Origin of the sequence: Pedobacter frigidisoli (assembly GCF_032678525.1) — a bacterium.
Taxonomy (GTDB): Bacteria; Bacteroidota; Bacteroidia; order Sphingobacteriales; family Sphingobacteriaceae; genus Pedobacter; species Pedobacter frigidisoli_A.
In genome coordinates, this window is the sequence record NZ_JAVTSE010000002.1 from 403,699 (window position 1) to 461,369 (window position 57,671).

The 57,671-nt window shown below is 39.4% G+C and carries 55 protein-coding genes and 1 tRNA gene (2 of these 56 only partly in view); 29 read left to right on the forward strand and 27 right to left on the reverse strand.

The window, feature by feature from the left end:
- The 4 genes from R2Q80_RS06710 to panC form a co-directional block, all read right to left on the reverse strand.
- A protein-coding gene (locus R2Q80_RS06710) for an acyl-CoA dehydrogenase (RefSeq protein ID WP_316798860.1) crosses the window boundary here: on the reverse strand, window positions 1-112 show its beginning. The gene continues 1,028 nt to the left of window position 1, outside the view; only the first 112 of its 1,140 coding nucleotides appear in the window; it begins with the start codon at window positions 110-112; its stop codon lies beyond the left edge, outside the window.
- Between the two features lie 155 nt (window positions 113-267).
- On the reverse strand, window positions 268-1,245 hold the full coding sequence (locus tag R2Q80_RS06715; protein WP_316798861.1) for a lysylphosphatidylglycerol synthase transmembrane domain-containing protein: 978 nt from the start codon (window positions 1,243-1,245) through the stop codon (window positions 268-270).
- 4 nt (window positions 1,246-1,249) lie between these two features.
- Entirely contained in the window at window positions 1,250-1,600 is a 351-nt protein-coding gene (gene panD, locus R2Q80_RS06720; RefSeq protein ID WP_316798862.1) for an aspartate 1-decarboxylase, read from the reverse strand.
- Window positions 1,601-1,613: 13 nt separating this feature from the next.
- Entirely contained in the window at window positions 1,614-2,459 is an 846-nt protein-coding gene (panC, locus tag R2Q80_RS06725; protein ID WP_316798863.1) for a pantoate--beta-alanine ligase, read from the reverse strand.
- Between the two features lie 149 nt (window positions 2,460-2,608).
- Here panC and R2Q80_RS06730 point away from each other — a divergent pair, with 149 nt between their 5' ends.
- The 3 genes from R2Q80_RS06730 to glmS all read left to right on the forward strand — a co-directional run bounded on the left by R2Q80_RS06730 (window position 2,609) and on the right by glmS (window position 6,826).
- A complete protein-coding gene (locus R2Q80_RS06730; protein WP_047800394.1) occupies window positions 2,609-3,433 on the forward strand; it encodes a glycogen/starch synthase in 825 nt (274 codons plus the stop codon).
- 21 nt (window positions 3,434-3,454) lie between these two features.
- On the forward strand, window positions 3,455-4,852 hold the full coding sequence (locus R2Q80_RS06735; RefSeq protein ID WP_316798864.1) for a DUF4270 domain-containing protein: 1,398 nt from the start codon (window positions 3,455-3,457) through the stop codon (window positions 4,850-4,852).
- Window positions 4,853-4,987: 135 nt separating this feature from the next.
- The gene (gene glmS / locus R2Q80_RS06740) at window positions 4,988-6,826 is read left to right on the forward strand and encodes a glutamine--fructose-6-phosphate transaminase (isomerizing) (protein ID WP_316798865.1); all 1,839 of its coding nucleotides are present in this window, start codon (window positions 4,988-4,990) and stop codon (window positions 6,824-6,826) included.
- Between the two features lie 68 nt (window positions 6,827-6,894).
- Here glmS and R2Q80_RS06745 read toward each other — a convergent pair whose 3' ends face one another.
- Entirely contained in the window at window positions 6,895-7,335 is a 441-nt protein-coding gene (locus R2Q80_RS06745) for a single-stranded DNA-binding protein (RefSeq protein WP_316798866.1), read from the reverse strand.
- Between the two features lie 50 nt (window positions 7,336-7,385).
- Window positions 7,386-8,447, reverse strand: a complete 1,062-nt coding sequence (gene mutY, locus R2Q80_RS06750; RefSeq protein ID WP_316798867.1) for an A/G-specific adenine glycosylase — start codon at window positions 8,445-8,447, stop codon at window positions 7,386-7,388.
- A 168-nt stretch (window positions 8,448-8,615) separates the two neighbouring features.
- Between mutY and R2Q80_RS06755 the strand changes: the two genes are divergently transcribed.
- From R2Q80_RS06755 to R2Q80_RS06775, 5 genes are all read left to right on the forward strand, one after another.
- Window positions 8,616-8,918, forward strand: coding sequence for an HU family DNA-binding protein (locus R2Q80_RS06755; protein WP_010601128.1), 303 nt, complete (start codon window positions 8,616-8,618; stop codon window positions 8,916-8,918).
- A 9-nt stretch (window positions 8,919-8,927) separates the two neighbouring features.
- Window positions 8,928-9,803 carry a tetratricopeptide repeat protein gene (locus tag R2Q80_RS06760; protein WP_316798868.1) on the forward strand — a complete coding sequence of 292 codons (876 nt, stop codon included), beginning with the start codon at window positions 8,928-8,930 and terminating at the stop codon, window positions 9,801-9,803.
- A 284-nt stretch (window positions 9,804-10,087) separates the two neighbouring features.
- A complete protein-coding gene (locus R2Q80_RS06765) occupies window positions 10,088-11,638 on the forward strand; it encodes an Rne/Rng family ribonuclease (protein WP_316798869.1) in 1,551 nt (516 codons plus the stop codon).
- A 166-nt stretch (window positions 11,639-11,804) separates the two neighbouring features.
- Window positions 11,805-13,181, forward strand: a complete 1,377-nt coding sequence (gene radA / locus R2Q80_RS06770; protein WP_316798870.1) for a DNA repair protein RadA — start codon at window positions 11,805-11,807, stop codon at window positions 13,179-13,181.
- A gap of 332 nt (window positions 13,182-13,513) precedes the next feature.
- Window positions 13,514-13,978, forward strand: coding sequence for a DUF4920 domain-containing protein (locus R2Q80_RS06775; RefSeq protein WP_316798871.1), 465 nt, complete (start codon window positions 13,514-13,516; stop codon window positions 13,976-13,978).
- Window positions 13,979-14,052: 74 nt separating this feature from the next.
- On the opposite strand, the gene R2Q80_RS06780 is transcribed toward R2Q80_RS06775, so the two are convergent.
- The 4 genes from R2Q80_RS06780 to R2Q80_RS06795 form a co-directional block, all read right to left on the reverse strand.
- A complete protein-coding gene (locus tag R2Q80_RS06780) occupies window positions 14,053-15,117 on the reverse strand; it encodes a branched-chain amino acid aminotransferase (protein WP_316798872.1) in 1,065 nt (354 codons plus the stop codon).
- Window positions 15,118-15,262: 145 nt separating this feature from the next.
- Entirely contained in the window at window positions 15,263-16,228 is a 966-nt protein-coding gene (locus tag R2Q80_RS06785) for a tryptophan 2,3-dioxygenase family protein (RefSeq protein WP_316798873.1), read from the reverse strand.
- A gap of 36 nt (window positions 16,229-16,264) precedes the next feature.
- Window positions 16,265-17,566, reverse strand: a complete 1,302-nt coding sequence (locus R2Q80_RS06790; protein ID WP_316798874.1) for an HAD-IB family phosphatase — start codon at window positions 17,564-17,566, stop codon at window positions 16,265-16,267.
- Window positions 17,566-18,528 (reverse strand): NAD-dependent epimerase/dehydratase family protein, encoded by a 963-nt coding sequence (locus tag R2Q80_RS06795; protein ID WP_316798875.1) that lies wholly within the window; start codon window positions 18,526-18,528, stop codon window positions 17,566-17,568. Before R2Q80_RS06795 ends, R2Q80_RS06790 begins: the two co-directional genes overlap by 1 nt.
- Window positions 18,529-18,599: 71 nt before the next feature.
- Here R2Q80_RS06795 and R2Q80_RS06800 point away from each other — a divergent pair, with 71 nt between their 5' ends.
- Window positions 18,600-19,781, forward strand: a complete 1,182-nt coding sequence (locus tag R2Q80_RS06800; protein WP_316798876.1) for a formimidoylglutamase — start codon at window positions 18,600-18,602, stop codon at window positions 19,779-19,781.
- 69 nt (window positions 19,782-19,850) lie between these two features.
- Entirely contained in the window at window positions 19,851-21,005 is a 1,155-nt protein-coding gene (locus R2Q80_RS06805; RefSeq protein ID WP_316798877.1) for a TlpA disulfide reductase family protein, read from the forward strand.
- A gap of 81 nt (window positions 21,006-21,086) precedes the next feature.
- On the opposite strand, the gene purD is transcribed toward R2Q80_RS06805, so the two are convergent.
- The 5 genes from purD to dcd all read right to left on the reverse strand — a co-directional run bounded on the left by purD (window position 21,087) and on the right by dcd (window position 27,596).
- The gene (gene purD, locus R2Q80_RS06810) at window positions 21,087-22,358 is read right to left on the reverse strand and encodes a phosphoribosylamine--glycine ligase (RefSeq protein WP_316798878.1); all 1,272 of its coding nucleotides are present in this window, start codon (window positions 22,356-22,358) and stop codon (window positions 21,087-21,089) included.
- A 61-nt stretch (window positions 22,359-22,419) separates the two neighbouring features.
- A complete protein-coding gene (locus R2Q80_RS06815; protein WP_316798879.1) occupies window positions 22,420-23,295 on the reverse strand; it encodes an SDR family oxidoreductase in 876 nt (291 codons plus the stop codon).
- A gap of 55 nt (window positions 23,296-23,350) precedes the next feature.
- Window positions 23,351-24,112 (reverse strand): enoyl-CoA hydratase/isomerase family protein, encoded by a 762-nt coding sequence (locus R2Q80_RS06820; RefSeq protein WP_316798880.1) that lies wholly within the window; start codon window positions 24,110-24,112, stop codon window positions 23,351-23,353.
- 71 nt (window positions 24,113-24,183) lie between these two features.
- Window positions 24,184-26,874, reverse strand: coding sequence for a carboxypeptidase-like regulatory domain-containing protein (locus R2Q80_RS06825; RefSeq protein WP_316798881.1), 2,691 nt, complete (start codon window positions 26,872-26,874; stop codon window positions 24,184-24,186).
- Between the two features lie 185 nt (window positions 26,875-27,059).
- A complete protein-coding gene (dcd, locus tag R2Q80_RS06830) occupies window positions 27,060-27,596 on the reverse strand; it encodes a dCTP deaminase (protein ID WP_047800013.1) in 537 nt (178 codons plus the stop codon).
- A 71-nt stretch (window positions 27,597-27,667) separates the two neighbouring features.
- Between dcd and R2Q80_RS06835 the strand changes: the two genes are divergently transcribed.
- The 5 genes from R2Q80_RS06835 (at window position 27,668) to R2Q80_RS21910 (ending at window position 30,742) form a co-directional block, all read left to right on the forward strand.
- Window positions 27,668-28,315, forward strand: coding sequence for a 4'-phosphopantetheinyl transferase family protein (locus tag R2Q80_RS06835; RefSeq protein ID WP_316798882.1), 648 nt, complete (start codon window positions 27,668-27,670; stop codon window positions 28,313-28,315).
- A gap of 11 nt (window positions 28,316-28,326) precedes the next feature.
- The gene (gene lipB / locus R2Q80_RS06840) at window positions 28,327-29,049 is read left to right on the forward strand and encodes a lipoyl(octanoyl) transferase LipB (protein WP_316798883.1); all 723 of its coding nucleotides are present in this window, start codon (window positions 28,327-28,329) and stop codon (window positions 29,047-29,049) included.
- A gap of 103 nt (window positions 29,050-29,152) precedes the next feature.
- The gene (locus R2Q80_RS06845) at window positions 29,153-29,818 is read left to right on the forward strand and encodes an SGNH/GDSL hydrolase family protein (RefSeq protein WP_316798884.1); all 666 of its coding nucleotides are present in this window, start codon (window positions 29,153-29,155) and stop codon (window positions 29,816-29,818) included.
- 84 nt (window positions 29,819-29,902) lie between these two features.
- Window positions 29,903-30,403 (forward strand): DUF5684 domain-containing protein, encoded by a 501-nt coding sequence (locus tag R2Q80_RS06850; protein ID WP_316798885.1) that lies wholly within the window; start codon window positions 29,903-29,905, stop codon window positions 30,401-30,403.
- 12 nt (window positions 30,404-30,415) lie between these two features.
- Window positions 30,416-30,742 (forward strand): DUF2752 domain-containing protein, encoded by a 327-nt coding sequence (locus R2Q80_RS21910; RefSeq protein ID WP_410478729.1) that lies wholly within the window; start codon window positions 30,416-30,418, stop codon window positions 30,740-30,742.
- On the opposite strand, the gene R2Q80_RS06855 is transcribed toward R2Q80_RS21910, so the two are convergent.
- The gene (locus R2Q80_RS06855) at window positions 30,739-31,479 is read right to left on the reverse strand and encodes an RDD family protein (RefSeq protein WP_316798886.1); all 741 of its coding nucleotides are present in this window, start codon (window positions 31,477-31,479) and stop codon (window positions 30,739-30,741) included. The genes R2Q80_RS21910 and R2Q80_RS06855 overlap by 4 nt on opposite strands.
- Before the next feature lie 131 nt (window positions 31,480-31,610).
- Here R2Q80_RS06855 and R2Q80_RS06860 point away from each other — a divergent pair, with 131 nt between their 5' ends.
- The 6 genes from R2Q80_RS06860 to R2Q80_RS06885 are packed head-to-tail and all read left to right on the forward strand — an operon-like array spanning window position 31,611 to window position 37,691.
- Window positions 31,611-32,561 carry a stage II sporulation protein M gene (locus R2Q80_RS06860; protein WP_316798887.1) on the forward strand — a complete coding sequence of 317 codons (951 nt, stop codon included), beginning with the start codon at window positions 31,611-31,613 and terminating at the stop codon, window positions 32,559-32,561.
- A gap of 1 nt (window position 32,562) precedes the next feature.
- On the forward strand, window positions 32,563-33,444 hold the full coding sequence (locus R2Q80_RS06865; RefSeq protein ID WP_316798888.1) for a hypothetical protein: 882 nt from the start codon (window positions 32,563-32,565) through the stop codon (window positions 33,442-33,444).
- Window position 33,445: 1 nt separating this feature from the next.
- The gene (locus R2Q80_RS06870; RefSeq protein WP_316798889.1) at window positions 33,446-34,174 is read left to right on the forward strand and encodes a DUF4129 domain-containing protein; all 729 of its coding nucleotides are present in this window, start codon (window positions 33,446-33,448) and stop codon (window positions 34,172-34,174) included.
- On the forward strand, window positions 34,171-35,361 hold the full coding sequence (locus tag R2Q80_RS06875) for a DUF4350 domain-containing protein (protein ID WP_316798890.1): 1,191 nt from the start codon (window positions 34,171-34,173) through the stop codon (window positions 35,359-35,361). The genes R2Q80_RS06870 and R2Q80_RS06875 overlap by 4 nt, the downstream gene beginning before the upstream one ends.
- Window positions 35,342-36,319, forward strand: a complete 978-nt coding sequence (locus tag R2Q80_RS06880) for a MoxR family ATPase (RefSeq protein WP_316798891.1) — start codon at window positions 35,342-35,344, stop codon at window positions 36,317-36,319. The genes R2Q80_RS06875 and R2Q80_RS06880 overlap by 20 nt, the downstream gene beginning before the upstream one ends.
- Window positions 36,320-36,347: 28 nt before the next feature.
- Window positions 36,348-37,691: a DUF58 domain-containing protein gene (locus R2Q80_RS06885; protein WP_316798892.1), complete on the forward strand. Its 1,344-nt coding sequence runs from the start codon at window positions 36,348-36,350 to the stop codon at window positions 37,689-37,691.
- A 23-nt stretch (window positions 37,692-37,714) separates the two neighbouring features.
- Here R2Q80_RS06885 and R2Q80_RS06890 read toward each other — a convergent pair whose 3' ends face one another.
- Complete coding sequence (locus R2Q80_RS06890; protein WP_316798893.1) at window positions 37,715-38,773, reverse strand: nucleoid-associated protein; 1,059 nt, start codon at window positions 38,771-38,773, stop codon at window positions 37,715-37,717.
- A gap of 285 nt (window positions 38,774-39,058) precedes the next feature.
- Between R2Q80_RS06890 and R2Q80_RS06895 the strand changes: the two genes are divergently transcribed.
- Window positions 39,059-41,833: an outer membrane beta-barrel protein gene (locus tag R2Q80_RS06895; protein ID WP_316798894.1), complete on the forward strand. Its 2,775-nt coding sequence runs from the start codon at window positions 39,059-39,061 to the stop codon at window positions 41,831-41,833.
- Here R2Q80_RS06895 and R2Q80_RS06900 read toward each other — a convergent pair.
- The 4 genes from R2Q80_RS06900 to R2Q80_RS06915 all read right to left on the reverse strand — a co-directional run bounded on the left by R2Q80_RS06900 (window position 41,830) and on the right by R2Q80_RS06915 (window position 45,988).
- Complete coding sequence (locus tag R2Q80_RS06900) at window positions 41,830-42,522, reverse strand: class I SAM-dependent methyltransferase (protein ID WP_316798895.1); 693 nt, start codon at window positions 42,520-42,522, stop codon at window positions 41,830-41,832. The genes R2Q80_RS06895 and R2Q80_RS06900 overlap by 4 nt on opposite strands.
- Window positions 42,523-42,567: 45 nt before the next feature.
- A complete protein-coding gene (locus R2Q80_RS06905) occupies window positions 42,568-43,968 on the reverse strand; it encodes an MBL fold metallo-hydrolase (protein ID WP_316798896.1) in 1,401 nt (466 codons plus the stop codon).
- A 59-nt stretch (window positions 43,969-44,027) separates the two neighbouring features.
- Window positions 44,028-44,255 carry a YtxH domain-containing protein gene (locus R2Q80_RS06910; RefSeq protein WP_316798897.1) on the reverse strand — a complete coding sequence of 76 codons (228 nt, stop codon included), beginning with the start codon at window positions 44,253-44,255 and terminating at the stop codon, window positions 44,028-44,030.
- 116 nt (window positions 44,256-44,371) lie between these two features.
- Window positions 44,372-45,988 (reverse strand): DUF6600 domain-containing protein, encoded by a 1,617-nt coding sequence (locus R2Q80_RS06915; RefSeq protein ID WP_316798898.1) that lies wholly within the window; start codon window positions 45,986-45,988, stop codon window positions 44,372-44,374.
- Between the two features lie 277 nt (window positions 45,989-46,265).
- Between R2Q80_RS06915 and R2Q80_RS06920 the strand changes: the two genes are divergently transcribed.
- Window positions 46,266-46,967, forward strand: coding sequence for an SAM-dependent methyltransferase (locus tag R2Q80_RS06920; RefSeq protein ID WP_316798899.1), 702 nt, complete (start codon window positions 46,266-46,268; stop codon window positions 46,965-46,967).
- A gap of 50 nt (window positions 46,968-47,017) precedes the next feature.
- Here the strand turns inward: R2Q80_RS06920 and nadD are convergent, their stop codons facing one another.
- The 3 genes from nadD to R2Q80_RS06935 all read right to left on the reverse strand — a co-directional run bounded on the left by nadD (window position 47,018) and on the right by R2Q80_RS06935 (window position 49,132).
- Entirely contained in the window at window positions 47,018-47,590 is a 573-nt protein-coding gene (gene nadD / locus R2Q80_RS06925; protein WP_316798900.1) for a nicotinate (nicotinamide) nucleotide adenylyltransferase, read from the reverse strand.
- 44 nt (window positions 47,591-47,634) lie between these two features.
- Window positions 47,635-48,204 (reverse strand): guanylate kinase, encoded by a 570-nt coding sequence (gmk, locus tag R2Q80_RS06930; RefSeq protein ID WP_316798901.1) that lies wholly within the window; start codon window positions 48,202-48,204, stop codon window positions 47,635-47,637.
- 64 nt (window positions 48,205-48,268) lie between these two features.
- Window positions 48,269-49,132, reverse strand: coding sequence for a YicC/YloC family endoribonuclease (locus R2Q80_RS06935; protein WP_316799284.1), 864 nt, complete (start codon window positions 49,130-49,132; stop codon window positions 48,269-48,271).
- 165 nt (window positions 49,133-49,297) lie between these two features.
- Between R2Q80_RS06935 and R2Q80_RS06940 the strand changes: the two genes are divergently transcribed.
- Window positions 49,298-50,008, forward strand: a complete 711-nt coding sequence (locus R2Q80_RS06940; RefSeq protein WP_316798902.1) for a hypothetical protein — start codon at window positions 49,298-49,300, stop codon at window positions 50,006-50,008.
- A gap of 3 nt (window positions 50,009-50,011) precedes the next feature.
- Window positions 50,012-50,725: a hypothetical protein gene (locus R2Q80_RS06945; protein WP_316798903.1), complete on the forward strand. Its 714-nt coding sequence runs from the start codon at window positions 50,012-50,014 to the stop codon at window positions 50,723-50,725.
- Between the two features lie 62 nt (window positions 50,726-50,787).
- On the opposite strand, the gene rnc is transcribed toward R2Q80_RS06945, so the two are convergent.
- The 3 genes from rnc to R2Q80_RS06960 form a co-directional block, all read right to left on the reverse strand.
- On the reverse strand, window positions 50,788-51,516 hold the full coding sequence (gene rnc, locus R2Q80_RS06950) for a ribonuclease III (protein WP_316798904.1): 729 nt from the start codon (window positions 51,514-51,516) through the stop codon (window positions 50,788-50,790).
- A 93-nt stretch (window positions 51,517-51,609) separates the two neighbouring features.
- Entirely contained in the window at window positions 51,610-52,863 is a 1,254-nt protein-coding gene (fabF, locus tag R2Q80_RS06955; protein ID WP_316798905.1) for a beta-ketoacyl-ACP synthase II, read from the reverse strand.
- A gap of 21 nt (window positions 52,864-52,884) precedes the next feature.
- Window positions 52,885-53,121 carry an acyl carrier protein gene (locus R2Q80_RS06960; RefSeq protein WP_008508386.1) on the reverse strand — a complete coding sequence of 79 codons (237 nt, stop codon included), beginning with the start codon at window positions 53,119-53,121 and terminating at the stop codon, window positions 52,885-52,887.
- A gap of 157 nt (window positions 53,122-53,278) precedes the next feature.
- Here R2Q80_RS06960 and R2Q80_RS06965 point away from each other — a divergent pair, with 157 nt between their 5' ends.
- The 4 genes from R2Q80_RS06965 to R2Q80_RS06980 all read left to right on the forward strand — a co-directional run.
- Entirely contained in the window at window positions 53,279-53,698 is a 420-nt protein-coding gene (locus R2Q80_RS06965; RefSeq protein WP_316798906.1) for an IPExxxVDY family protein, read from the forward strand.
- Window positions 53,699-53,846: 148 nt separating this feature from the next.
- Window positions 53,847-55,277 (forward strand): pyruvate kinase, encoded by a 1,431-nt coding sequence (gene pyk / locus R2Q80_RS06970; protein ID WP_316798907.1) that lies wholly within the window; start codon window positions 53,847-53,849, stop codon window positions 55,275-55,277.
- 325 nt (window positions 55,278-55,602) lie between these two features.
- Window positions 55,603-55,687 (forward strand) — tRNA-Ser (locus R2Q80_RS06975).
- 111 nt (window positions 55,688-55,798) lie between these two features.
- A protein-coding gene (locus R2Q80_RS06980; protein WP_316798908.1) for a S9 family peptidase crosses the window boundary here: on the forward strand, window positions 55,799-57,671 show its 5' portion. It continues 254 nt past the right edge of the window; 1,873 of the gene's 2,127 nt are visible here — the first part of the coding sequence; its start codon is at window positions 55,799-55,801; its stop codon lies beyond the right edge, outside the window.

Genomic DNA, 57,671 nt, shown 5'->3' on the forward strand with positions numbered 1-57,671 from the left:
GAAATTTCTGATGCTCGTCTCTCTCAATCACCCCGGGTTTTAATTCCTGCTGCGCAAAATCGCGGGCGGCCTGCTGGATCATTAATTGCTCTTCACTTAATTCAAAATGCATAACATTTATATATAAAAAGGTTAGTAAATCAAATGTATGATTAATAGATCAAAAATACTATGGCTGCATAGTATTTTTTGACGACTTTTTAACTAAACAAATACTAAAGGAGCGCCGAAGAAGGGGGTACAAAATGTTAGGTTTCACTTTTAATGTCAGATTTGTTTTCTGGTCAGCACCATGATTAAGCTCACACTTCCTAAAACCAGGACCAATAATACCTGAGAGGAGTGAATAATGGCAGCATAAGCTAAACCGTCTTTAAAAGGCACAGTGTAAAGCACAAGCGATTGCGCAACCATCCAGTGAAACACGCCGATACCACCCTGAACAGGGGCCGCCATAGCAAAACCTGAGAATACAATAGCTGTAGCGGCAACGCCGACTCCCAGCTGAGCTGTCGATTGTAAAGCGAAAAAGCAGGTATACATAGACAAGATGTAAAAAAACCATATCGACAATGTATAAATCCAGAAAATTCCTTTCTGGTTTAGTTTTTTATAAGAACTAAAACCCTGCCGAAGGCTGATAAATAATTTCAGCAGTTTCCGCCCCACCTTTTGCCTTAATAAATAAAATACAAAGCCGCCCAGAACCACCATAATTAGCAAAACTGCGAGGAACCACCAGTAACTTATATGATCAAACCTGTCCCTGATATTCTCAACTAATATTTTTTGAAAAAACGAACTCAGCTTATCGTATTGAAAAAAAGTGATACAAGTTGCACTGGCTAACAACATGCCCATGTCAAACAGCCTTTCGGTAATGACCGTTCCGATGGAGACAAACATGGGAACTTTATTTGTTTTATGAATAACCGAGCAACGCCCGATTTCACCAAACCGCGGTAAAGCTAGATTTGCCAGATAACCAATCATGACAGCATGATAGATATTATTGATACCTATGTTATATTTCATTGACTGATATAGCAACTGCCAGCGCAATGCTCTCAATACATGCGCAGCCAGAACAGCTGCCATGGAAGCGAGAACCCAGAAATAATCAGCGGATTTAATCTCCCACCATAAACTTCGTAAATCCTGACCCCTAAACGCTAAATAAAGTATCCCTACACCCAATGAAAATAAAAGGAGATACTTCAGAGCCGTTTTGAGGTCGAAAGTCACAAGGCTATTTTAGCAAGTGGTTATTATCATCAGGAAAAACTAAAATCGGACTGTATTTTTTTGCTTCATCAATTGGCAGGGAACCATAAGACATTATGATTAAGATATCACCCAACTGAGCCAAACGGGCTGTAGCTCCGTTTAAGCAGATGGTACCTGTACCGCGTTCTCCTTTAATTACGTAAGTTTCAAAACGGGCACCATTATTATTATTAACGATCTGCACCTTTTCATTAGCGATAATGTTAGCTGCATCCATTAAATCTTCATCAATCGTAATACTGCCTACATAATTCAGTTCAGCCTGTGTTACACGAACACGATGTATTTTCGATTTTAATATTGTAATAACCATGGTGCAAAGTTAACTATTTAATGATCATATTATCAATTAGTCGGGTTGAACCTACTTTGGCCGCCACCAAAACCACCAGACTATTTTCCTCTTTAGATTTAGCAGGTTCGAGGGTATGTCCATTTGCGATGGTAAAATAATCAAGTTCAACACCCTCAATCCCTTGATAAAAGGCCTTACCTTGTTCTTCAAGTTCATGAATAGTATATTCTGCCCAATGATCAATAACGAATTGAAGTGATTCGCTGAGTACTAAAGAATGTGCTCTGTCGGCTGTAGAAAGATGGATATTTCTGCTGCTCATCGCCAACCCGTCATCTTCGCGGATAATGGGACATGTGATAATCACAATAGGCAACTTGAAATGATCCAGCATATTCTTAATCATAAGCACTTGCTGGTAATCTTTCTGTCCGAACATGGCTAAATCCGGTTCAACGGCATCGAATAGTTTTTTCACAATCTGAGTTACCCCCTGATAATGTCCTTTCCTAAATGCACCTTCCAATAGGAATTCAGCATTCCCCAAATCGATGTGCCATTTCTCATCGGCTCCCTGAGGATACATCTCTTCCACATTTGGCATAAAGACACCATTACAGCCAGCTTCTGCAAGCATAGCCAAATCATGTTCTATCGGCCTTGGATATCTCTCAAGGTCTTTTGGATCGGTAAACTGCGTAGGGTTGACGAAGATGCTACAGATAATGATATCTGCATTTTCCTGCGCCAGTTTAATGAGTGAAATGTGTCCGTTGTGCAAAGCACCCATAGTAGGCACAAGCGCAATTTTTTTACCTGACGCTTTTAAGGGTGCAATAAAAGCCTTAAGTGCTGATTTGGTTTTAAATACTTCCAAAGTCGACAATCTAAATTAAAGCCGTAAAGGTGTAAATTAATCTAAATGAAACCAAACAATACTTGCCAATCTTGATAAATAGTATTATTATACTTATCTTTGCGGCTCATTATCTTTTATTTAACTTAATATTTTCTTAAAATATGGAGATGGCAAAAACGAAGCTGCTGATTGTTACACACGAGATGTCGCCTTTCCTCGAGCTTACTAAAATTTCTGAAATTACGCGTCAATTACCACAGGCCATGCAAGAGAAGGGATTCGAAATCCGCATTCTAATGCCCAAGTTCGGTAATATCAACGAGAGAAGAAATCGTTTACACGAAGTAATACGCTTGTCTGGAATGAACATCATTATTGATGACAATGATAACCCTTTAATTATAAAAGTAGCCTCCATCCCAGCTGCACGCATGCAGGTTTATTTCTTAGATAACGAAGAATACTTCCAGCGCAAGCAGGTATTCAGAGACGCTAGCGGTAAATTCTTTGATGACAACGATGAGCGTACCATTTTCTTCTGTAAAGGTGCATTGGAAACTGTAAAAAAATTAGGCTGGGCACCGGATATCGTTCACTGCCACGGCTGGATGAGTTCTCTTGTTCCTGCTTACATCAAAACTACTTACAAAAACGATCCTACTTTCAAAAACTCAAAAGTAGTTTACTCTATTTATGAGGATTCATTTGCTGAGAAACTGAATGCCAACTTTGCGAAGAAAGCAGTAATGTCTAACATGACAGAAGAGGATACTAAAGCATTCCTTCCTTCAGATTGCAATAGCATGCACATTGGCGCTGTAACACACTCTGACGCAGTCGTTTTAGCAGATGAAAACCTTGATAAAGATGTGTTAAAATTTGTTAAAGATTCCAATAAGCCAACATTAGCGTTTAACTTAACCGAGAATTTTGAAAACTTCTATACTTTTTACGAAGAAATTTCAAATGATGAATTGGTTTCAGTTGCTTAATTAGGTATTATTATTTTAAATATGAAATTTACAAAACAAGACTTATTAACCCTGTTGATAAGTCTTTTTCTTTTTGCATCGTGTAAGAATCCCGATGGCGTTGGTTTAGACATTGATTCGAACACGGCCATCACCGGCAATCTGGTTGTATCTAACGTGACCACGCAAATCGTTAAAGAAGCAGATATCAGTACAATTGCACTTGCCCGCTACCCTATAGGCTACATTACTGATCCTGTTTTTGGTAAAACTGAAGCCAGCATTGCGATGACAGTTGCGCCACCAACTAGCCTTACTCAGGATTTCGGAACCTCTCCAACTCTTGATTCTGCGGTATTGGTGTTAAGCCTTCCAACTACCGATGCAGTAACTAAATTCTACGGTGACACCACCAGTTCAATTTACAGTGTTGACATTTATCAGTTAACGAATAATATCACCAGATATAAAAACTCTGACGTGCAGGCGCACAACAGCCAGCTGCTGGGAAATTTCAGAGGTAAAATAAACCCCAATACCCCGGTAAAAGTTTATGACATTGTTACTGCTGCTGCAGACACGGTTAAAACGATGCCTGCGCAGCTGAGGATCCCGTTGAATAAGGCTTTTATACAACAACAGATCATGAACCTGGCGATAACCAACTTCACTACCAACGCCAAGTTTGCTAACATTTTCAAAGGGTTATATGCGCAGATCAACAAAACGACGTCCAGTGGTACCGGAGGAATCGCGTTCATTGACTTTTCAAGCAGCACTTCTTATTTGCAATTGGTATATAAGCATACCAACACTTCAAGCGGCATTGATACTACATCTGTTAACTTCCCTATCGGAACCAGTTCGACGGCTTTACCGATTACTGCTACGATTAGTCATGACTATACCGGAACACCTGTTCAAACTCAACTATTAGCCCCAACAGCTGATTATCAAACTACCTATCTTCAAGGATTGGTAGGTGTTAAAACAAAAATTAAATTCCCTGATCTGGCTAAGTTCAACAGTACATATGGAAAATCAGTGGTAAACAAAGCTGATCTGATTATTGAGCTGGGTAGCGGAACTTCAGTTTATCCTTTCCTGGCTGCACAAAGGTTATCCTTATACAGATGGGACCTTGCCGAACAACCGGCTAATATTTCAGACTATACAAGTTACGTTGCCAATAGTACACCGGCTTTGTTTGGTGGTTATTTCGATTCCATTAACAACAGGTATATTTTTAACGTAACCAATTACGTGCAAACATTAATTGATGGAACAATTGAGGATAATGGCACCTTTCTGGCACCAACATCTTATACCTTATTCGAAACTACTCCCACCGCCACTTCAGCAGAGAGAGCAATTATCGGAGCCAAAACTAATACAACGAACAAAATTAAGCTGAACATTTATTACACGAAAATAAATTAGGACTTAAAATTAGCATTCCAAAAGCCAGCGTATCCCCGATATGCTGGCTTTTTTTTACAGATAATTTTCATGGAAAATTCATTTAAGTCAAACGTTTGTTTTAGTATGTTTACACAATTAAAATTTTAAAACATTATGTGTGGAATAGTAGGCTATATTGGCTATAGAGAGGCTTGGCCAATTGTATTAAAAGGCCTTAAAAGACTAGAGTACCGGGGTTATGATAGTGCAGGTATCGCATTGATGAACAACAGCGGTCAGCATATTTATAAAAAAGCTGGCAAAGTTGCCGTATTGGAAGAATTTGCAGAAAACCATGATAAATCCGGTACCATTGGAATGGGGCATACCCGCTGGGCTACACATGGTGTCCCATCCGACAGGAATTCACATCCCCACACGTCAAACAACGGGCAGCTATCCATCATTCATAATGGAATTATTGAAAACTATGCTACGCTGAAAGAGGAGCTTAGCAGACGTGGACACACTTTTAATAGTGATACAGACACTGAAGTACTCGTACACTTAATTGAGGAGATACAAAAGATTGAGCACATTGACCTGCTGGAAGCAGTACGTTTAGCATTACACGAAGTAATTGGTGCTTATGCCATTGTAATCATGGATAAGAGTAATCCTGATCGCCTGATCGCTGCGCGTAAAGGTAGTCCGATGGTGATTGGTGTAGGCCAAGGTGAATATTTTATTGCATCAGATGCAACACCTATCATTGAATATACTAAAAATGTAATCTATCTTAATGATAATGAAATCGCTTTGATTACGAAAGACGATTTGTTGGTTAAGCGCTTAGATAACGTGGTGCAAACCCCATTTGTACAGGAACTGCAGCTACAGCTGGAAATGCTGGAGAAAGGTGGCTTTGATCATTTCATGCTAAAAGAGATTTACGAGCAACCCAGATCAATTAAAGACTGCATGAGAGGACGTATCTATCCTGAAGAGGGTTACGTTCAACTGGGTGGTATTAAGGAATTCTCAGAGAAGCTTAAAAATATCGACAGGATCATCATCGTAGCATGCGGAACATCGTGGCATGCCGGTTTAGTAGGCGAATACTTAATTGAAGAGTATGCCCGGATTCCGGTTGAGGTAGAATATGCTTCTGAGTTCAGGTATCGTAACCCTATTATTACAGAGAAAGACGTTGTTATAGCTATCTCCCAATCCGGAGAAACGGCTGATACCATGGCAGCGATTGAAATGGCAAAAGAACGTGGTGCAACTATCTTCGGAATCTGTAATGTGGCAGGTGCATCTATTCCACGCTTAACACACGCCGGTGTATATACCCATGCAGGCCCCGAAATCGGTGTAGCGTCTACCAAAGCTTTTACTGCTCAGGTAACAGTACTTACACTGATGGCATTTTACATGGCACAGAAAAAAGGAACCATTACCACATCCAAGTTGATTGAACTATTAACGGAGCTGGACAATATTCCTGATAAGATTCAAATCGCCCTGGAATCAAATGACTTGATCAAAGAAGTTGCAGAAAAAATAAAGGACTCCAGAAACTGCTTATTTTTAGGCAGAGGCAGCGGTTTTCCGGTTGCACTTGAAGGAGCCTTAAAGCTTAAGGAGATCTCCTATATCCATGCAGAGGGCTATCCGGCAGCCGAAATGAAACATGGCCCTATTGCGCTTATTGATGAGGAAATGCCTGTGGTATTTATTGCCACACAAAACTCCTCATATGAAAAAGTTATCAGCAACATACAGGAAGTTAAAGCCAGGAAAGGTAAGGTGATTGCAATTGTTACACAGGGTGATACAGAAGTAAAGAAAATGGCAGACTATTGCATAGAAATACCGGATTCAGATGAAGCATTTTTACCTTTGTTAGCAACCATCCCACTGCAGTTGTTATCGTATCACATCGCTGTAATGAGGGGATGCAATGTTGATCAGCCAAGAAACCTCGCGAAATCGGTTACTGTTGAATAATAAATGAAAGACCATAAAAAAAGCTACCTGAAGAATATTCAGGTAGCTTTTTCTATATAGATTAAATTTTAGAATGGAAGATCCCCGTTCTCATCAGATGGACCAATCGTAAATTCATCCTGTATTTTAGGTTCAGTGTTTTGAGGAAGAGCTGCAGTTACAGGACTTTGTTCGAAATCACTTTTCCTTCCCAGCATGGTAAAATTTTCTGCAACAATTTCAGTTACATATTTTTTCACTTTTTCTTTGTCTTCAAAAGACCGGGTTCTTAACTTTCCTTCTATGTAAACCAGTTTACCCTTTTGTAAATACTTAGAAGCTACTTCAGCCAGACCGCGCCAAAGCACGATGTTATGCCACTCTGTTTGTTCTACTCTTTTACCATCTTTATTGTAAGTTTCAGAAGTAGCTAATGGAAAACTTGCTACTGTTACGCCTCCTTCTAAATGACGTACCTCTGGGTCTTTACCCAAATGGCCTACTAAAATAACTTTGTTAATGCCCGACATAAATATTTTGGTTAGTTGTTTTTTTACCCTTTTCCGCTAAAGATGGTTAGTTATTCCAACTTTTTTCCGTAGAAGTATTCCTGCACAAAATCATGAATAACTTTCGGTTGCGGCAACTCATCTAGCTTCCTTAAAGAAACCCAATTAAGTTCCTTTTGTTTATTAAAGTTAAATATATAATTTTTTAATGCAAAAAATTGTATATGGATTATTTGGTGAGTCAAAACATGTTTTTTAGTTGTCAAAAGAGTATATTCAGCATGGCTGCCGAACATTGCACTGACCCTATCAAGGAAACTAATGTCAGAAATAAGTTGAGGCTCTTTGGTATCGATACTTGGAAAATCGTATAAATGCTGCCACACATCTCCTGCTTGTCGTTCGCGTACCAGTATTTTATCATCATGCTGACAAATAAAGTAGCTCATGAACCTATGCTTCGGAGCTGCCTTTTTAATTTTAACAGGTAACTGATTAACGGTATGATGACTGAATGCGTAACACGATAAATTAACCGGACATACGCTACAGTTTGGCGATTTCGGCTTGCATTGCAATGCCCCGAATTCCATTATTGCCTGATTATAAAGTGCAGGATCTTCCTGATAAAGCAGCTCATTTGCCAGCATGAAAAAGGTCTTCTTACCTGCCGGAGAATTAATAGGGGTATCAATACCAAAGTATCTTGAAAGCACTCTAAAAACGTTTCCATCTACCACAGCCCGGGGCTCGCCAGACGAAAAAGACGAGATAGCTGCAGCTGTATACTCACCAATCCCTTTCAGTTTTAAGAGCTCATCATGCTGGTTTGGGAAGATTCCCTGATAATTCTGCATTACAATTTTGGCAGTTGCATGCATATTCCGACCTCTTGAATAGTAGCCCAATCCTTGCCAGAGTTTTAAAACCCTGGCCTCTTCTGCACCTGCAAAGTCGGCTACAGTCGGGAAGTTCTGAAGAAATTTATTGAAGTAAGGCATACCCTGTTCAACCCTTGTTTGCTGAAGTATAATCTCTGATAACCAGATGGTATATGCATCATTTGTGTGCCTCCATGGCAAATCCCTTTTATTATTTTGATACCACTTTATCAGTTCTAGTTGGAATGTCATTGCTGCAAATTACGGTGTAATTATTGGTTTAAAAAAAAACTTGCAATTGGATGATGAGCACCATGATAAAAAAATCATCTTTTATTTTCCTATCTCATTAAAAAGCAATACTTTTGCAACCCCAAAACAGTTATAATATTAAAACACAATATATATAAATAAGTAAATATGACTAAGGCAGATATTATTTCAGAAATATCAACAAAAACCGGAATTGAGAAGGTTGATGTACAGGAAACAGTTGAGGCATTCTTCAAAGTTATCAAAACTAGCATGATTGGCGGTGAAAATGTATACGTTAGAGGCTTCGGAAGCTTTGTTGTTAAAAAGAGAGCGCAGAAAACTGCCAGAAATATCTCGAAAAACACTGCAATAATTATCCCAGAACATTTCGTACCTAGCTTTAAACCAGCAAAAGTATTCGTTGACAAAGTTAAAAGTAACTCAAAAAAAATCAGCGTAGAAGCTTAAGTCGTCATTATGAATAGCAGCATCAGATCAAAACAAATCATCATCATTGGAGCGGTTGTATTGTTGATTGCTTTCCTATTCACAAGAGACATTAAAGGTTTAGTAAAACCAACTGAAGAAAATGGCAAAATGCCCTCAACTGGTCAGGTATCAGATGCAGGTGCTGCAAGTCCTTCAGCTTTAAGTATCGAAACTTCATCTACAGCAGCAAAAAATGTACTTAACAAAAATTTAGCTACAGATATTACTGCCTTAGAGAATAGTTATAAAGGTGCTTCGGGTACAGAAAAAACCGACCTTGCAAAACAGCTGGCCCAGAAGTGGGATGATGTAGAGCAAATTACCCCATCGGCACTTTATTTAGAGGTTGTTGCGGAAAACGAACCATCAACAAAAACATGGTTGGCTGCAGGTAATCAATTTATAAAAGCCTTTGAAAGTACGCAAGATAGCCTGGCACAACCTGCATTATTGCAAAAAGCCAATACATCTTACAAAAATGCATTAGAGAAAGATTCAACAAATATTGAGGCTAAAACAGGATTAGGAGTAACGATTGTTAATGGCTTAGGGGCACCAATGCAGGGAATTGCAATGTTACTTGAGGTTGTTGCGAAAGAACCTAAAAATGTTAAAGCTAATATGAACCTGGGTTTATTCTCTATTAAATCAGGTCAGTTTGACAAAGCAATTCCACGCTTCAAAACGGTTATTGCTCAATCTCCAACGCCTGAAGCTTACTTTTACCTGGGCACAGCCCTCGAAAATTTAGGCAAAAACAAAGAAGCAGTTGAAGCTTATTTAAACAGCAAAAAGTTAGCGGCTAACCCAACCTTATCATCATTTATCGATAAGAAAGTGGCTGAACTAAAAAATAAAATTTAATAAACAGATTAATAAAAACATTTAAAACTTAAAACTATGCCAAGCGGTAAAAAAAGAAAAAGACATAAAATGGCTACCCACAAACGTAAAAAACGCCTAAGAAAAAACAGACATAAGAAAAAATAATTTCTTATTTTGATAAAACCCTTCTAAACCTCATAGTCGATACTATGAGGTTTAAAGTATTTATACGAATTTCCATTCGTGCTTATACCTGGGGCAATATCAGTTTTTCAATTTTACGATCCATTTGTTAACAGGCGGAAGCCTTAAATCTGTAGCTGTTGGTAAAAGAATTAATGATCAATTCGACTCCTGCCGGAGTTACCATAGCTTTAGTTGAAGACAAGCAACTTGTTGAGCTTCATAAAGAACAAATAAATAACAATTACGCCGTAGGCGACATTTATTTAGGCCGCATAAAGAAAATTATGCCAGGTTTGAATGCTGCGTTTGTGGATGTTGGTTATGAAAAAGATGCATTCCTGCATTATTTCGATTTGGGCCCTCAGGTGCAATCTTTAATTAAGCTGACGAAGATTAAGCGTAATGGTTCGGTAACTGGTACACTATTAGATAATTTAAAGCTGGAAGCCGATATTAACAAGGCTGGCAAAATTTCTGAAGTGCTTGCCAAAAACATGCTCATTCCAGTACAAATTGCCAAAGAGCCAATTTCTACTAAAGGGCCTCGTTTAAGTTCCGACCTATCAATCGCCGGCAGGTATGTGGTATTGGTGCCATTCTCCAATACCATATCCATATCAAAGAAAATAAAAAGTAATACTGAACGTAATCGTTTAAAAAAGATTATCGAAAGTATTAAGCCTCAAAATTTTGGGGTAATTATCAGAACGGTTTCTGAAGGCAGAGGAGTTGCCGAAATGCAAAAAGATCTGCTTGATCTGATTGCAAAATGGGAAAGCTTTATCAAGAAGCTACCTACAGCCGAACCCTCAAAGCGAGTTTGGGGCGAAATGGACAGATCATCTACGTTAATTCGTGATATTCTGAATCCTGATTTCACAAACGTTTACGTGAGTACACCGGAATTGTACGACGATATACGTTCTTATGTACACGATATTTCTCCGGAAATGGAAAAAATCGTTAAGCTTTATAAGCAAAAGGAACCTATCTTCGACCATTTTGGCATAGAAAAGCAAATTAAAAATGCTTTCGGAAAAACTGTAAACTTACCCGGGGGTGCCTATCTGGTGGTAGAACACACCGAAGCACTACACGTAATAGACGTAAATAGTGGAAACCGCACGGCCAGTAAAGAGAATCAGGAAGAGAACGCTTTACAGGTAAATAAAGAGGCGGCAAAAGAAATTGCCCGGCAATTACGCTTGCGTGATATGGGCGGCATTGTGGTAATCGATTTTATCGATATGCATAAGCCAACAAACCGTAAATTACTATTCGATCATTTGCGTGAGCTGATGCTTTTGGATAGAGCAAAACATACCATTTTACCACCGAGTAAATTTGGTTTAGTGCAAATCACCAGACAACGTGTTCGTCCGGAGATGAATATTGTAACGGTAGAGAAATGTCCGGCCTGCGATGGGACCGGAGAAATTAAAGCGAGTATCGTTTTAATGGATGATATTGAGAATAACCTTAATTATATTTTACGTGAGCAAAATGAAAAAGGAATAACACTTTGTGTTCACCCTTACATTGAAGCTTATATTACAAAAGGTATTTTTAACTTACAACGCCGTTGGTTCTTTAAATATGGCCAATGGATTAAAGTTAAAGCACAATCATCATATTATTTAAATGAGTTTCATTTTATTTCATCAAAAGACGAGGAGATTAAACTGTAATTCAAAGTAAATTATCAAAAAGCCTGAATCATTAGATTCGGGCTTTTTTGTTAAATAACTTGCTTACTATATGCAACCTGATCTGGGAGAAGAGGTTTATTGTTCAAAAAAATAAAAACAGTTTCAACCCTGAAAGCTTAAATTCGTAGTCTAAATCAATATTCAATTGGCAAAATCAAAAACAGCATATTTCTGCCAGAGTTGTGGCTATGAGTCGGCAAAATGGCTAGGTAAATGCCCGTCATGCGGACAGTGGAATACCTTTGTAGAAGAGATTGTAGAAAAAAATTCTGCTGCTGTTCCGGCATGGAAAACAGAATCAACTACCAGAAAGGTAAGTAAACCCAGTAGAGTAGATGAGATAAAATCATCCGTAGAGCGCAGAATATTAACGGGCGATAAAGAATTAGACCGCGTCCTGGGCGGTGGATTAGTAGAAGGTTCACTGGTTTTGATCGGAGGTGAGCCAGGCATTGGTAAATCTACACTTATGCTTCAGCTGGCACTAAATCTGAAAGGTAAAAAATTACTGTACATCTCAGGTGAAGAGAGTGAGCAACAGATAAAAATGAGGGCAGAGCGGATTAAAGAAAGTCCTTCTTCAGACTGCTATATATTAACCGAAACCTCTACCCAAAATATCTTCAAACAAATCGAAATACTAGAGCCGGAAATACTGGTTGTTGATTCGATCCAAACCTTGCACTCCTCACATATCGATTCCACGCCAGGCAGTGTATCGCAGGTACGGGAATGTACTGCCGAATTGCTGAGGTTTGCCAAAGAAACTGGTGTTCCGGTTTTTCTAATTGGGCATATCACGAAAGATGGCGCCATAGCAGGCCCAAAGATACTGGAGCATATGGCTGATACCGTATTGCAATTTGAAGGCGACAGGCATCATGTTTACCGCATTCTACGCTCAGTGAAGAACCGGTTCGGAGCAGCTGCCGAACTGGGTATTTACGAGATGCAGGGAAGTGGGTTGAGGGAGGTATCAAACCCGTCGGAGATCTTACTTTCGCAAAGGGATGAAGAGCTCAGTGGCATTGCTGTTTCAGCAATGCTCGAAGGTGCTAGGCCCATGTTAATTGAAACACAGGCGTTGGTAAGTGCCGCGGCGTATGGCACACCACAACGATCAGCAACCGGATTCGATACTAAAAGAATGAATATGCTTCTCGCGGTGCTGGAAAAGCGTTGCGGGTTCAGACTAAGTACTCAGGATGTTTTTCTCAACATTGCAGGTGGTATAAGAGTGGGAGACCCGGCAATTGATATGGCAGTATTAATTGCCATCATATCCTCCCATCAGGACATTCCAATTTCCTCGAAAAACTGCTTTGCTGCGGAAGTTGGACTATCGGGTGAAATAAGAGCTGTGAATAGAATAGAACAGCGGATAGCAGAAGCTGATAAATTGGGCTTCGAAACCATTTATATTTCAAAGTATAATTTAAAAGGAATAGATTTTTCTAAATACAATCTCGAGATTAAAGCGGTGAGCAAAATAGAGGAAGTGTTTGAAATGATTTTCGGATAGAATAAGTGGGGAATATGGGGAAATTTTTCACCTATTTTTCATTAGAATCTAAATAATTCCACAATAAATATTGAATTTTTCTTTGGCATGTCTTCCGTTAAAAACATTAAACAACTGTTTATCAATACATTATATTACAATTAGGTAAATTATAAAAAACTGGATTGGCATTTGCCTAATGTATTATGTTCGCGCATCATGGGATGTGATGGCAACAATAGGGATGATTTTCCCCGTTAGCGATCGCTAGCGGGGATTTTTTTTGTATTTAATATTAAGATAAATTTTAAATAACTTTGAAATAGAGAAATAACAGGAAAATACATCGAACCATGAAAAAGATCATTCTAAGTTTAAGCTTTTGCTTGTTAGCAGCCCTGGGCTTTTCCCAAACTGCATATACCGGCCAGAAATTTGGTGAAGAAGTGAAACCCGGAGAGGTGAAGCCTGCTGCTAAAATGGAAGCAGCAATGGGCGAGAAGAAAGCTGTTGACATGAAAATTGAGGGAAAGGTTGTCGACGTTTGTAAAAAGAAAGGATGCTGGATGGCCCTGGAGATGCCGAATGGCGATCCAATGCGCGTTACCTTCAAAGACTACGCTTTTTTTATGCCGATGGATATCGTTGGTAAGAAAGTAGTTTTGGATGGAATTGCAAAGAAACAAACGATATCTGTAGAAACCTTACGTCATTACGCAGAGGATGCAAAAAAGACTCCGGAAGAGGTAGCGAAAATTACCGACCCTAAAAAAGAACTTGCATTTGAAGCAAAAGGCGTAGTGATCCTTGATAAATAACGGAATATTTTAAGCAAATAAAAATGCCCCATGCTTAAAAAGTCTGGGGCATTATTTTGTAAATGGTAAGTCCTCTATAAGACCCAGTTCCAGCGGAATTCATCCGGAACTAGTCCGTAACGGATGTCATTAAGTTTTTTAGCAATGCCATTTGATATGTGTCTTGTTGAAGGGTCTGTTAATTGATAAACCTCACCTTTGTAACCAATTTGGCCAACGTGAGTTACTGTTGCGGCAGTACCCGCAGCAAAAGCCTCAGTTAAACTGCCATTCTCAATACCCTCAATGATTTCTTTAACAGAAACTCTGCGCTCCTCCACCTCTATACCATCTCGTTTAGCCAATTGAATAATCGTGTCGCGGGTTACACCGTCTAAAACAGTACTCCGAACCGACGGTGTAACCAACTTGCCATTGATCACAAAAATTAAATTTGCGGTTCCAGCTTCCTCAATATATTCATGCGCGACCGAATCCGTCCAAATCAACTGATCAAAACCTTCTTTTTTCGCCTGCTCAAAAGGGTATAATGAACGTGCATAGTTTCCTGCTGTTTTCGCGAAGCCAACACCACCATCATCTGCACGGGTATACTCGGTTTCAATTTTAACTTTCAACGCAGAACTGTAATAAGGACCGGTAGGCGTAGTCAACAGCGCAAATTTATAGGTATCGGAAGCCTTCACTCCAAGATAGGGATCGGTAGCGAACATTACAGGACGGATGTATAAAGCATAATCCTCCTGATCCGGCACCCATTTCTCGTCTACATTGATTAAAGCAGCTAAACCTTGCATGAAGATTTCTTCCGGCACAGTTGCCATCGACATTCTTTGTGCAGATTTATTAAATCTTTCGAAGTTCTTATTTGCACGGAATACACTAATTTTCCCATCGGGCTGACGGTAGGCTTTTAATCCTTCGAAAATTGCCTGACCATAGTGCAATGCAGATATCGCCGGACTCATTGGAATGGGACCATAAGGAAGAATTTGTAGATTTTTCCATTCGCCATCTTCAAAATCGGCGGTAAACATGTGGTCGGTAAAAACTTTACCAAAGGGTAATTGAGAAAAATCAGTAACAGTCAATCGGGTTTGATCGGCTTTTGTGATTTTTATATCTAGGGTCTCGGTCATGATATAGAAATTTTGAATGAGTGAATAACAGGATGAATAAGTGTAAATGATCACACTCAACAGCTCAATACCTCACTAATGCTGTCAATAATTATTTTGCGCAAATTAATAAAAATGATGCGCTTTTAATAGCTTTATTTAATTATTAGTCTTTGTTTTTGAGTGTTTTGAGTACACTAAGCACCCAACCTTTTCCCCACTCTTCCATCTGCTCGTTTGTCCATAAAAACGGATAAAAGATCCTCTTTTGAAAACGCGGAGGCAAATATTTTTGCCAGTTTGTCCCTCCGGTTGCAGCTACATCTACAGGATCTTTTTCCAGGTAACGAACAGCCGATTTATAATGTGATAAAGGCCATTCAACATTAACATATAAATCAAGTTTTCGCAGTTCTTCTGCAAGTGCTGAAACATCTTCACCGTCCGACTCGAGTTTATGATAAAGTGCTGAGAAATTAGTTCCTGTTCTTTCCTTTGCCAGCTGCAAAAATTGAGCAGCATATTTTTTAATAAACTGCTTTAAGGTTAACGTTTGCTTGCCTGAGGCCAGTTCTGTAGCGCCAAACTTCCAGTAAATATGTTCAAACTGCTCATCAATAGTCGCGTTTTTTAAATCCTCCCGTTTGCTTTTATCCACCAGGCGAATGAAATCTGTGGCGCATATCTCAATCATTCGATACTGCCCGGATTGAAAGCCGCTTGCAGGTAACAGAGACATTCTGAATTTTAAAAACTGTTCTTTCTCCATGCCATCAACCATCACCTCAAAAGAAGTCGTCAGCGCATTGAAATAGGAGTTGATCCGCTTAACCCTCGCTGTAAAAAACTCTGCTGTTAAATTTTTATGTTCTGCAATCTGTTTGAACTCATGTAATGCTAATTTAAAATAGAGTTCGGTAATCTGATGATACATGATAAAAATTTCTTCATCAGGAATAGGGGTTTTAGGACTCTGAAGACTCAACAAGGTATCAAGATGAATGTAGTCCCAGTAAGTAAGAAAATCTGCATAAAGCAATCCATCAAGGTATGAAGCCATATCCTGCCCCATAGCGGTGTATTTTTCCTGCAGCTGGTTTAATTTGTTTAAAATTTCTGGTGTAAAATCCATTTAAATCATTAAATATTTATTCAGGGTCATTTGCTTCTAATACAGCACCCTGAACTTTATGGTATGTTCAATTTTTTTCAGCGACTTAAATAACTGTTTGTCGTATTCCGTATTAATGTCGGTAATGGCATATCCGATTTCCGGATTAGTCATCAAAAACTGACTTACGATGTTAATGTCATGTTTGGCAAAAACAGTATTAATTTTTGCCATGATTCCCGGAACATTTTTATGGATATGGATTAAACGGTGAGACTTGTCGATTTTAGGAAGTTGAAGATTAGGAAAATTGGTGCTCAGGTAAGTAGCCCCCGTATTCATAAAATCAGCCACACGCTTTGGAATAAAATCGAAATTACGGGGATTATGCTTTGGATCGTCAAAAACCACGATCCCTTGTCTGGTACAAAGATCCAGGTCAATTTTATTTTTCGAATTGCCCAGATAACCGATCGTTTTAAGTTTTGCGGCATCCTTAAGTTTTTCGCTGTCCATGTTTTCTCCATCTGCGTAGAGAATCATGCCCACATCTTTTATGTATTTGTCTTCAAACGAAGTTTTATGCCTGATAGAAAATCCATCATTTTTAAGAATTGCCAGACTCCTTTGATCCACATCCCCAATTACCAGACATAATATTCTGTTCTTTGGATACGATATAGCCCGGGGAAGATCATTTACATACAAAAACTCGTCAAAACTTGGTGTAACGTGATCAGCTTTCGCAACTATGCTTTCTCTCGAAATATTTTCAGTAAACGCAAAAAACTTATTAATCAAGCCGCTTTCCCTCAACTGAAAATCTGAGTATCCGTCGCCTATACCAAAAAGTTCTCCTTCCAATTGAAGATGCTGGAGCAATTTTACTTTGCCGCCTTCCTCGCTCAATGGGTTAGCATGATCATAGTCGATGATATTTCCATCACCTGTAGTAACAAAGGTATTGGCATAAATATTTTCCTTTTTAATGTGGTATTGGCTAACAACGGGAGTAATAAATTCTTTGAAACCACCGGAAACAATCAGTACATCATCGCTGTGTTTTTTAAAAAAATCAGCATTACGCGAAAAAGAAGTAGATACTTTTTTCTTCAGATGCTTAATCAATTGTTTCAGATGCGCTTCATTTGCCTCCAGGAGTTTAACACGCTGTGCTAAACTTTCTGAAAAAGACAGCTTACCTTCCATAGCCAGGTTGGTATAACCTTCAATTTTTTGATAGATGGCTTCTCTTTCCGGGTGGTTCTTTAAAGAGATTCTGGCGAGTTCATCAAGCGCTTCTACCTGCGTAAAAGTGCTGTCGAAATCGATGATGTAATACGATTTTTGTTTGGGCATTATTTTAAATATTGGGTAATTTCCTTAATGCTTTGCAAAACTGGTTTAAATGTAATTCCAGTTTGCTCAATCACTTTATTATTATTGTAATAACTAAAAGTTATACTGCTCTTTGCTGTATCTTTAGTTATTGATGGTTCACTTCCTGTAAAAAAAGATCCTAATTTCAGTGCCCTCCATGCAATGCCAAGCATCCAGGGCTTTGCTTCTTTCTTGGGTGGATTAACACTAAAACCATCGGCTATCGCCGCAAATAAGTCTTTATAATGAATATCTCCTGCTGATATGATATAGCGTTCATTTTTTATCTCAGCATTCATCAGTAAAATCATTGCCCTGGCCACGTCTTCTACATCTACAAATCCCGATGCCCCATTGGTATAGAAAGGAAAACCATCTTTAACAAGCTTAAAGATCGCACCACTTCCCTCATAACCCGCATTTTTCCCGATGATAACGGATGGATTAACAATAACAGCATCAAGCCCTTCGTTAATTCCGCGCCATACTTCCATTTCGCCCTCATATTTGGATAAGCCATAGGCATGCGCCTTTGAATCATACTCCCAGAAGTCTTTTTCAGTGATTTTACTGCCTTTCTTTGCCAGCCCCAATGCGGCAACCGAACTTACATGAAGCAACCGGCAGTTATTGTCAATGCAAAGATTAACAATATTAGAAGTACCCTCTATGTTGACGTGGAAAAGTTGCTTTTTAAATTTTGGACTCAAAGAAACAAATGCCGCACAGTGATAAACCTGCGTTATGCCTTCAAATGCTGTTTGCAGATCTGCAGGTTCGTTAATGTCCGCAATAACCCATTCTACCAACCGATTTTCGGCTATGAAAGCCGGAACTTTAGAATTCACCCTTTTTAGCGCCCGGACGGCAGAACCGTTATCAGTTAACTGCTTAATCAATTCAGACCCTAAAAATCCAGTTCCTCCGGTTACCAGTATCATTTTATTTTTTTCAAGCTATATGTGGAAATACGCATTCAAAAATAGATATTTGAGGCGAGAGTTTTAAATATATGTCGCTAACGGATTTCTTTTCACCAGTAAACCCTGATAGTTTTACACCCAAACAAGGTTTTTTTACCAGTCAGCTTGGTTTAAAAGCACACATCCATTCTGAATCATTTCCCGATTTTGACGAAAACACCTACGATTTAGCGATTATTGGCGTATTGGATGGACGGGGTGCAGTTAATAATGAGGGCTGTGCATTAGGTCCTGACTACTTCAGAGAGAAGTTTTACCGCCTCAATGAGGGAGCTTTCAATTGCCGCATTGCCGATTTAGGAAATATTAAACATGGTGCTACCATTGCGGACACCTACATAGCCATGAAAATGGTTGTTTCTGAACTGATCAAGAGAGATATTGTTCCGATTATTATTGGAGGAGGACAGGATTTGACTTACGGGCAGTACCTGGGCTATGAGGACCTGGAACAAAAGGTAGACCTGGTGGTAATTGATAATCAGTTTGATATAGGGGGTGACGAGCGTGAAGGGATTGAAACCCGTTCGGATTGTTACCTGAATAAAATTTTCCTTCACCAGCCGAACTACTTGTTTAACTATAGTAATGTTGGTTATCAGACTTATTTCGTGAATCAGGAAAGTTTGAGCGTAATGGATAAACTGTATTTTGATGTTCACCGCCTTGGTGAATTTGCACAAGACATCACCTTAACAGAGCCCATCATCCGCAATGCCAACATGATTAGCTTTGATATGGGTGCAATACGTTCGGCAGATGCAGCTGCAAACTCCAATACCACACCCAACGGGTTTGATGGAGAAGAAGCTTGCAGAATTTCCAGATATGCCGGGATGAATGATAAATTAACATCTATTGGCTTTTACGAATTCAATCCTGCCTATGATAACAACGGTCAGACCGCCTTTTTACTGGCACAAATGGTTTGGTATTTTGTAGATGGATTTTATGCCCGTAAGAAAGATTTCCCATTGACACCAAAATCACAGTTTATGATTTACCGGACGAGTTTGAAGGATGGTTCGGGCGAAATGGTATTTGTTAAAAGCAAAAAATCAGACCGGTGGTGGATGCAGGTACCTTACCCTTCAGGCCAATCGCAAAATGAACGATACCATTTAGTGCCGTGCCGCTATGATGATTACCAGACTGCCGTTAATGGTGAAATGCCCGATCTGTGGTGGAGAACCTATCAAAAGCTATCATAATTTTACATATCAATTTACGTTTTAGGCATACAATATATCTATCTTTGAACCGATTAAACTAACCCCAACATGAAAAAAATATTATTTTCTGCGATTGCACTTTTGCCACTCGCAGCAATTGCTCAAAAACCATTTACCCTTAGCGGAGATGTGAAGGGTCTTAAAACCGGTGATAAAGTTTACCTTATTTATCAGGGTGACGCTAAGAATGTAACCGATTCAGCAACCGTTGCCAATGGCACATTTGCATTCAAAGGAACTCTGCTTAGTCCTGCGCAAGGCAGTTTATACCTGAACAAAAACCCTTACGTTAACCGCCCGGCACAGGGCGAGAAATTAGATGGTTTATCGCTGTACGTTGAACCTGGAAACATTAAATTAGCCGCAGCCGATTCTTTAAAAAATGCAACCATAAGTGGCTCTCTGGTAAATGACGATTCGAAAAAGTTAAAAAACCTAACGAAGTCTGTAAATGATCAGCTTGCAGCAATCAATGCTGAATATGCCGGGTATACTCCAGAGCAGAAAAAAAACAAAGATACCATGGATGGCTTAAGAGCGCGTTACGATAAAGCAGCTGAAGGTATGCCACCATTATTGCTGCAATATGCAAATGCCAATCCTAAATCTTTTATCAGCCTCTCGGCAATTAGTCAGTTAGCAAGCGATCCTGACCAGGCCGTTGCTGCAGAAAAAGCATTTACGGCATTGTCTCCCGAATTGAAAGCATCAACCATTGGAAAGCAACTTACCCAAATGTTCGAGGCAGGCAGAAAAACAGCTGTAGGCGTAATGGCCATGGACTTTACACAGACAGATACCGCTGGAAAACCGGTGAAATTATCTGATTTCAAAGGCAAATACGTGCTGGTTGACTTCTGGGCATCATGGTGTGGACCATGCCGTCAGGAAAATCCAAATGTCGTAGTGGCCTATAACAAATTTAAAGATAAAGGTTTTACAGTTCTTGGTGTTTCATTAGATGGAGGCAACACCAGAACAACTAAAGCCGCGTGGGAAAAAGCAATTGCAGCTGATCAGTTAACATGGACACATGTTTCTGACTTAAACGGATGGAACAATGAAGTTGCAAAAATGTATGGGATCCGTTCAATTCCAGCGAACTTTTTAATTGATCCAACCGGTAAAATCGTTGCTAAAGGATTAAGAGAGCAGGCTTTACAAGATAAACTTCAGGAATTACTGGGAAGTAAGTCGAAATAAAATACCGCAAAAAACCAAAGCCGCAGGTGAACAGATATTTAAATAAGTCTGTCAACCTGCGGCTTTCTCTATTTAAGTATATTAAACCAGATCGAATCCGATATCTTCCCTGAAATATTTCCCATCAAAGTAGATTCTTCCTGCATCAGCAGTGGCAGATTGAAGAGCAGTAAATAAATCTTTTTGCAGGCTGGTAATTGCAATCACGCGCCCGCCGTTGGTTTTAACCACGTCGTTATCTAAAATAGTTCCTGCATGAAAAGCATTGGAGTGACGAAGGTTTTCAATCCCTGCAATAGCTTTCCCTTTCAGGTATTCGCCAGGATAGCCTCCGGCAACAATCATCACCGTCGCGGCAGTCTGTTCAGAAATAACAAGATTTACCTGATTAAGTTGCTTATTTGCTGTTGCTAAAAACAACTCTACAAGGTCATTTTCAACTCTTGGAATCACGCTTTCAGTTTCAGGATCACCCATACGTGCATTGTATTCGATAACATAAGGATCATCACCCACCTTAATCAATCCAAAGAAAATAAAACCTGTATAGTCGATATTATCTTTCTTTAAACCATCTACAGTAGGCCTGATAATTCTTTCTTCTACTTTTTCGAGAAATTCAGGAGTGGCAAAGGGTACTGGTGAAACCGACCCCATACCGCCGGTATTTAACCCGGTATCGCCCTGACCAATCCGCTTATAATCTTTTGCAGATGGCAGAGTAATGTAGTTTTCACCATCGGTTAAAATGAAAACAGAAAGTTCAATTCCACTTAAAAATTCTTCTATTACAACTGTTGCACCTGCAGCACCGAATTTACCGCCAAGCATTAATTTAAGTTCTTCCTGTGCTTCAACGGTTTCGGTACAAATTAAAACACCTTTGCCTGCTGCCAACCCATCAGCTTTTAAAACCACAGGCAGGGCATGCGTTTCCAGGTAAGCTAATCCATCTTCAAGCGTTTCTGGCGTGAAAGATCTGGATGCCGCAGTTGGGATACCATGACGCTCCATAAACTGCTTTGAAAAGTCTTTACTACCCTCTAAAATTGCGCCTTCTTTTTTAGGGCCAATTACAGGGATATGTGATAGGGACTGATCGGCAAGAAAGAAATCATGAATACCGTTTACCAAAGGCTCTTCCGGCCCCACAACAACCAACTCGATGTTTTCAGCCAATACCACCTTTTTGATGGAATCAAAGTCGTTTACATTGATGTTAATATTTGTACCGTAAACACCTGTGCCACCGTTACCTGGTGCAATGATCAACTTATCGCAGTGCGAAGACTGGCTCATTTTCCAGGCGAATGCACTTTCTCTGCCGCCTGAACCTAATAGTAAGATATTCATGCCGGCAAAGATAATTAAAAATGTTATCCTACATCACCCAATTCACATCTAACCGCTTATCTCATTTGGCGCTTCTTGTCATCTGCTCTAGCATATCCCACATTTCCGACGGAATGGCTTCCAGACCATTCATTTGACCCGCTCCCTGCAGCCATTCTCCGCCATCAATGGTAATCACTTCCCCGTTAATATAACCAGAAAAATCACTCACCAAAAATGCAGCAAGATTAGCCAGTTCCTGATGATCGCCCACTCTTTTGAGGGGAACACGATTTTTAAAATCAAATTTCTTTGCTAAATCACCAGGCAATAAACGCTCCCAGGCACCTTTGGTTGGGAATGGGCCAGGTGCAATGGCATTGGTTCTGATTCCGTATTTGCCCCATTCAACAGCCAGTGAACGGGTAAGGGCTAATACCCCGCCTTTTGCACAGGCAGACGGTACAACGTAGGCAGAGCCTGTAAAGGCATAGGTGGTAATAATATTCAATACTGTTGCTGCTTGTTTTTCCTTAATCCAGTGCTTCCCAAATGTTAAGGTACAATTAACCGTCCCTTTCAATACAATATCAATAATGGAAGAAAAAGCATTTGCCGATAACCGCTCGGTAGGTGATATAAAGTTACCCGCAGCATTGTTCAGTAATATATCAACTGAGCCAAATCTTTCCAGTGTTTTGGCCAAAACATGTTCTACCTGATCCACTTCACGTACATCGCAGGCCACGGCCAAAACTTTACCGCCCGTTTTCTCCTCCATCTCATCAGCAGTTTTCTGCAATACCTCCTGTTTACGGCTGGTAATTACCAAATTCGCCCCCAACTTCAAAAAGTATACCCCCATTGCTTTGCCTAAGCCTGTACCTCCACCCGTTATCACAATAGTTTTTCCTTTTAAGGCGTCTTCTCTAAGCATGGGTTGATTAAATGCGAACATAATATCGGGTTGTTATAGGTAAATTATTGGATTGATTACTGAGACCGCGAATAAACTATTTTCGCTGAAGATTCTCCAGAATAGTTTTAAGGATATGACGGGTAGATGGCGACCACCATTGATTCAGCATTTTATCGAGCGTTTCAGACTGATCGGCTTTCATTGACGCAATCAATTCCGCCCTGATGTTTAACTTACTTTCCGACCAGGTGTTACGCTCCAGCTCCATGAATTTCTTTATTTTTCTTTCAGCAGCAGTAAGTAAACTCTCATTTTTAACCAATTCATCAACCAGGCCAACTGAAAGTGCTTCTTCAGGCTGGTACAATTTACCGGTTAATAAACTTCTGGCAGCTTCCGCTTTCCCTATCCAAAATGAATAAAGCTGGAAGATGCTGTTAGGTACAATAATGCCTACAGGAACCTCATTCAAACCAATAATAAATTGCCCCTCTGCCATAATCCGAGCATCGCAAGCCAGCGCGATTACACATCCACCTGCCGGACTATGCCCGCTTATTGCTGCTATTATAGGCTTTTTAAAAGAAACAATGTTAGCTGTAAAATCAAAGAATAGCTCAAAAAAAGACTTTGCTTCTTCTTCATTGTAATGGTAAAGCTCTACCAAATCCAACCCTGCTGAAAAAAAAGGTGCTGTGCCCGTTAAAATTACGCCGCCAATGTTATCATCCGAAGAGATATTCTTCAGCATATCATCAAGCTCCGTAATCAGCTCCCGGTTTAAGGCATTTGACTTACCACGACTTAACGTGATGGTGGCTAAACGATCTTTTACACTTACCTTAATTGTATTCATGTTTCAGGGCTTAAATTTAATATTATGCAAACAACTATGCTTGCATAATATTCAAATTTATTTATTTTTAGCTATTTTACATCATAAGTGTAAACTTTTCTTCCTAAATGCCCCACAGCATCTATCCCCTCAATTACCACACGGTAGGTTCCTGGCTCATCAGCGTTGTAGAATTCAAATTTCGCCTTACCATCTTTGTCTGCTATTACCTGTGGGTTCCAGTAAATGGTTGTTCTATAATCAGCTTTATTGCTATTGCTGGCAGAATCGTACTTGGGCGCATAAAATTCCCTCGAAAGTGAGAAGCCCTTTGGATTAAAGGTTACAATCCCCGGAGCGTAGCGATCGTATGTTCTGCCACCGTCGCCCCGTTTGGTTGTGATAATGATAACCCCGCCACCGCCTTGTGAACCATAAATAGCTGTATTGCCAATGCTTTTCAGCAATTCAATCGATTCTACATCCATGGGCGAAACGTTATCCAGAAAATCAGCTTCCATTTGCATTCCATCCACAATCAACTGAATAGGGGTATTCTGACTACGCATCAGATAGGGGATATTTCCGCGGAAAATAACACCAGGCAGGCGCCCCTGGAGACATTGAGATAAGGTAACGCAGGTTGACAGGTCGGCGGCTGTCATTACATAATCTGCATTGCCCGCCCCGTTTAAATTTGACGAGTTCTTCGCCGGATTTTTCTTTTCGGTAATGGTTACCTCATCCAGCTTGATTGTTTTTTCGAGCAAACCTAACCTTGTCATTTCGGTGAAGTAATTGTCGCTCTCCTTAATATACTTCATCAGCGTACTATTCACATTTACCTCAACCTCCGCCCCATTTTTATTTTTGGTTACTATTTGTCCCGGAATAAAGTCCAGATTAATTTCAACAAACTTCCGGTCGGTTTTTGTTCTGGCCTGTACCACAAACTTAGTGCTATCGCTAAAGCTCAGGTTATCGAAAACAAACTTACCTTCCGCATTGGTCACCGTATCCAGAATATACATCGTACCCTTTGTAGCCATCAGCATTACTTTCCCATTTGGAACCGGCTTATTCCCTTTCATTACAGTTCCACTAACTGTAATGGATTGCTCTGGCTTGTAGGTAATATTCGGACCAACATTGTTAATGATATTTTTCCATAAAAATCTTCTCCATCCCTGCGTGAGCATCAGGTTATCAAGTTCTTTCTGTGTCTGAACATCATCCTTTAAAAAATAGTGATTAGGTTTTTCTACATAACCGGTCAAATCTGAGGTGAGTAACAGCGAGGTGTAAATATTGCTTTCATTATCCTCATCGGGCGAAACTTTACTGGCATTCGTTACCGCAACAGAGAAACTACCCAGCACCGGGCTGGAGCCATTACTGGCATCAAAGGCGAAACTGGCCTTGCCTTTTCTTTGTGCTGATACACCTGAAGTGCCGAGGTTAAGATCAATGAAATCAGCTTTATTATGGTTAAATACTAATCGTTCGGCGATTGGCTGATTGTTAGCGGAAAATAAAGTAAACTGTACAATCCCTTCCGGCAAATTTTTCCTGGGAATGTTTGCCAGCAATACTTGTTTGTCCATTTTCGCTTTGGAAACATAGTATACATTTCCTCCGCTTTGTGCCACTACTTTCAACTCTGCGCTGTTTACCAGATCAGCACTTGCCATAATCCGCAATACAACCTTACTGGTATCGGCATTATTCAACGAAATTGCATATCCGCTTTTAGCTGCCACAGGAAGTTTAAACGTTTTTTGGGAACCATCTTTAAATTTGACTTTCGCAGTGTAGGTTTTTCCGCTTTGAGAATTGAATACCAGATTGCCCATACCCAGGTAAGCCGTCGAAAAAGTCGTAACCGTATTGCCTTCGTTATCAACGATCGCTCCTTCAACATCCTCACCACGTCCATTAGATGAAATGGCCTTTATCCCCAATTTTTGAGGTAGTTCCTCAACCAACGTTCCTCCTTCAGGGAAAAACTGAACATCTACATCATTTGAAGTCGATGTGATCGGAATGGATTTAACAACCTTCTCTTTATTCGGGAGAGTAAGTGTTGCTAAAATCTTCCCTGATTTATTCTGGAAAGACTGATTATTGGCAAAGTTGATGATCACGTTACCTTGCAAGTCGGTCTTTGCCCTGCCCTTTGCAACCGAGCGATAATCCAGTTGTACATCATAACTTACATCATTTTCACTGTAAGCGATGCCATTCTTATCTTCAAAATGAATAGTTGCGGTAACTTTATCGGCGGTGTTTTCCTTGCTGTAGCTGTAGTTTGTTTTGGTAAAAACCTTGTTGGCCCAACTGTTTCCGATTTTGATGGTTTTGTCAAAGAAAAAATCAGTACCAAAGTTACGCATGTAATTCGTATAAGCGCGAATCCTGTAATTTCCCTCTCCAAGCGAATCAGTAAGTTTAAAATCGCCCCAGGTAATTCCGCCCATCACAGGAAGCTTTAACAATTTTTTAACAGAATCTTTTTCATTAATCAGCTCTACGTATAAAATCCTGCTGATATTTGATGGTGCCGCCGTTTTGGTATTCAACACATATGCCTTAAACCACATATCATCGCCTATGGCATAATACGGCTTGTCTAAGTGTAAATGAACTTTCTCTTGTGGATAGTTAGTGGTATAAGCTTCAAACTTTTTGAGTAATTCTGCAAACGGATCATCATCTGATACAAATGCGGTGAAGCTAAATAATCCAATAAAAAAACAGAGCGTTAATGTAATTTTGAGTTTCATTTGTCGAGGTAAAATAAATATGCCTCAAGGTACAAAACCTGAGGCACATTTTTATGAAGTTACAATGAATTTCGACTTTAACCGAAATGTTACAATCGACTGCAAAATAGGACTTTAATAACTAAAAATAACCCCCCACAAATTTTGATTCTGCTGTTAACGCTAAATAGATGGTATTATAAAAATTAAAACTTATTTTTCCACATCATGCTTTCAACAGGCCTGGTGGTTTTATTGTTGTACTTTGCATTGCCCTTAGTATTGTACATGGTGTCAATCTTCCCTTCAACAACAAAGTAAATCAGCTGACCTATGGGCATGCCTGCATATATTTTTACCGGTTGTGCTACAGAGATTTCTAAAGTCCATGTATTACAAAAACCTACATCTCCCTTTCCGGCAGTAGCGTGAATATCAATTCCCAATCGTCCCGTACTGCTTTTTCCCTCCAAAAACGGAACATGCGCATGTGTTTCCGTGTATTCAAGCGTAACCCCCAGATATAATGTTCCCGGCTGAAGCACAAAGCCATCCTTAGGGATTTCGAAATGTTCAATTTCGTTATGGGCTTTCGCATCCAGAACACGGTTTTTATAAGTAGCTAAATATTTACCCAAATGAACATCGTATGAATTGGTCCCTAAACACTCTCGTTTAAAAGGCTCGATAATGATTGTTCCTTTATCTATTTCCTCTAATATTCTGCTATCAGATAATATCATTTTTATGCGTATTTTTGGACTAAATTATCATTTATTTAAGATAATTTTACATGTAATCTCCAATTAAATAAATGCCAATTGTTTACAACAAAAATATTGATCAGCATTCGGTTTTAGCCATCTGGAAAATTGAAGAAACCGAGGAAGAATTGTTGGCTGGATTACAGCTGAAACAACACGAACTGGATATTATTTCATCATTAAATAGTGGGAAAAGATTATTGCACTGGCTAAGTACCCGCCTCCTGCTCAGAAAAATGTTGAATACTGATGAATATATTGACTGCCAGTTTGATGGTGATGGAAAACCTTACCTTGTTAATTTCGACTACCACATTTCTTTAAGTCACTCTTACGATTATGCCGCTGTGATGATCAGCAAAGCGCATGCTGTTGGGGTTGATATAGAGTTAATTAAGCATAAAATAAAAACAATAAAACATAAGTTTTTAAGCGACGTGGAACTTGCTCAAAAACAACTCGGCGATAACACTGAAGGCTTATACGTGGCCTGGTGCGCCAAAGAGGCCATTTATAAATGGCATGGTAAAAAAGGACTTGAATTTAAGGCGCATATTCATATCAAGCCATTTAAACTAAAAAATGAAGGCAGTTTAAGTGCAATTGTTGAACTGCCTGCAGGCACCAGAGAACTGGATGTAAATTATTTTAAAACAGAAGATGGATATATGTTAGGCTATGTAGCCAATCCTTCTTAAACATATTTGTGATGAACGAAACAGCGGGAAAGGATTTGAATTTGATACCCACCCAATTTATAGACTGGGGTTTAACAGATTACCAGGAAGCCTGGGACAAACAGGAGGATTTGCTCAATAAAACGGTAGCGATTAAAACTGAAAACCGGCTAAACAATACCCATACACCCACACCGAATTACCTGATCTTCTGTGAGCACCCACATGTTTATACGCTTGGTAAAAGCGGCCATCCTGAAAATCTGTTGTTAGATGAACAGGGGCTTGAAGATAGGCAGGCAACCTACTATAAGATTAACAGGGGAGGCGACATTACCTATCACGGACCAGGGCAAATTGTAGGCTATCCGATTTTAGACCTCGATAACTTCTTCACTGATATTCACCTCTATCTTCGCACACTGGAAGAAGCCGTTATACTGACACTAAAAGATTACGGCATTGAAGCAGGAAGATATCCAGGATATACTGGTGTATGGCTTGATCCCGACAACGATAAAGCCCGCAAAATCTGTGCAATGGGTGTTCGTTGCAGCCGCTGGGTAACCATGCACGGATTTGCCTTCAACGTAAACGTAGATCTCGATTATTTTAAAAATATTGTACCTTGTGGTATTGATGATAAAGCCGTAACCTCGCTTAAAGCCGAACTTGGGTATGAACTTAATATAAAAGAAGTGGAAGATAAACTTAAAAACCATATTGCAGATTTGTTTAGAATGGCACTGCTTTAGCAGGCAAATCTATTTTCATATACTTTGCGTAAGTTCTTTTATGAAACTTACCACCTGCATTTTATTTTCTTTATTATCTTCGGCCTGTACTAAAAAAGCAGATATGTCGGATACGCAGAAAACCGTTCAGGTCATCACTCAGGATACTTCAGCACAAAAAACGAAATTCACTTACCTGGCCCTAGGCGATTCCTATACTATAGGCGAATCTGTGAGCCAGTCAGAATCCTTTCCATATCAACTCCAGGAATTACTAAAAAAGAATAACTTCCAGGTTGCTGATCCAAAAATTATTGCCAAAACCGGGTGGACTACTGATGAGCTTCAAACTGCAATCAGGAACGAGAACCTGACAACTACCTTCAGTTTCGTTACCCTGCTGATAGGCGTTAACAACCAATACCGGGAATATCCGTTATCTACCTATAAGAAGGAATTTTCAGAATTATTACAAAAAGCCATTGCCTTCGCGGGAGGAAATAAAAATAGGGTTTTTGTAGTTTCCATTCCGGATTGGGGAGTTACACCATTTGCAAAAAGTTCGGGGAGAAATCCGGAGAATATTGCGAAGGAAATTGATGAATTTAATAAAGCTAACGAAGAAATTACCCTTGCGGCCGGAGCGAATTATACAACCATTACCGCAGCATCCAGGAGAGCAAAAACCGATACCTCGCTTATTGCATCAGATGGTTTACACCCAAGTGCTAAGATGTATGGCGAATGGGCACAAAGTTTATTTTCAAGGGTTGGTAGCATTCTAAAGTGAAATTGTAAGCTTATTTGTTTAGATTTTAAATTAAAAATTTTACTTTAGTTTAACTATTTAAATTAATTACTTAAATCCTGTCTTATGAATGACTATGAAGCAAGCGGTGTAGCCGCAGGAATTGGTGCTGGTGCTGTTATTTTTTATCTGGCCATTTTGGTCGTAATGATTGTAGGAATGTGGAAGGTCTTTGAAAAGGCCGGTAAACCAGGATGGGCTGCCATCATTCCTATTTACAACCTGATTATCTTACTTGAAATTGTTGGCAAGCCAATGATTTGGATTCTTTGGTTAATTATTCCTTGTGTAAACATCGTGTTCGCAATCTGGCTTTACAATCTGGTAAGCAAGAGCTTCGGTAAATCAGAAGGATTTACAGTAGGCCTGGTTATTTTCCCTTACATTTTTTGGCCAATACTAGGCTTCGGAAATGCGACATATTTAGGCCCGTCTGCTGCAGAAGCTCAGAATGGTGGTTTTGGCAATCCGCAAAATAACCCTTTCAACAACCCGAACAATCCGTTTAATAAACCTAATAACCCATTTAATAACGAGAATGATAAACCTGAGCCACCAGTGGTATAATTTGTTTATTTCATGATCACCTCACATGTATTTTGCAGCTCAGTTTCATTTGTAGACTGGCTGCAAAATCATTTACTACCCTGCCCTTTTAAAACTATTACAGGATTTGACTGTCCCGGATGTGGCTTCCAGAGATCTTTGGTAGCATTAATCACGGGAGACTTTTTTAAAAGCTTACTTCTCTACCCCCCAGGCATCTCTATCATCATTTCATTCCTGTCTGGACTGTTCTTCTACAATTTCCCAAAGAACCGGAAATATTTCCTGTTTAAACCTATAGTAATTATCACAGGAAATATAATCATGTTCTCCTACATCTACAAAATGCTCTTTGCTTAGTGATCGATTGAGGTCAGGTGTTTATAATCCTTCAATACTGCTTCGAGAAACTGCAGTTCATTCATGCCGGCAGGTACCTGCACTGCGATATGTGATTTGATTTTTGCCGCCAGAGCATAAATCAGTTCAGTATTGTTGGTTTGATAATAACCAACCAAAACTTCATGGATCAGTTCCGCATCACGATCAGTCAGGTGTAATACTTCTTTAAATTGCGGTTCATATGTTTCCGGTAACAAAAAGCTAAATGCCACGTTTTCGTACTGGGTGCGGGGTGTAGTTTTAATCAAAGTAGTTTTGGCCAGCATATCTCCCAACCGTTGATGGTTTTTACTTACCGCCACTGCTACCAGCGCCACGACACCCCATCCAAATGGAAAACCAAAATCTATTGCCCTGAACAACCAGCGCATTAAATACTGACTAAAGGTAGGCTGGGTACCATCGATACTAATTACCTTTATTTTCATTGCCCGTTTACCAACGGTTTGTCCATTCATCACCATCTCACAAACCAGGTCATAAAAAACAAAAATAGCCATATATACGAAAAATAAAGTCATGGCAGCATAACCCGACATGCCCATCTGTGCTATAAGCATTAAAACCACAAAAATTATGGCCAATGCTAAAAATATGCCAATATCAATGCACCTCGCGGCAATCCGTTCCCCTAAACCTGCGATTTCATAATCAATATCTATATTCTGAGAGGTGTTAATCCTGATACTATCCATATACCAAACATAATTTTTTTTAAGGAGATCTCCATAGCCCCTGCACAATTTATTGACCGACTTTTTACCCGGCATTTTTTTTATCCCTGAAAATTTAGCTATTTTAACCCAAGATTTGGTAACGCCATTACATGAGAGAAGCTTTATTTGTTAAACAAAATTCAGACAAGTGGCAGCAATATGAGAATATGCGCCAGGCTAATCCCGATGAAATCGCTAATCAATTCATTGAAATTACCAATGACCTGGCTTACGCCAGAACTTTTTATCCCAATTCAAAAACTACAGCCTACCTGAATGGACTGGCTTCAAAGCTCCATCAATCGGTTTATAAAAATAAAAAAGAAAGTACAAGCCGCTTTATTACTTTCTGGAAAACAGAACTGCCACTACTTTTCTTTGTTCACCGAAAGCAAATCTTCTATGCCCTGGCCTTTTTTCTGGTGGCATGCGCAATAGGTACGTTATCCGCAAAATACGACGACACTTTTGTGCGACTGATTATGGGAGATGAATACGTAAATATGACCAATGAAAACATTGCAAAAGGTGATCCATTCGGCGTATATAAACATCAGAATGAATTTTTAATGTTTGTTCAAATTGGCTCAAACAATATTTTCGTAGCCCTTTATACTTTCGTTTTGGGTATTATTTTTTCCTTTGGTACCATTGTTTCATTATTCAGGAATGGCATCATGCTGGGCTCATTTCAATACTTCTTTTTCAGTAAAGGCCTCGGTATTGAGTCGGTGCTCGTCATCTGGATTCACGGAACACTCGAAATTTCAGCTATCGTATTAGCGGGAGCCGCTGGCCTGGTTTTAGGTAATAGCTTTTTGTTCCCCAAAACTTACACGCGGAAGGTATCCGTTTTAAAAGGTGCAAAAGACGGACTTAAAATGGTCATCGGTCTGGTGCCCATCTTTATCGTTGCCGCAATTTTCGAAAGCTTTGTTACCCGCCATACTGAAATGCCATGGATCTTAAGTTCGCTGATTCTCGTAACATCCGCAGCATTTATGGTTTGGTATGTAATTATCTATCCGCTCAAATTATCTAAAAAAACGACTGTTAATTAATATGCTAACACCACTTGAATTTAAAAAAAGAAGAGATTTCGGACAGGTCATTAATGATACGTTTACCTTCCTGCGTCAAAACTTTAAGCCGCTCATCAAAATTTATTTCATCTTTTGTGGCCTTTTTGTGCTGGCTAGTATGGCAACAATGCTGTTGCAACAATACAAAATGGTTAATGTGATAAACAATGTCAGTTTGGAAAATACCCGTGCTTTTAGTTTTGGGTCGATGTACGGAGTGGAATATTTCTTATCCATCTTCTTCAGCATCATTTCATACACCAGCATGACTGTAGCTGTTCATTCGTATATCGCTATCTACGTGCAAAAAGAAAATACGACTCCTACAACTGATGAAGTGTGGGGATACTTTAAATATTATTTCTTCAGGGTTTTCTGGAGTTCTATCGCACTGTCGCTTTTGTTGGGAGTAGGAATGTTATTTTGTCTCGTTCCTTTTTTCTGGCTCTTCCCTTACGTCTGCATGGTTTATCCGATTATGATTATTGAAAACGGCAAATTAAGCTATGCTTTTAACCGAAGCTTTGCACTGGTGAAGGATAACTTCTGGGTAACCTTCGGTACAATTGTGGTTGTTTGGATTATTGTGTATGCCTGCATGAGTATGGTTGTATTACCTACAAGTTTATTCAACATGGTTGGAATGTTCTCACACAAGTCTCCACAAATGTCATTAACACTTACCATGATTACTACAGTGCTCCAGTCATTATGCCAGGTATTTTTTATTGTTCCTATCATTACCATAACCTTGTCCTATTTCAGTTTGGTGGAACAAAAAGAGAGCCTCGGCTTAATGGAACGTATTACGCAATTCGGAAATACTGAACAAACAACCGATCACAGACCAGAAGAATATTAATATGTTGCGATTTCTTGCCGGGTTTCTGTTTGTCCTTGCGCTCTACTTTCACCCTGCCCATGTTCATGCAAAAGCTGTAAAGCCCCTAAAAGCCGATACCATCTTAAGGAAAGACAGCAGCAATATTGCACCGGCAGAGTTTAACAGGGAAGCGATAAGAGACTATCAGGATCAGAAAGAATTTCAATACGACGATAATCAAGCACAACAACTGTCATGGTGGGACAAATTCTGGATGTTGGTATGGGGACTAATCGCCAGACTATTCTATGGTGCCGCATCTAACTATGTTTTGAAGTATTTCTTTATCGGTGCCGGAGTAGCCATTATCATTTACATTGTCATCAGAATGGTGGGTGCAGAAAATATTTTTAGCAGGCGATCACCGGAAACGATATTACCCTACGATGTAATTACTGAAAATATACATGACATAGATTATGATCAGGAGCTTAATCGCCTGATCAGTGAAGGCAAGTATCGCCTTGCAGTAAGGATGCTCTATCTTCAGTCATTAAAAAAACTGAGCGATGCTCAAATCATTCAATGGCAGCCTGATAAAACCAATTACAACTACCTGACGGAAATCAGCGAACCTGCATTGCGAAACAACTTCAGTCGTTTAACCATTAAGTTTGATTACATCTGGTATGGCGATTTCCCTATAGACAGTCATAATTTCCAACCAATCAACCAATTGTTTAATGAGTTTAAAACCCAGATTAAATGAAAGGTTATAAAATCATTTTTGCTGTTGGCGTGCTGATCATCCTGACTTATCTGGTTGCGCTCTATAACAAACCTACACCAACCAACTGGGCGCCAACCTACCTAGGCAATGACAAAATTCCTTATGGTACCTTTATCCTGCATAACAGGATTAAAGATATTGCACCAAAGGTAATTGTGCAACAATCAAAATTAGCTGTTTACAATACCCTCAAAAATGCAAAAGTTACCGGCTGTACCTATTTCATAGTTGCACAGAAAGCAGAAATCAGTACAACTGACTTTGGAGAGATGAAGAAATTTATGAGTGCTGGTAATTCAATCTTCATTGCAAGCTATTCTTTTGGTAAAATGGCCATTGAACTCAAACTGAAAACAAAGTTAGGTTTGGCACAGGAGGGGAGGATACTCAACTTCACTAATCAAAATCTAAAAACCGAATCGAGTTACGGATTTAAACGGGGAATCGGTAGCCAGTATTTTAGTACAATAGATAAATCCAGGGCAATTGTATTAGGGGTAAATGGTTTGCAACAGCCCAACTTTGTTAAATATGAATTTGGTAAAGGTGCACTTTATTTGGTAGCCGAGCCTGGCTTTTATACCAATTTTACTTTACTTGATAAATATGGTGCCGAATATGCTGCAAAAACACTTAGTTATATTCAAAAAAGTAACCTGATTATTTTTGATGAATACTTTGCAGAAAAAAAGAATGAAACCACTGATGTACTTCGGGTTCTCTTTGAACACCCTGAACTAACCTGGGCTTATTACCTCGCCATTTTTAGCTTAATCCTATTTGTTTTATATGACATGAAGCGCAGGCAACGAATAATTCCCTTAGCTGATCCCTACAAAAACTCGTCCGTTGAATTTGTCAATGTAGTGGGAAGTGTCTATTATCACGGAAGAAATAACCTGGATATAGCCTTGAAGAAAATCAGTTATTTTCTGGAATACCTCCGCAGCAGATACCACCTCAAAACCAATGATATGGAAAGCGGCTTTGCAGAAATTTTAAAAGAAAAAACCGGAATAAATGAAGTATCAGCAAAAACCTTGACCAGGCATTTCATTCAAATTCCAAAAATGAGCAATTTGAGCGATTATGAGCTCATCGCTTTAAATGATAGTATTGAACAATTTTATAAAACTACAACTAGAAATGGAGCAGGAACAATTTAACCAACGTACAGATCTGACCACTTTAAACGAGGCAGTTAATCAGATCAGAAACGTACTTGGCGATATTATTATTGGACAAAAACAGGTTATAGACTTCTTGATTGTTGGCCTGCTCGCTGATGGACACCTGCTCATTGAAGGTGTTCCCGGAGTTGCAAAAACGCTGAGTGCCAAATTACTGGCCAAATCAATTGATGCACAGTTTTCGAGGGTACAGTTTACGCCGGATTTAATGCCTTCAGATGTACTCGGAACACCAATCTTTAACACCAAAACCGGCGACTTTGAATTTAGAAAAGGTCCGATATTTGGCAATATTATCCTGGTGGATGAGATCAACCGTGCACCTGCAAAAACACAATCTGCTTTATTTGAGGTAATGGAAGAGCGTCAGGTAACTATTGATGGCGTTACTTATACAATGGACGAACCTTTTATGGTATTGGCCACCCAAAACCCGATTGAACAAGAAGGTACCTATCGCCTGCCTGAAGCCCAACTGGATCGTTTCTTACTCAAAATTGAGGTAAAATATCCATCCCTGGAAGAAGAAACCGCAATATTAGCTGCTCAGCATCATCTGGTGAACAAAACCTTGTCCAGTGAAGTAAAACCGGTCTTATCTGTTGATCAGATCATGGCTGCAAGAGCTATTGTAAGGAACCTATACGTGGAGCCTAAATTGTTGGAATTTATAGCGAAAATCGTGAGTGAGACACGCCATAATCCTGCACTGTACCTTGGTGCATCTCCACGGGCCTCACTGGCAATTGTGCACAGTGCAAAAGCCCTTGCAGCGATTCAAGGACGCGATTTCGTAACACCCGATGATATTATTGCGGTAGCAAATCCTGTGTTAACCCACCGTATACTACTCTCACCAGAAAAAGAAATGGAAGGCCTCACTACAAATGATATTATTAACCAGATCATCAGACAAATCGAGATTCCCAGATAAGAATTCTTACCTAACTTAACAGCTGACATTGAAAAAGATCTTTGAACAATATTATACCAATCTGTTTCTTAACGACCGAATATTTATGGTATTAGGAGCCTGTGTTGTCCTTTTTTTGTTAAAATTCTTTTTCCATTGGTTGGGCTACATTCCTCACATAACCATAGGAGCGGTATGTGTACTTTTTTTTACTGATGTGTTTATTTTATACCGCCACCATGGAATTGAAGCTAAACGTGTTACACCGAAGCGTTTAAGTAATGGGGATGAAAATCCGATTCAAATAGAAATAAAGAACCGTTACGGATTCGGAGTCCGGGCGCGTGTAATCGATGAAATTCCTTTTCAGTTTCAGGTTAGGGATAAAGACTTTAAATTTGATTTAAAATCTGCAGAGGCTAAATCCATTCATTATAACCTAAGGCCCACCAAACGGGGAGAATACGATTTTGGCTTTATCAGGGCTTACATCAGTTCACCATTGGGTTTAGTGTGCAGGAGATTTAATTTCGATGGTGCAGTCATAATTCCTGTTTACCCTTCCTTCATTCATTTGGGTCAATATGAATTGATGGCGGTTTCCAATCAGCTTACCGATCTCGGAATAAAAAAAATCAGAAAAATTGGCCAGAGCCGTGAATTTGACCAGATTAAAAATTATGTTGGCGGAGATGACATCCGTACCCTGAACTGGAAAGCCACCGCCCGCAAGGGAAGTCTGATGGTGAATACCTACACCGATGAGCGGTCTCAGAATATTTATTGTCTGATTGATAAATCCAGAGTAATGCGAATGCCTTTTGAAGGATTAAGTTTACTTGATTATGCCATCAATGCCAGCGTTGCGCTTGCAAAAGTAGCCATGCTCAAAGAAGATAAAGCCGGTTTGATTACCATTTCCGAACGTATTGGATCAGTTGTACAGGCCGACAGAAGAGCTGCTCAGCTCGGCAACATGATGAATGTATTATATAAGGAAAAAACAAGGTACCTGGAAAGCAACCTCGAAGCCCTTTATAGTTGCGTGCGGACTGTTGTGAAGCAGCGTGGGCTATTGATCTTTTTCACCAACTTTGAAAGTTTATCTGCCCTCCAACGGCAAATGCCTTATCTAAGAAGGCTTGCTAAATGGCATCTTCTGCTTGTGGTCTTTTTTGAAAACACCGAATTGAAATCGCTAAGCACCGAACCAGCTAAAGATATTGAAGGCATTTACCACAAAACAATTGCCGAAAAGTTCATTTATGAAAAGAAACTGATGGTTAAAGAGCTAAATAAAAATGGAATATTATCCGTTTTAACTGCTCCTCAAAACCTAACCATTAGTGTCGTAAATCAGTACCTGGCCATCAAAGCACAGAACAGAATTTAGCACCAACCCTAAACCGCCCGACACTATTCCTCTTCCCGAAAATAAACTTTATAAAAGTTCATCGACTTATCATCGTCATAACCTTTTTCAATCATATCCTTATTCCCATGGATATAAATATGAAAGTTTTTATCAAGCTTTAGCACACTCTTATAAGCACGCGCCTGCTTCTTCACTGCCGATTCGGCAATTTCGAAATGATCAGCAATAGGGCTCTCATACTCCTCTTCGTAGTTTTTCTTGTAGTTTTTGAAAGATTCAATGCCCTCTGCATTGCCGATAACCTCCGTACCGAACTCCTCAATATCAAAGGTTTCCTTTTCTTTAAAGTATTTCATAGAGCGGTTAAGCAAATCAATCTTATCCGCTTTGCTGATCTCGTAATCATCATCTAACTTCTGCGTAACGAAATTTTTGTAAACACCAAGTACGTTATTGGTCTGGTTATAACTGTCGTTTCTGATTTTCAATTTCAGGAACTCATCTTTCCAGTAAACAGCCGATTCATTGTTGCTTTTCGATTGATCTAACACCACAACCTTATACCCTTCTTCCTGCTCCACGTTAAAGATCAAACATCCCTTATCTAGCTTATTTATACTAATTGCCTCCTGTTCATAACTCATATTGAAACCATCTAATTCAGGATAAACCTTTAGATAAGTATCTTTGGTTTCCGATTTAAAAATCCCCACTACATCCAGCTGCTCACCTTCAATCTGTACCTTTTCGAAATAGGTAACATATAGCTCGCCCGATTTTATTTTAGGATGATTAGCTACATCATACAGGTACTTGGCCAACTGCTGTGAATTCTCGTGGAATAGCGTATTATTCTCAAAAATTTCATGGGCAAAATGATAAACCTCATTCAAATTGAGATTGTCATTCGGATGATAAAAGCGATAGACTTCATTTACTTTTTCAAAGGGCTTTAAAAAATACTGCATCAGTAAGTTACCCAATACCTCATCATCAATTTTCAATGGCGCATCAGATAGTTTATAATATTCTTCTACCAGTTTATTTCCCGTATGGTGGATAGATAATTGCTTTAATGAAGCTTCGAAAAATGAAATCATGCCGCAAAAGTAATCAAATATTAAAATAACCTGGCCGTCAAAAGCTGTTCAGTGAAAGGATATGAAAAAATACGTTTGTAATTTTTTTGATTGGACTTGCAACGGAAAACTCCACAAGCTATCTTTACCTAAAGATTTAGTTAATTATAATATGCAACATTTCCTTAAATGATGTGTCTGTAAAACAGATGGCAATTATCCATCACATATTTTGTAACGTTCATCACATTTTTAAGCACAACACCTCAAACAGTTCTATTTTTAGATCTCTAATCATAACTATACATGAAGAAACAATTACTTTTAATTGCATTTTGCCTTGTGTCATTACATCTTTTCGGACAAAAAAATGGTAGTATAACAGGTATTTTGGCTGATAGTGCCAATCATAAAAATACCCTGAACTATGCAACCATCTCGGTTTACAAAACTGGTGATAGTGTTTTAACCACTTACAAACTTTCTGATGAAAAGGGGCTTTTCAGAATCAATAACCTGCAAACCGGGATCAGATACAGATTAGTGGTGAATGCATGGCAGTATGGAATTTACAGGAAAGAAGTAGAACTTACTGCGCAAAACCCCACATTAAATCTTGGAACATTATACCTTTCCAGCAGAGCAAATGACCTGAATGAGGTGACTATAACAGCTGAGCGCCCTCCAGTAATTGTACGTAAGGATACCATTGAATTTAATGCCGAATCATTCAAAACGCTGCCGTCTGCAGTAGTGGAAGACTTGTTAAAAAAGCTTCCGGGAGTGCAGATTGCTGAAGATGGTTCGATAACGGTAAATGGCAAAACGGTAAGCAAAATCCTGGTTGATGGTAAGGAGTTTTTTGGTGGTGATCAGCAGATTGCAACAAAAAATCTACCTGCAAATATTATTGATAAAGTGCAGGTTGTAGATGATAAACAGGCAAAGAGAAGAAATCCAGACCTTGTAGCTGCAGAAATTCCGCAGGTAATTAATTTAAAACTAAAAAGAGCCATCAAGCAAGGTGCATTTGGTAAATTGTATGCAGGGGGCGGCTTAAGGGAACTCTATCAGGCAGGTGGATTAATGAACTTTTTTAGAGATACCACCCAGGTGAGCATTCTTGGCTATGGGAACAACATCAACCAGCCCGGCTTCAACCCTAATGATGTTCAGCGCCTTGGCGGTTTTAACCGAAGTGGCGTAAATTCAATGATGATGAATTCAGGAGGTTATTTTGAATTTAATGGTATAGGTTTTGGAGGTGCAACCAGTGGCGTCCAAACGTCATCTGGTGCTGGCTTTAACCTCAATACGCTCACCAAAAAAGGAATTAAGTTAAATACGCAATATTTCTTCGGTAAATCTGACAATTTACTGGAACGCTTATCCAATACCAATCAAACACTGGGTACCGACAGGTTGATCACTAACACCGATGAAAACACCAGCTCGATTACTTTAAAGCATAATATCGCCGGAAAACTAGACTGGCAGATCGATTCACTTACACAAATCACCATTGAGCCTTTTGTGGTTTTGAATTCTAATAATTCGGTAAGCAGAACGCTTTCCAGAAATACAAACGCTTCTGGTAACCTCATCAATTCACTCAGTAATTTAAACGACCGCAATAATGCCACCAATAAATATCAACTTATTGGCGATCTCAGCAAGGATTTTAAAAAGGCCGGACGCTCATTTAGTGTCGGGTTTGATGTGTCTTCAACCCCTAATCCCAACATAAATTTTAACCGGAGCACCCGCATTAACTACCTAACCCCCTCTACTACAGAAACAGATCAATTGAGGAATAACCAAATTGATAACTTCAGGTCGTATCTCTATGCCAATTATTCCGAACCCATTAGTAAGAAGTTAAGTCTTAAAGTTGATGTAAACGGAAATGTGATCAATAATGAAAATGCACTAAACACATTTTACCGTAATCCTGCAAATCAGTTGTATGATGTGGTAGTTCCAAGTTTAACTCAAACTGTTAAACAATTCGGCGTCAAAACCAATGCAAACCTGAGTTTAAACTATAAAATTACAAAGAATCTGAATATTCAACCCGGATTAATCTACAACTATATTGGCTTAAACAACCGTTTTACTAACAGGGAGGATATTGACCAACGGTATAATTTTATGTGGCCAACCTTTCAATTACGCTATAAAATATTCAGGCTAAGTTATTCCGCACGTTTCGCAGAGCCAGATGTAAATTACCTTCAGCCCGTGGCAGATAATACCAATGCGCTCTATATCCGGAATGGAAATCCTAATCTGTTACCTGCGCGTACACAGACCTTTAATTTAAACATGTATAAGTACGATCCTAAAAGCCAGATCAATTACAACTTATATGGATATGGAAACTTTACTAAAAACGGTATCATTAATACCGTAAATATCAGTAATGGTGTACAAACGGTCAATCCTATAAACTCAAGTGGAATTTACAGCTTTAGTGGAGGCGGTAATATCTCTAAGGACTTTAAAAAGGATAAAACAAGCCTTAAGGTTGGCGCAGGTTTATGGATGAACTTCAACCATTCGCCCGTAATCATTAATGATATCCGCAGCGATGCCGATGTATTTAACATTGGTCCTAACGCCAGTGCACGTTTGAATTTAAATGATGTTATAGAAATCAGCCAGTCTTACTCCATAAACCTGAACCGCAGTAAGTATCAGGATAGCTATTACACCAACTTAAGCAACAATACCCACCAAAGTACATCTGAACTGATTGTCCGCTATCCGAAAAAACTCGTTTTTGAAACCAGTTATGGGATGACCATCAATAGTCAGAGCATCAATGGTTATAACAATAACATTAAATTATGGAATGCAGCACTTACCTATTTATTGATGAAAAATGACCGTTTACAACTTAAGCTGTCGGTTAATGATATCCTACAAAGTAATGTGAGAAGGAGTATTCAAATCACAGGTAACAGTATCGTGGATAGTCAAAGTAATAATCTTGGAAGGTATGGAATGTTTACTGTAACCTATAATATTCAAAACTTCGGACAGAAAGTAGGTGGCAGATCCACATTTTTTAGTTTTTAAGGGGCATTGTGCAAAGTCAGTCTCATCAGATACTGATCTTCCCCGTCATCAAAAATCGTTTCGCAATTCCAGCCGGTTTCGTTCGCGACATTTTTAATGGTGTCTTCATCCATGTATACCCAGTTGAACCAGTTTCCTTTTTCACCCTTGTATTCATATTGATAAGAAACCTCACCATAATAATGATTCTGGGGTTTCGGCAAATCCTCATATAAATAGGAGATATCCGATGAATCAAATAATATCTGGCCTTCGGGGTTGATAAGATCTTTTAATTTAATCAGAAAATCTTTAAACCCTGCTAAAGTACCTGTTAATCCAATCCCATTCATCAGCATTAAAATGGTGTCGAACTTCTCTTTATATGTAAAAATGTCCTGGAGCACCGCTTTTTTAACCCCCCGGTCTTTCATAATATTTACCGCAGCATCCGAGACGTCGATAGCAGTAACATCAATATTGAAAGCTTGTAAAAGTAAGGCATGACTACCAACCCCCGCTCCAACATCCAATACTTTGCCATGGCACATCTGTAATGCCTGAAGTTCTAAAACCGGCATGTCCTCATCATCCCTAAAAAAGAATTCTAAAGGCATTTCCTCAGGTTCACCATAAGAATTGTGCAACCAGAGTATCTCGGCTTCGCCGGTTTTGTAAATATCATTCAGCGCTTTACCAAAAATATCCATAGCACAAAGATAGAAAACGGGCTTGTATGACGAAGTATTAAGTTTTTATTCCAATTCAAACTCCTGGTGATATTCAGGAATGGCAACATGTTTAAAACCTGCTTCCTTCAATCGCGCAGCAAAATTCTGTTGTACATCATATTCCCCATGAACCAGAAATACCTGTTTCACCTGCGCCGGATTCTGGCAAGATAGAAAATGTAACAAATCTTCATAATCACCGTGGGCACTCATTGATTTAATTGATTGTACTTCTGCCTTTACATCGTATTCATCCCTGAAAATCTCTACAACTTTTTTTCCGGCGATCAGTTGCCCCCCTAAAGAATTCGGTTCACAATATCCTACCATTAAAATCGTATTCTTATGATTACTGATATTATTTCTGATGTGATGTCTTACCCGGCCAGCCTCTGCCATTCCAGATGAGGAAATAATTACACATGGGCGCGGATCTTGATTCAGAGCCTTTGATTCCTCTACACTTTCAATAAAACGAAGTCCTTTAAAAGCGAAAATATCATGATCTACTTTAAGAACTTCTTTTACGCCGTTGTTATAAACTTCAGGATGGTTCTTTAAAATCTCCGTGGCTTTTGATGACAAAGGGCTATCAACATAATAGGAAACATCCGGCAATTTGCCTTTTAGTTCGAGCCCATTTAATGCATAAAGTAACTCCTGGGTACGCCCAACCGCAAATGCAGGTATAACTACTTTACCTTTCTTAATCTTACAAGTTTGATTAATCACATCCAGAAGCAGCTCCTCTATCGGATCCAGATCTTTATGCAGCGAATCTCCATAAGTAGACTCCAATATAATATAATCTGCCTGATCAAACTGTTGCGGACTTTTTAAAAGTAAATCTCCATATCGGCCAACATCTCCTGAAAATGTGATTCGTATCGACTGATTGTCTTCACGGATGGTTAAATGAACTGCTGCACTGCCTAAAATGTGTCCGGCATCAGTAAAGCGCAAGGTGATATATTGGTCGATTTCGAAGTCTTCTTCATACTCCACAATTTTCATTTGACTCAAGGTTTTATTTACGTCCTGATCGGTATAAAGCGCCTCTTCCATTTCCTCGCCTTCACGTATATGCCTGTTAGAAAATTCTGCATCCTGCATTTGAATCTTGGCTGAATCCATCATTAATATTCTCGCCAGATCCATTGTAGCAGAGGTACAGAAGATGGTTCCTGAAAAGCCATCAGCAACCAGCTTCGGCAATAAGCCACAATGATCAATGTGGGCATGAGAAAGCACTAAATAGGTGACTTTAGTGGCATCGAACCCGAAATAGTCGTTAAGTTTATCAGTGACCCTGCCCATTCCTTGAAACAGGCCGCAGTCTAATAATATTTGAGTATTGTTTTTTAAAGTGATGAGGTGTTTACTGCCGGTAACCGTACGCGCCGCACCATGGAAAGCAATTTTCATTTAAATGTGGTTAGAAATATGAGCATAAAAATGCCGGAAATATCCGGCATTTACAATTCTTATGCATGTACTTCTGCTATTTTATCTTTCACCTTATCTGCAACGTCCGAAGCTTTACTTGCCAAACCTGCTAATTTATCTTTTGATGAATCCAATAGGTCTGCAAAGAAATCAGAAACCTTTTCTTTTAGGTCGCTACTTGAATCTGAAGATAATGCCAATGCAATGGTTGCTCCTAAAGCTGCTCCGGCTAATACGCCAACGATAATTTTTGTTTCTTTTTTCATGGTCTTAGTGATTTAGTATGTAAACATATTTAAGATGCTCGTGTTTTAAATTTTATAACAAAAACCAATCCACTAAAAAAAATGTCCCGATTTTCATCGGGACATTTAAGTTTATCCTATCCTCTTCCGCCTCTTGAAGGTCTGCCTCCTTCTGAACTGCGGTTTTCATTACTTCTTTGCTGTTGTTGCTGAGCCCTTTGTTGTTCAGCTTGTTGGGCCCGTTGTTGCTGTTGTTGTTGCTGCTGAGCTCTTTGCTGCTCCATTTGCTGTGAGCGTTGTTGCTGCATCTGCTCATTGCGCTGAGCCCTTTGCTGTTCCATTTGCTGTGAGCGTTGTTGCTGCATCTGCTCGTTGCGTTGAGCTCTTTGCTGTTCCATTTGCTGCGAGCGTTGTTGCTGCATCTGCTCGTTGCGTTGAGCCCTTTGCTGTTCCATTTGCTGCGAACGTTGTTGCTGCATCTGCTCGTTGCGTTGAGCCCTTTGCTGTTCCATTTGCTGCGAACGTTGTTGCTGCATTTGCTCATTACGCTGAGCCCTTTGCTGTTCCATTTGCTGCGAACGTTGCTGCTGCATTTGCTCATTACGCTGTACCCTCTGCTGATCTGTTTGCTGTACACGCTGCTCATTTGGTCTTCTGTCAATACCCGACTGAGCATCCCTTTGATTAACACCATTTGAATTGCCACGATCTGCTCTGCCATTTGAATTACGGTCATACACATTACCTCTGTTACCATTGGCCTGGTTTTCTCTTCCCGGATTCACATCATTGCCACGATTAGGTTGAGCTGGTCTGTTATCATTTCTCGATCCAAAACGGTTATCATTACCATTTGCACCACGATCGTTGTTATTTCCATTTCGGGGATCGCGGTTAGCATAACCTTCATTTCTTCCACCTCTGCTAAATCCTGCATTACCTTGCTCAAATTTTCGTGGCGCTGCTTTCCTGTTATCTACCTGATTGCGTTCAGGCCTTGGTCTGTAGATTGAAACCTCTCTTCCACCAATCCTGCTTGCGCCCGGGCGGTTACCTTGTGCATATCTGTAAACGGTTACATCACGGTTGGTTGCACGTCTGATATCTTCAATCCTGGGTCCACCGTAGTAAGACCTCCTATTGTATACATACGTGTTATTGATGATCGTTGTATTTCGGATGTATATATTGTTCCGACCATAATCATATCTCGGAAAGGTGTTGATATATATACTGGCCTGAGGAATAAAATTCCAGCAGAATTCCGGCACTGAATAACGGCGGCCGAAGCTTAAATTAATGCTGATAGCGGGAGCCATCGGCGCCCATCCATAATATCCATCACCACTTCTCCAGTCAACCCATGCTGGTCCCCATGTAGTATCTGGCAGCCAGATCCACTGGCGGTAGCTGTTAATTACCCAACGACCGTAGTGAAATGGCGCCCACCCCCAGTCATAACTAGAAACCCATGTATTACCGTATTCAGTCATCGCCCAGCGTCCATTCGTATAATATGGCCTGAACTCACTCTGGTCTACATCCGGACGCCATACGTAGCCGTACTGCGGATCCTGAATCCAGGTTCCATAAGGAGAAAGTTCATCATAAAAGGTTTGTAAAGATACGTTGCCAGTGCTATATCCGTCATCCTGGTAATCGTCCTGATAGTCTTGTGCCCTGACTAAGGTAGTGGTTCCGGCAAGGAGCGCAAAAAGCCCCAGCACAATTGCCTTTAATTTCAGTGTTTTCATTTGTGTGTTTATTTAATAACCTATGTTGTGTGTATCAATTAGAGCACCAAAAAAATACAAAGTTTAATATGCTTGCATAGTTTTTTGCTTTTGTGCCAAATATTGCGCTCCAGGGCACATTTAACTCTTATTTAACGTTTTAAGCCTGGCTTGATTGTGCAAAAAAGGAGTCAACCAGAAATAAAATTTGCTACACCACTGTTTAGAAAAGAGATTATATTGCCACTGGAGAAAACTTTAAAACTTAAATTCTATTTATTGTGAGTATTTTTGCAACATGCAAAATGGCACCCTATACCTGATACCCGTACCACTCGCCGAAGAAGTGGCTCATAAAACATTTACCCCTTATTTGGTTGATACCATAAACCAGATCGACACTTATATTGTAGAGAACAGCAAGACTGCCCGTCGGTTTTTAAAAGAGGCCGGCTTAATTACCCCTCAAAAAGACCTGATAGTGCACGATTATGGAAAACATAACCGTACCGATTTAGGCCAGTTTTTTAATGAATTAGCTGCGGGTAAAGATGTGGGCTTAATGAGTGAGGCGGGATGTCCCGGTATAGCTGATCCGGGAGCAGATATTGTTGCCGAAGCACATAAACGTGGTATTAAAGTGGTGCCTCTTGTGGGGCCGAGTTCAATCCTGCTCGCATTAATGGCCTCTGGTTTTAACGGACAAAGTTTTGCATTTTGGGGTTACCTGCCAATCGACAAAGAGCAGCGAACCAAACGCATTAAAGATCTGGATCTTTCCGCGAGCCGTTATAAACAGACTCAGATCTTTATTGAAACTCCTTTTCGTAACAATCAGTTGTTTGAAGAAATTTTAAAAAGTTGTAAGCCAAATACTCAGATTTGCGTGGCCAGCAACTTAACGGCTGAAGATGAGTACATCAAAACACAGAGTGTTTATAACTGGCGTAAGGAAGAAATCGATCTCCACAAAAAGCCTACAATATTTTTGATGTACTAATTATACATCATTGGTTAACTGTAAACCATTACAGTTAACCAATTTCGCCCTTACCGGTACATGCCTTTACGCTCAATAAAGTTGATCACTTCATCAGGAAGAAAGAATTGTACATTTTTTTTATTCTTGATGGACGAACGGATAAAGGTTGAGGATATTTCCATTTGTGGCGTTTCTGTGAATGTAATGGCAGGATGATTTTCCCATTCACTAACGTCAGCCCCCGGACGCGGATAAACGTAAATCTGGTAGTTTTTTAAGAGCGCCTGATAATTTTTCCATTTCTTTAAAGAGACAAGATTATCAGCTCCCATAATTAATACAAATTCCCTACCTGGATATTTCTCATTCAAATAGATAAGCGTATCCACAGTATAGGAGGGTTGAGGTAACCCGAATTCAATATCTGAAACCTTGATGTTTTCTGCACTTGTTGTGGCCAGTCGGGCCATTTCCAAACGATCGTACATGTTGCTCAATCCCTTCTTATCTTTTAAAGGGTTATGAGGTGAAACCACGAGCCACACTTCGTCTAGCCCGGTGTAGTTAGCCATGTAATTGGCAATGATGAGATGCCCTGTGTGAATTGGGTTATAGGAGCCAAAGAAAAGACCAGTTTTCATTATCGGATTTCATTTTTTTAGATCTCTCCGTTATCAAACAGAAACTAACTATTTAAAAAATCGCCAACAAGCTGCTCTGCCTCTGCACATGCGGTGGTTAAATCAAAATTCTTCAAAATCACATCAAATTTATCGGCATAGGTTAACTCCTTTTCGGCTTTGATAAATCGTTCCTGTAATTTCTCCTGACTATCGGTTCCCCTTCCACTTAAGCGCTCTTTCAAAACTTCCAGTGAAGGTGGTTGAACGAAAATCGCTAATGCATCATCTTCGTACTTTCGCTTTAAACGGAGCCCGCCCTCCACATCAATATCAAAAATTACATGCTGTCCGTTATCCCAAATCCTATCTATCTCAGAGCGCAATGTTCCATAAAAGGTACCGTTATAAACCTCTTCAAATTCTACAAACTCCTGATGGGCAACTTTATGTAAAAACTCTTCCTTGCTGATAAAATAATAATCGTTTTCATGTGTTTCGTCTCCCCTTAGCTGACGCGTTGTAGCTGAAATGGAAAAGCTTAACTCAGGAAACTTTTTTAACAGATGATGCACTATGGTTGTTTTACCTGCTCCGGATGGCGCAGAAAATATGATTAATTTACCTTGTTTCATTTTTTATGCTGAACGCTAACAGACAAAGGCCAGGAAGCTTTCGCATTAGCCATTTGTCTTTTTGCTATAATACATTAAGTAACTGTTCCTTGATTTTTTCTAACTCCTCTTTCATTCCCACAACAAACTGCTGCATCTGTGCATCGTTTGCTTTTGCACCCATAGTATTAATTTCACGACCAATTTCCTGAGAAATAAAACCCATTTTTTTACCATTGGCTTCCTTACTTGCCAGTGTTTGCAAAAAATAATCGCAATGGCTTTTCAAGCGGGTTTTCTCTTCAGTGATGTCAATTTTATCAATGTAATAGATCAGCTCCTGTTCAAAACGATTCTGATCGATATTAACTTTACCAACAGCATCTTCGAGAAACTGAGAAAACTTCTCACGGATGTGAGCAATCCGTTTCGGTTCCAGTTCCTCAACTGATTTGAAATAGGAAAGAATATTTTTAATTCTAAGCTCCAGATCTGCCTTTAAAACTGCGCCTTCATCCTCTCTAAACTTATTGAAATTAGATAATGCATCAAGGAAAATCTGATAAAGGTGATTCCATTCATCTTCACTTACACTTTCTTCTTTGTAACTGATTACTTCAGGAAAAGTCAAAGCTGTTTGCAAAAGATTGCTGCTTTCTGCCCCCAATTGTGAATTTACTTCAACCAGTTGATTATAGTAATGGGTTAATAACGCAGTGTTAATGGTTGCACCAGTAAGTTCACCACTTGCTTTTTCTACGTTAATACTCAAACTAACCTTACCACGCTCGATATCTTTGCTGCAGATATTACGCAATGTTAATTCTTTATCAGAAAATGCTTTGGGATACTTTAAATTAAGCTCAAGAAATTTGCTGTTCAGCGACTTGATTTCGACACTATACTTTGCGTTTGCATAATCGGCTGTTGCTAAGCCATATCCTGTCATGGATTTTATCATGCGCAAAGATAGAAAAATAAGTTTACAGTTTTTTGATCCGGCTGCGGTTTACATCGCGAAGATGCATCATATCACTGAAATGAACTGGCAAAGCATTAACGTTATTTAACAAATTTAAAGGTTAACAAATGTTAATTTTGTTAAAAATACCTGATGGATATAAAAGCCTGTTTACCAGCATTTATCCTGATTTCACTCTTGATCTCGCTCACAAATACACATGCACAACAAATTGTGGCGAAAGGAGTCATTTCAGAAAAAGGAACCAATATCCGGATTGCCCTGGTTCTGGTAACAGATACTAACAATCATGTGAGCGTTGGCAGCAATGATTTAGGTTTGTTTCAGGTTAAAGCCAGGGTTGGTGATACTTTATGGTTTTATAAAAGAAATTTTGAAAATCAGTTTGCGGTTGTTAAAAATAATCAGGATATGATTATTAAACTGATTCGCGCAGACAAAATGCTCGAAGATGTAACAATCAGACCCGAAAACAAACAAGAAAACTTATTAGCTGTTAGACTAGAACACCGTAAGAAAACTTACTTTTACGGACATAAGAGAAATCCTTTATATTACTTACGTTCGCCAATTGCTGCAGTACTTGAATTATTCGGTGCTGAACGAAAAAATGCCAGGCGTTTTGATCATTACCTTGATAGGGAAGAACAGGAAATGGAAATAGACAGGTTTTTCAATTTAAGCATGGTTAAAAACAATACAGGCCTGAAAGGAAAAGCGCTGGAAAAGTTTATGCTCGATTACCGGCCAAAACACGAACAAATAAAAGAATGGAATACATACGATGCAGCAACTTACATTAAAAAATCTGCAGCTTTTTACTTAGATACTTTGACCCACTGATAAATGATAAAATTTCTTAAATATACTTTTCTGCTACAGATACTCTGCTTGTTTTGTTATGTAGTTAAAGCACAGGATTTCATTGTTAAGGGGGTGGTGATCGAAAAGGGTTCAAACATCCGGATTGCCCTCGCCGAAATTACCAACCAACGTACCGGTTTAGGGGTAGGAAGTAATGACATCGGTATGTTTCAGTTAAAAGCCAAAGTCGGTGACACACTATATGTAAGTAAAAGAAACTTAATCGACCAGCAAATTGTAGTGAAAGGGGATGAGGATCTTTTGATTTATCTGGTAAGGGGAAGTACTACTCTTGATGAGGTGACCATTGTTGGTAATAACAAAAAACAGGACCTGACAGATTTAAAACGAGATTTTAAAAACAAAGGTGTCTATAACGGAGGTAAAACGACATTTCTATCAGCTGTGTTTAGTCCCTTAAATGCGCTATATAACCTGGTCGGAAAAGATCCTAAAAATGCACGCAGGTTTAGCAGATATGCAGACAATGAGCTAAAACAAACGCAGATTGATCAATACTTTAATGGTACGATCATCCAGAACAACACTAATCTGAGGGGGAAGGAACTGGAAACATATATGTTAAACTGCAGACCTGAATACGATAAAGCGCAGTACTGGAACAGCTATGACTATTTAAAATACATCAAGGAGTCTTCTAAGAAGTTTACTGACACGCTTGGTAAAGGAAAATAAGGTAATTCGATAAATTTGAAGGAACAATCTGATCGGTATTGATTAACAGTTAAAGCAGCAAACTAAATACTTAATGTTTCACAGGCTTTCTCGGCAGCGAGCTTTTCGGCATTCTTCTTATTATAGTCCCTGCCGGTTCCCTGTTTTTCGCCGTCCACAATGGCGCTTATGGTAAATAACTTTGCGCTCTCCCCTTCGCCGTTTTGCACCAGTTCAAACATCACATCTTTTCCATGGCGCTGGCACCATTCAATCAGTTTACTTTTGAAATTGGTTTCAGTAAGTTCAAGGGTGTGAATATCGATGTGAGGCTTAACTATTCTTCTGAGCAGAAAATCTTTGGTAAAGTTGTAGCCTTTATCCATATAAATTGCACCTACGATAGCTTCGAATGCATCACCCAGCATAGAATTATGCTTCGTTTGCACACTTACCGAGCGTTGATCAAATTGAATTAATTTATCGAAGCCAATCTTCTTAGCCAGCTGATTCAAATTTGCACGATTAACGATTTTGGATCGCATCTCTGTTAAGAAACCTTCTTCCTTATATGGATAATGCTTAAAGAGAAGCTCTGCGATAACCGAACCTAATACAGCATCTCCAAGAAATTCTAAACGCTCATTACTGCTTCTGCTGCCATTTTTAAGAACTTTGGCAACAGAACGATGCCTGAAGGCCATCTTATAAAGCGTAACATTTCCTGGTATAAAGCCTAAAATGTTTCTCAGCTTTTTTACAAATTCTTTCTCTGGAGAAAGATACAGTTTATATAATTTAAATATCGGCATTAAATAAATAACACAATTAACGGCTAATCAGCATATTTAACTAAGTTATCTATTTTTAATTAGCATACAAAATTATATAGCAAAGCAGTAAAATTAATCTTCGTATTTCTTGAAAATCACTGAGGCATTATGACCACCAAAACCAAAAGTATTACTTAAAGCAGCCCTTACTTCACGTTTTTGAGCTTTATTAAAAGTAAAATTCAGTTTTGGATCAAAGGCAGGATCATCTGTAAAATGGTTAATTGTTGGAGGAACAATATCATTCTGAACAGAAAGAATCGCCGCAATCGCTTCAATTGCACCAGCAGCACCTAGTAAGTGGCCAGTCATTGATTTTGTAGAACTGATGTTTAAGCGATAGGCATCTTCTCCGAAAAGATCAGCAATAGCTTTGGTTTCACTAATATCGCCGAGTGGCGTAGAGGTACCATGAACATTGATGTAATCAATATCGGCAGTAGTTAAACCTGCATCTCTTAAGGCGTTGGTCATTACCATTCTTGCACCTAAACCTTCAGGGTGCGGAGCAGTGATGTGATTGGCATCAGCACTCATACCACCTCCAACAAGTTCGGCATAAATCTTTGCACCCCTTGCTTTTGCGTGTTCAAGTTCTTCTAAAATAATGGTTCCGGCACCTTCACCAGCCACAAAGCCGTCGCGGTCTTTATCAAAAGGACGTGATGCGGTTTGAGGATCGTCGTTGCGGGTAGATAAGGCATGCATGGCGTTAAAACCACCCATTCCTGCTTCGTTAATGATGGCTTCCGATCCACCGCTAATGATCACATCGGCCATACCCAAACGGATATAGTTGAATGCATCGATCATTGCATTTGTTGATGAAGCACAGGCAGAAACAGTTGCAAAGTTTGGCCCGCGAAGGCCGTATTTGATAGAGATATGCCCTGGAGCGATATCTATGATCATTTTTGGAATAAAAAATGGATTATATCTGGGCGTACCATCTCCTTTAGCAAAATTTGAAATCTCGTCTAAAAAAGTTTTTAATCCACCTATACCTGCTCCCCAGATAACACCGATCCTGTTGGTATCCAGTTTCTCAAAGTCGAAACCACCATCCTTCACGGCCTCATCTGTAGCAACTAAGGCATATTGTACAAACGGATCTAGCTTGCGGGCTTCTTTTTTCTCCAGAAAATCTTCCGGATTAAAATTTTTAACCTCGCATGCGAATTTTGTCTTGAACTTTTCAGTATCAAAACCTTTAATAGGAGCAGCGCCACTCACCCCGTTAGTCAATCCTTCCCAAAAATCAGGGACATTATTGCCTATAGGAGTGAGCGCACCCAACCCTGTTACTACTACTCTTTTTAATTCCATTTATACTGAAAAAGCGTAATTCTATTTAACGTTTTTTTCCAAATAAGCGATTGCTTGACCAACTGTACCGATGGTTTCAGCCTGATCGTCAGGAATAGCTACATTGAATTCTTTTTCAAATTCCATGATCAACTCTACAGTATCCAAAGAATCTGCACCTAAATCGTTGGTGAATGAAGCCTCTGGTGTAACTTCACTTTCGTCAACACCTAGTTTTTCTACGATAATAGCCTTAACTCTTGAAGCAATATCAGACATAATTTTATAATTTAATGGTTAAATAATTCTGTGCAAAGAAAAATAAATTCTTACAATTTTCAAATGTTTTTATTTCGACACCTTAATTTGGCTCTCAAATAACAAGCGAATATAGAATTAGTTTTTTAATTTCGTTCTGTAAATAATTTATTTCGCCTTGAATAGAACATACTTAAAGCTAACTTTAGATCTTGATTTTATATTAATTGCAATCACTGCACCTCTCAAAGACTATGTTCTCTGCCACAAAATTAATACGCGGCTAAATACTCAATTCGAAAAAATCGACGATCATGAGATCTATTTCAATATAGATGAACCCGCATGGGCTTTCTCCAAATATTATTTTTTTGTGGAGCAGGGTGAGGTGGAATATTACCTCATCAGCAACAGAAGCAGTGATGGTTTACTCATTCCGGAGATGGCTAATGTGGATTTCTTCATTATAATTAAAGAATTTATAGACAAAGAAGATTTGAATTATTTGCTAAACGGACTAAATAAACTGCCTGATATTCAAGTAGCTGCAAAAATTGATCCAACCAAGTTAAGAAGCAAAGAGAATTTGGTAATATAAAAATTATATACTTCGTGTAGTAAATACACTATATTTGAGGGTTATAATCAACGAACAAAAAAACAAAATATATAAATTTTAATGCAGTTTAATTATTTTAGAGAATAATTAGCGACTCAAACTGCATTGCTAAAAATCGATTAATTAAATGAAACCTTTTCATTCCAGAACCAAAATTGTAGCCACCCTTGGGCCTGCATCCGCAAAACCTGATGTTTTATATAGCATGTTTAATGCGGGATTAGATGTTTGCCGTCTAAATTTCTCACACGGATCACAGGCAGATCACCAGGCAGTTTTAGATACCATCAAAGATCTAAACCAGAAATATGATTATAATGTAGGTATTCTTGCCGATTTGCAGGGACCAAAAATCCGAATTGGCTTAGTAAAAGAAGGTGGTATTAACCTGATCAACGGTAAAACAACCATCATCACTACCAACGAATGTATTGGCAATGAAGAGCGCATTTACATTACCTACCAGAACTTTCCTCAGGATGTACAGGCAGGGGAAATCATCTTATTGGATGATGGAAAACTTCAAATGAAAGTTTTATCTACAAACTTAAAAGATGAAGTAGTTTGCGAAATTGTTCATGGTGGTATCTTAACGTCAAGAAAAGGTGTTAACCTTCCAAATACCAAGGTTTCTATTCCATCGCTAACGCCAGAGGATAGAGAGAACCTGGAATTTGTGCTTCAAAATGATGTAGAATGGATCGGTTTATCTTTCGTTCGTAAGGCAGAAGACATCATCGAACTTAAAAAAATCATCGCAGAACGTGGTAAAACTGCACGCGTAATTGCAAAAATTGAAAAACCGGAAGCCATTGCCAACATCGATGAAATTATCGCTGTAACAGATGGTATCATGGTTGCACGTGGAGATCTGGGTGTTGAATGTCCGATGGAAGAAGTTCCATTGTTACAAAAAATGATCGTTGCTAAGTGTAGAGCAGCTTCTAAACCGGTAATTGTGGCTACACAAATGCTGGAAAGTATGATCACCACGCCACGCCCAACACGTGCAGAGGTAAACGATGTAGCAAACTCTGTATTAGATGGTGCAGATGCAGTAATGTTAAGTGGCGAAACTTCGGTAGGAGAATTTCCATTGATCGTTATCGAAACCATGCAGAAAATTATCCAGAACATTGAAGAGAATAACTACCCTTTCAATCCTGATAAATTCCTGAAACCAAAATCTCCATCATTCTTAAGTGATGCCATTTGTGATTCAGCCTGTTTCCTTGCTAAACAAACAAATGCAGTTGGTATTGTATCAATGACTTTAAGCGGTTATACTGCTTTCGAAATTTCGAGCCACAGGCCAGAAGCTTTAACTTTTATCTTTACCAGCAACAGGGCACTATTAAATGCCGTAAGTTTACTTTGGGGTGTTAGAGGTTTCTATTATGATAAGTGGGAAAGTACCGACAATACCATTATCGAGGTTAACGAATTCTTAAAAAGCAAAAAGCTGGTTAAACAGGGCGATATTGTAATTAATACCGCTGCAATTCCAATGGAAGCTAAAGGAAAAACCAACATGTTAAAAATTACGGTTATCGATTAATTCGCAGCCGGAATCAAATACCAGTAAAAGGTGCTCATAGTTATGGGCACCTTTTCTTTTTGACCGACAATACAACTGAAATTGCACCAGGTTAAGATGGAGTTTCATCGCAATGTTTCCGTAAAAGTCCGAACAAACTCCGTACAATCTCCGTTGGAGCTCCGTTTTAAGAGAGAACAGATCCAGATCACTTTCCACAGATTTTCGGTACTTTTCCTACAGAAACCCTGATGTTAGATCAGCCGGATTAAAAAAACCCGTAGAGAATTTCCCGATCTATGGTGTAGATATGAACAAAAAATATATTTTTGCAAACCCAAACACTGGAGAGGTGTCAGAGTGGTCGATCGAGCACGCTTGGAAAGCGTGTGTACTGCAAGGTACCGCGGGTTCGAATCCCGCCCTCTCCGCGTAATAAAAGGGTCGATAGTTTAAAAACTAACGACCCTTTTTTTGTATCATGATTAATACTCACCTATTTGTAAAACAGTGTTATTTTTACCTTTAAGATTAACTAACGAATGATGAACAAATATTGGCTCACCGCAATAGCTTGTACTTTAGCTATTGGCGTCAATGCCCAGCAAAAAACCTTGACCGCAAAAGACTATGAATATGCCGAAGGTTTTATGGGTTATAATACTTCAAAGTACATAGATAACCCTGGCGTATCGCCGAACTGGCTTGAAAATGATAAGTTCTGGTATGTAACCAGAAACCAGAATGGTGTCCAGACCTATTTGGTTGATCCGGCAGCGAAAACGAAGGTACTAACTACAGAATATAAAAGTGTTTCTGCGCCGCCACGCCGTAGAAGCCGCAACGAAGAATTATCTCCTGACGGTAAGAAAGCCGTTTTTATTAAAGATTACAACTTGTTTTTAAAAGATGTTGCTACTGGAAAAACAACACAGTTAACAACAGATGGTGTAAAGGATTACGGCTATGCAACGGATAATGCCGGATGGAAACATAGCGATGCGCCAATTGTACGCTGGTCTCCCGACTCGAAAAAGATTACCACTTTTCAGCAAGACCAACGCAACTCGAAAGATATGTACCTGGTTACCACAAATGTGGGTGCACCAAAGCTGGAAGCCTGGAAATATCCATTGCCGGGCGATAAAGAAATTGCAACGATTAGAAGGGTAATCATTGAGGTAGATCAGCCAAAGGTAATCTCACTTAATATCCCGCCTGATCAGCATCGTGCAACTTTAAGTGATGACATCTCCAGCAGTGGTACCTTTGACGATATCGACTGGAAGGCAGACGGATCGGAGGTGGCATTTGTTTCTACCTCACGCGACCATAAAAATGAAAAGTTCCGCATTGCAAACGCTACAACCGGAGCTGTACGTGAAGTTTTTGAGGAAACGGTAAAGACTCAGTATGAATCAGGACAAGGAGCAATCAACTGGAGATACCTTCCTTCTTCAAAAGAAATTATCTGGTATTCGGAACGGGATAACTGGGGACACCTTTATCTGTATGATGCCGCAACAGGGAAAGTTAAAAATCAGATTACTAAAGGCGATTGGGTGGTAAGTCAGTTAATCAAGGTAGATGAAAAAACACGCACTATTTATTTTATGGCCAATGGGAGGGAGAAGGGAAATCCTTATTTCAGCCATTTTTATAAAGTAGGTTTTGACGGCAAAAACCTTACGCTTTTAAACCCCGAAGAAGGAAACCATAGCATTAGCCTTTCACCTTCGGAAAAATATTTTATCGATACTTATTCACAGCCCAATATCCCTCAGGTGACTGTATTACGAAGCCTCGATGGAAAACTTGTTTCTACTCTTGAAAAAACAGACATTTCCAGGCTAACTGCAACAGGATGGAAAGCCCCTGCACCGGTATCGGTAAAAGCCGGCGACGGAAAGACAGATATTTATGGATTGGTTTTTACGCCAACTAAAATCGAAGCAGGTAAAAAATATCCGGTTATCGATTACATTTATCCGGGCCCACAAGGTGGAAGTGTTGGCAGCTGGTCGTTCTCAGCCGCAAGAGGAGATCACCAGGCTTTAGCTGAATTAGGATTTATTGTAGTGGTAATTGAAGGAACAAGTAACCCTGATCGTTCGAAAAGCTTTCACGATATGAGTTATGGCAACATGGCTGTTAACACACTGCCCGATCAGATTGCGGCAATTAAACAGCTATCGGCAAAGTACCCGATAGATACAACCAAAGTTGGCATCTGGGGTCACTCGGGCGGGGGATTTGCGACCGCGACAGCAATGTTCCGTTACCCTGATTTCTTCAAGGTTGGAATTTCCGAGTCTGGAAACCACGACAATAGAAACTACGAGGACGATTGGGGCGAACGCTACAATGGCCTGTTAGAAAATGCTGACTATGATGCACAGGCTAATCAAAATTACG

Coding starts and splice junctions, on each gene's coding strand:
- panD (WP_316798862.1), bottom strand. CDS start 1,600: ATGGTTATTACAATATTAAAATCGAAAATACATCGTGTTCGTGTAACA.
- R2Q80_RS06730 (WP_047800394.1), top strand. CDS start 2,609: ATGGCAAAAACGAAGCTGCTGATTGTTACACACGAGATGTCGCCTTTC.
- R2Q80_RS06735 (WP_316798864.1), top strand. CDS start 3,455: ATGAAATTTACAAAACAAGACTTATTAACCCTGTTGATAAGTCTTTTT.
- glmS (WP_316798865.1), top strand. CDS start 4,988: ATGTGTGGAATAGTAGGCTATATTGGCTATAGAGAGGCTTGGCCAATT.
- R2Q80_RS06745 (WP_316798866.1), bottom strand. CDS start 7,335: ATGTCGGGCATTAACAAAGTTATTTTAGTAGGCCATTTGGGTAAAGAC.
- mutY (WP_316798867.1), bottom strand. CDS start 8,447: ATGACATTCCAACTAGAACTGATAAAGTGGTATCAAAATAATAAAAGG.
- R2Q80_RS06755 (WP_010601128.1), top strand. CDS start 8,616: ATGACTAAGGCAGATATTATTTCAGAAATATCAACAAAAACCGGAATT.
- R2Q80_RS06760 (WP_316798868.1), top strand. CDS start 8,928: ATGAATAGCAGCATCAGATCAAAACAAATCATCATCATTGGAGCGGTT.
- R2Q80_RS06775 (WP_316798871.1), top strand. CDS start 13,514: ATGAAAAAGATCATTCTAAGTTTAAGCTTTTGCTTGTTAGCAGCCCTG.
- R2Q80_RS06780 (WP_316798872.1), bottom strand. CDS start 15,117: ATGACCGAGACCCTAGATATAAAAATCACAAAAGCCGATCAAACCCGA.
- R2Q80_RS06785 (WP_316798873.1), bottom strand. CDS start 16,228: ATGGATTTTACACCAGAAATTTTAAACAAATTAAACCAGCTGCAGGAA.
- R2Q80_RS06790 (WP_316798874.1), bottom strand. CDS start 17,566: ATGCCCAAACAAAAATCGTATTACATCATCGATTTCGACAGCACTTTT.
- R2Q80_RS06795 (WP_316798875.1), bottom strand. CDS start 18,528: ATGATACTGGTAACCGGAGGAACTGGATTTTTAGGGTCTGAATTGATT.
- R2Q80_RS06800 (WP_316798876.1), top strand. CDS start 18,600: ATGTCGCTAACGGATTTCTTTTCACCAGTAAACCCTGATAGTTTTACA.
- R2Q80_RS06805 (WP_316798877.1), top strand. CDS start 19,851: ATGAAAAAAATATTATTTTCTGCGATTGCACTTTTGCCACTCGCAGCA.
- purD (WP_316798878.1), bottom strand. CDS start 22,358: ATGAATATCTTACTATTAGGTTCAGGCGGCAGAGAAAGTGCATTCGCC.
- R2Q80_RS06815 (WP_316798879.1), bottom strand. CDS start 23,295: ATGTTCGCATTTAATCAACCCATGCTTAGAGAAGACGCCTTAAAAGGA.
- R2Q80_RS06820 (WP_316798880.1), bottom strand. CDS start 24,112: ATGAATACAATTAAGGTAAGTGTAAAAGATCGTTTAGCCACCATCACG.
- R2Q80_RS06825 (WP_316798881.1), bottom strand. CDS start 26,874: ATGAAACTCAAAATTACATTAACGCTCTGTTTTTTTATTGGATTATTT.
- dcd (WP_047800013.1), bottom strand. CDS start 27,596: ATGATATTATCTGATAGCAGAATATTAGAGGAAATAGATAAAGGAACA.
- R2Q80_RS06835 (WP_316798882.1), top strand. CDS start 27,668: ATGCCAATTGTTTACAACAAAAATATTGATCAGCATTCGGTTTTAGCC.
- lipB (WP_316798883.1), top strand. CDS start 28,327: ATGAACGAAACAGCGGGAAAGGATTTGAATTTGATACCCACCCAATTT.
- R2Q80_RS06845 (WP_316798884.1), top strand. CDS start 29,153: ATGTCGGATACGCAGAAAACCGTTCAGGTCATCACTCAGGATACTTCA.
- R2Q80_RS06850 (WP_316798885.1), top strand. CDS start 29,903: ATGAATGACTATGAAGCAAGCGGTGTAGCCGCAGGAATTGGTGCTGGT.
- R2Q80_RS21910 (WP_410478729.1), top strand. CDS start 30,416: ATGATCACCTCACATGTATTTTGCAGCTCAGTTTCATTTGTAGACTGG.
- R2Q80_RS06855 (WP_316798886.1), bottom strand. CDS start 31,479: ATGGATAGTATCAGGATTAACACCTCTCAGAATATAGATATTGATTAT.
- R2Q80_RS06860 (WP_316798887.1), top strand. CDS start 31,611: ATGAGAGAAGCTTTATTTGTTAAACAAAATTCAGACAAGTGGCAGCAA.
- R2Q80_RS06865 (WP_316798888.1), top strand. CDS start 32,563: ATGCTAACACCACTTGAATTTAAAAAAAGAAGAGATTTCGGACAGGTC.
- R2Q80_RS06870 (WP_316798889.1), top strand. CDS start 33,446: ATGTTGCGATTTCTTGCCGGGTTTCTGTTTGTCCTTGCGCTCTACTTT.
- R2Q80_RS06875 (WP_316798890.1), top strand. CDS start 34,171: ATGAAAGGTTATAAAATCATTTTTGCTGTTGGCGTGCTGATCATCCTG.
- R2Q80_RS06880 (WP_316798891.1), top strand. CDS start 35,342: ATGGAGCAGGAACAATTTAACCAACGTACAGATCTGACCACTTTAAAC.
- R2Q80_RS06890 (WP_316798893.1), bottom strand. CDS start 38,773: ATGATTTCATTTTTCGAAGCTTCATTAAAGCAATTATCTATCCACCAT.
- R2Q80_RS06895 (WP_316798894.1), top strand. CDS start 39,059: ATGAAGAAACAATTACTTTTAATTGCATTTTGCCTTGTGTCATTACAT.
- R2Q80_RS06900 (WP_316798895.1), bottom strand. CDS start 42,522: ATGGATATTTTTGGTAAAGCGCTGAATGATATTTACAAAACCGGCGAA.
- R2Q80_RS06905 (WP_316798896.1), bottom strand. CDS start 43,968: ATGAAAATTGCTTTCCATGGTGCGGCGCGTACGGTTACCGGCAGTAAA.
- R2Q80_RS06910 (WP_316798897.1), bottom strand. CDS start 44,255: ATGAAAAAAGAAACAAAAATTATCGTTGGCGTATTAGCCGGAGCAGCT.
- R2Q80_RS06915 (WP_316798898.1), bottom strand. CDS start 45,988: ATGAAAACACTGAAATTAAAGGCAATTGTGCTGGGGCTTTTTGCGCTC.
- R2Q80_RS06920 (WP_316798899.1), top strand. CDS start 46,266: ATGCAAAATGGCACCCTATACCTGATACCCGTACCACTCGCCGAAGAA.
- nadD (WP_316798900.1), bottom strand. CDS start 47,590: ATGAAAACTGGTCTTTTCTTTGGCTCCTATAACCCAATTCACACAGGG.
- gmk (WP_316798901.1), bottom strand. CDS start 48,204: ATGAAACAAGGTAAATTAATCATATTTTCTGCGCCATCCGGAGCAGGT.
- R2Q80_RS06935 (WP_316799284.1), bottom strand. CDS start 49,132: ATGACAGGATATGGCTTAGCAACAGCCGATTATGCAAACGCAAAGTAT.
- R2Q80_RS06940 (WP_316798902.1), top strand. CDS start 49,298: ATGGATATAAAAGCCTGTTTACCAGCATTTATCCTGATTTCACTCTTG.
- R2Q80_RS06945 (WP_316798903.1), top strand. CDS start 50,012: ATGATAAAATTTCTTAAATATACTTTTCTGCTACAGATACTCTGCTTG.
- rnc (WP_316798904.1), bottom strand. CDS start 51,516: ATGCCGATATTTAAATTATATAAACTGTATCTTTCTCCAGAGAAAGAA.
- fabF (WP_316798905.1), bottom strand. CDS start 52,863: ATGGAATTAAAAAGAGTAGTAGTAACAGGGTTGGGTGCGCTCACTCCT.
- R2Q80_RS06960 (WP_008508386.1), bottom strand. CDS start 53,121: ATGTCTGATATTGCTTCAAGAGTTAAGGCTATTATCGTAGAAAAACTA.
- pyk (WP_316798907.1), top strand. CDS start 53,847: ATGAAACCTTTTCATTCCAGAACCAAAATTGTAGCCACCCTTGGGCCT.